This is a genomic window from Pasteurella oralis (assembly GCF_042681465.1).
Lineage (GTDB): Bacteria > Pseudomonadota > Gammaproteobacteria > Enterobacterales > Pasteurellaceae > Pasteurella > Pasteurella oralis.
In genome coordinates, this window is the sequence record NZ_JBHUFP010000001.1 from 57,672 (window position 1) to 115,342 (window position 57,671).

The following is a 57,671-nucleotide window of genomic DNA, read 5'->3' on the forward strand; positions in this document are numbered from 1 at the left end:
TGCGCTTTGAAATCAAAGCATTACAACGTAAATTTGGTTTTTCAATTATCTATGTGACTCATGACCAAGCAGAAGCAATGGCATTATCGGATCGCATTTTAGTGATGAAAAAAGGGATGATCGAACAAATTGATACACCGTTAAATGTGTATAACAATCCTGCCAATAAATTTGTCTTTAACTTCATTGGGCTATCTAATCAGTTAAATGTGGGGCTATCCGCACAAGGTGTGTCTTTTGCTGGTATTGAGGGACATTTTGTTATTCAACCTACACCTACTAGCGAGCTGATTCAGCAAGGTCAGGCTATTTTGGCAACACGTCCGTCAGAAATTGATTTTGTTAATCAAGGCGGTATTCCGGGCGTAGTAAAACGTCGCTCCTACTTAGGTGAAGTGGTTGATTACAGTATTCTGATTGGTCAACAAGAATTACGTGTACAAAAAGGACGGCGTGATGCGGGACCAAAAGAAGGGGAAGCTTGTCAGATCGCATTTAGTCGCTTGCATTGGTATCCTGTGGAGTAAGCTTTTGTTCAAAGTAGATAAAGTGCTGTTAATACAGCGCTTTATGTCTGCCAACTTAAAAAGTGCGGTACAAATTTGTAAAATTTTGACCGCACTTTGGTTTTAGCCTATAGCTAAATTAGTACTGATTTGGCTGATAACCATGATAGGCATTGGTTAAAATCACTTCCATATCGGTGACGACTGGCAAGCGTGGGTTAGCGGGTGAGCATTGGTCTTCAAATGCAGCTAAAGCAATTTGGCGACGTGCCTCCATCCACTCTTGTTCATCAATACCTTGTTCTTTGAAGGACATTTTAATACCAACACGTTCTGCCAGTTCATAACAGGCTTGGGCAAATGATTTTACGCCTTCTTCTGGTGTAGCACATGGTAAGCCAAGCATACGTGCAATTTCTTGGTATTTTACATCAGCTTTGTAATAGTTATATTTTGGCCAAGTCGCAGTTTTTTGTGGACGAGTGCCATTATAACGAATCACATGTGGCATTAAGACTGCATTAGTACGCCCATGCGGGGTATGGAAACGCCCACCAATTTTGTGTGCTAATGAATGATTCATACCCAAGAACGCATTAGCAAACGCCATACCAGCAATAGTTGAAGCATTATGCATTTTCTCACGGGATTCAGGATCTTTTTCTGTCACAGAGCGCTCTAAATGTTCAAATACTAATTTAATTGCTTGTAAGGCTAGACCGTCAGTGAAGTCGTTAGCAAGTACTGATACATAGGCTTCTGTGGCATGGGTTAACACATCTAAGCCCGTATCAGCAGCCACATGTGCGGGTACTGTCATAACTAAAGCTGGATCTACAATGGCAACTGTTGGTGTGAGTGAATAATCCGCGATTGGGTATTTTTTATCACCTTCAGTGATTACGGCAAATGGGGTGACTTCTGAACCTGTTCCTGATGTCGTTGGAATACCAACAAAACGTGCTTTACGCCCTAATTGTGGGAATTTGAACGCACGTTTGCGGATATCCATGAACTTTTGTACTAAATCACGGAAATCTACTTCGGGTTGTTCATAAAACAACCACATCACTTTGGCGGCATCCATTGCCGAGCCACCACCTAAAGCAATAATAGTATCCGGTTGGTAATTACGGATTAATTCCACACCACGTTGCACAGTTTCAATTGAAGGATCTGGCTCAACATCTGCAAATAATTGATAAGTGACATGATTACCACGCGCTGTGATTTGTTTTGCAATTTTTTCTACAAAACCTAAATCCACCATAGTTCTATCTGTGACGATAACGACACGTTCCATGCCTTTCATTGATTGTAAATATTGAATTGAATCACGTTCAAAATAGATTTTTGAAGGCACTTTAAACCACTGCATGTTATTTCTCCGTCTTCCTACTCGTTTAATATTTAATAAATTAACCGCACTTACGTTGTTCCCTACAGCGTTTTTACCATAAGAACCACAACCAAGGGTAAGAGAAGGAAGGAAAGCGTTATATACATCGCCAATACCGCCAAAGGTGGAAGGTGAGTTCCAGATGACACGAATCGCTTTTACTCGTTCACCATACGCTTTAGCAATATCCGCATCTTTCGTATGAATTGCTGCAGAGTGACCTAGACCATGGAAGTTAACCATTGCTTCTGATAATGCAAAACCATGTTCAGTTGAAGTTGATTTTAAGATAGCTAATACTGGCGATAATTTTTCGCGTGTGAGTGGTTCTTTTTCACCGACTTCTTTACACTCTGCCGCTAAAATATTGGTTTTTTCAGGTACTTTAAAGCCTGCTTGTTCCGCAATCCAAGTGGCAGGTTTACCTACTACATTCGGATTTAATTTTGCACCACTACAGTTTGTGCTGTTGGCTTTGACACCGAAAATGAATGCTTCAAGCATGGCTTTTTCTTTTTTATTGACAAAGTATACGCCGTAGGATTTCATCTCAGACACAAATTCATCATAAACATCTTGATCGATAATGGCGGCTTGCTCTGAGGCACAAATCATGCCGTTATCAAAAGCTTTCGACATCACGATATCATGAGTCGCTTGTTTGATATCTGCACTTTTTTCCACATAAGCAGGTACATTACCAGCGCCCACACCAAGCGCGGGTTTGCCACAAGAATAGGCTGCTTCCACCATCGCATTACCACCTGTAGCAAGAATTGTAGCAATACCTGGGTGCTTCATTAGCGCCGCAGTACCTTCCATTGATGGTTTTTCAATCCACTGAATGCAATTTTTAGGTGCGCCAGCTTCAACGGCGGCTTGATACACTATTTGCGCAGCATGAACTGAAGATTGTTGTGCAGAAGGATGGAAAGCGAAAATGATAGGATTGCGGGTTTTTAGTGAGATAAGTGCTTTGAAAATGGTGGTTGAAGTTGGATTGGTAGTCGGTGTAATGCCGCAAATGACACCGACAGGATCCGCAATTTCAGTAATACCTGTGACATCATCTTCACTAATTACCCCAACGGTTTTTAAGTTACGCATGTTATTCACCACATATTCGCAAGCAAAGAGATTTTTAGTTGCTTTGTCTTCAAACACGCCACGTCCTGTTTCTTCATAAGCATGCATCGCAAGCACACCATGTTGATCTAGTGCGGCAACAGAAGCTTTAGCGACGATATAGTCTACTTGTTGTTGGTTCAATTGGCGGAATTCTTCTAATGCCACTAACCCTTTTTCAACTAGCATGTTGACTTCTGCTTGTGCAGGGCTGATAGTCTTTTCAGCAGTATGACTCATCATGATTTCTCCTAAAGATTTATAAAATTAAATTATTTAAACTGAAAAAATTATAGTCATTTATATACCTAAAAAGTAGCATAATTGGCAAAATCCACCGAAAGTGTGATTTTGATCAACTTTTTTTGGTGTGCTTGTTTTATATACAATATTTTTTCGCTTCCCTCTTTATTTCTGGCGAAAGATCGTGGATACTATCGCACCTTTTATCGCCCGATATTTTTATTTATTTCTAAGGAAACTTGTTATGTCATCAGCAAAAAATTATGCAAACCCAGGTCCGTTAGGTCTATGTGGTTTTGCTTTAACAACATGGTTATTAAGTTTAATTAATGGTGGTTTTTTTGACGCGCAAAATTTAGGTCTTGTATTTGGTATGGCATTTGCTTTTGGTGGCACTGCACAAATTATTGCAGGTATGTTTGAGTACAAAAAAGGCAATACTTTTGGTTTCACAGCCTTTATTAGTTATGGTGCATTTTGGTGGTCATGGGCATTATTTGTTATCTTCTTTAAAGGTAATACCGCGCCACAATTTGTCGGTTGGTATTTAGCGATTTGGGGAACATTTACGTTAATGATGTTCTTGGCTTCTTTTAGCAAGCCACGTGCCTTACAAACGATTTTCTTCTTTTTAACACTGACTTTCTATGCATTAGCGATTGGTGATGCAACAGAAAACCACAGTATTGTGAATGTTGGTGGTTATTTAGGTTTAGTGACTGCCCTTTGCGCATTTTACTTAGCTGCAGCAGAGATGCTTATCGACTCTTACGGTCGTGAAATTTTACCAATCGGTGCGAAAAAATAGGCCATTATTGATACAAGGGAGCCACGAAAGCTCCCTTTTTATTTGTCTATTCTGTTTTAAATGCGGTCAGTTTCACTTAAATTTTCCTTGCTAGTTGAATTGACTTATTCCTTCTCGCTATAAAACCCATCAGTAAATTGTTTGCTTTATGTACAGCACAAGTCTATATTGCTTATTGAGAATATCAGGCAGTATCTCAGCTTTGGATGTCAATGCTTACATAATAAGAGAGGCGATTTATGAAAAAAATGATTTTAATCTCTAGTGTTATTTTAGGGCTTTGTTATTCTGCTGCCAGTATGGCATTTAGCGAGAAAAACATTGAAGTTTATAGCCAAGCGATGAACAAAAACATACCTGTCACAGTTGTTTTGCCAGAGGGATATGCCGATACCAAAAAATATAGTACGATTTATACGCTACATGGTTGGTCAGGCAACAATCGCAATTATCCAGATAAAACAGGACTGGGTGAATTAGCAGATAAATATGATGTGATTTATGTTTCACCAGATGGTAACTATGATAGCTGGTACTTAGATAGTGAATTGAAAAAAGACTCCAAATATTACACCTTTGTTGCAAAAGAGCTGGTGGAATATATTGATAAACATTATGCAACTGACCCAACGAAAGAACAGCGTGCAATTACTGGGTTAAGTATGGGTGGATTTGGTGCGTTATATATTGGTATTAAAAATCAGAATGTATTTGGTCAGATTGGGAGCATGAGTGGTGGTGTAAATATTGAACAGTTTAAAAATAATTGGGGAATCGCAGCTGTAGTGAATGATCATTGGCATAACTATAATATTAAGGACTTAGCACATAGTTTAATTTTTACTAAAAGCCAGATTATCATTGACTGTGGTATAGATGATTTCTTTATTGAACCAAACCGTGAGTTACATCGAAAACTACTCGATTTAAATATTCCACATACTTATACCGAAAAACCAGGTGGACACACATGGGCTTATTGGACAGATTCCATTGGACAACACACTTATTTCTTCACACAACATTTTACTCAGCATAAGGTAAAATAATTTCTCAAAGAGGCACATGGTTGTGCCTCTTTCTACTTCTCATACCAAATTTGATTCACATAGAGTACAACTAAACCTGATGGCGTTTCTACTTTAATTTCATCATCAATAGACTTACCAATGAGCGCACGTGCGACAGGGGAATCAATCGAAATCCAATTTTTTGCTGGATCAAATTCATCACAACCCACAATACGATATTGTTTTTCTTCACCTGCTTCATTTTCCAGAGTCACCCAAGCGCCGAAAAAAACTTTACCTTCTTGTTTGGGGTGATAATCAACAATTTGTAGCACTTCTAAACGTTTGGTGAGAAAGCGTACACGACGATCAATTTCACGTAAACGACGTTTGCCATAAATATATTCTGCGTTTTCACTTCGATCGCCTAACGCTGCTGCATCAGAAACCGCTTGTGTCACTTTGGGACGTTCATCTTTCCACAGAAATTTCAGTTCTTGATCTAACGCGTTCCAGCCAGCACGGGTGATATAATTTGATTTTGACATACATTTTCTCTTGTTTAATTGAGCCATTTATGCCCTTTAAACATGGGCTAAATCAATGTTAGTTTAGCATTATTTTTCTGCTGCAAAAATGATAAAAACTATTAATTAACCCTAAAAAACAGTATCCTATTGGCAATTTTTATCATGTTATTTTAAAGAAGTCGTTCTATGTTAAATCAACAAATCAGTCAAATTATTGCCACGGAATTAACCGTGCAACCACAACAAATTCTCGCTGCGATCCAATTATTAGATGAGGGTAATACCATCCCTTTTATTGCGCGTTATCGTAAGGAAGTCACTGGTGGCTTAGATGATACTCAACTTCGTCATTTCGAAACTCGCTTGATTTATTTACGTGAGCTTGAAGACCGTCGCCAAACGATTTTGAAATCCATCGAAGAACAAGGCAAGTTAACCGACGAATTACGTGATCAAATTCAGCAAGTACAAAGTAAAACTGAATTAGAAGATTTATATTTGCCTTATAAGCCGAAGCGCCGTACTAAAGGGCAAATTGCGATTGAAGCAGGACTTGAGCCATTAGCAGATCTACTTTGGTCAAATCCTGAAAATGAACCAGAATCTAGTGCACACACTTTTATTGATGCAGGAAAAGGTGTCGCTGACAGCAAAGCCGCATTAGATGGAGCAAGATATATTTTAATGGAACGTTTTGCTGAAGATGCCACACTATTAGCGAAAGTTCGCCGCTATTTACAGCAAAGTGCCGTGTTAGTTTCAAAAGTGTTAGAAAGTAAAGAAGCAGAAGGGGCAAAATTCCAAGATTATTTTGCTCACCAAGAATTACTCAAAAATGTGCCTTCTCATCGTGCATTAGCAATGTTCCGTGGGCGTAATGAAGGTTTCTTACAGTTAAGTTTAAATGCTGATCCTGAACAAGAAGAAGGCGTACGCCAAAGTTATTGTGAAGAGATTATTCGTGAGCATTTGGGTGTGCGTTTTGCAGGTCAACCTGCTGATAAATGGCGCGAGCAAGTGATTGCATGGACGTGGAAGATTAAAGTGGCATTGCATTTAGAAACGGAATTAATGAGCAGCCTACGCGAAAAAGCAGAAGAGGAAGCGATTGACGTTTTTGCCAGAAATTTGACCGCACTTTTAATGGCTGCACCAGCGGGTGCAAAAAATACGATGGGATTAGATCCCGGTTTGCGTACAGGTGTGAAAGTCGCAGTTGTGGATAATACAGGTAAATTACTGGCTACTGATACAGTTTATCCACATACAGGGCAAACAGAACGTGCCGCACTGGCAATTTATCAGCTCGGTAAAAAACACAATGTGGAGCTTATCGCCATCGGTAACGGTACTGCTTCTCGTGAAACAGAACGTTTTGTTAAAGACATTATGAAACAATTCACGGATTGGCAAGCCCAGACCGTTGTAGTGAGTGAGGCGGGTGCTTCAGTCTATTCTGCCTCGGAATTAGCGGCGGCAGAATTCCCAGAATTAGATGTATCTTTACGTGGCGCGGTGTCGATTGCACGCCGTTTACAAGACCCATTAGCCGAATTAGTCAAAATTGAACCAAAAGCTATTGGTGTGGGGCAATACCAACACGACGTCAACCAAAGTCAATTAGCGCGTAAATTAGATGCAGTAGTGGAGGATTGCGTAAATGCAGTAGGGGTAGATTTAAACACTGCCTCTGCCCCCTTATTGGCGCGTGTGGCGGGTATGACGAAAACTCTCGCACAAAATATCGTGGCATATCGTGATGAAAACGGGCGTTTCGACAGCCGTGATCAACTGAAAAAAGTCCCACGTTTAGGACCAAAAGCCTTTGAACAATGTGCAGGCTTTATGCGTATTGCAGCAGGGAAAAATCCGCTTGATGCGTCAGGTGTGCACCCTGAAGCCTATCCGGTGGTGGAAAAAATTCTACAAGCCACTGAGCAGTCTATCCAAGATCTGATGGGTAATGCCAGCGCCGTGCGTCAACTCGATGCGAAAAAATTTATTGATGACCAATTCGGTTTACCAACGATACAGGATATTTTCAAAGAACTGGAAAAACCAGGACGTGATCCGCGTGGTGAATTTAAAACCGCCACCTTTATGGACGGTGTAGAAGAAATCAGCGATCTGAAAATGGGAATGATTTTAGAAGGAACAGTCACTAACGTAACCAACTTCGGTGCTTTTGTGGATATCGGTGTCCATCAAGATGGTTTAGTGCATATCTCCTCACTTTCTGACAAGTTCGTGGAAGATCCACACCAAGTGGTGAAAACCGGTGACATCGTGAAAGTGAAAGTATTAGAAGTAGACGTCCCTCGTAAACGTATTGCTTTAACCATGCGTTTAGATGAAAGTACAGTCAAAAATTCAGAAAAAAGCGACCGCACTTTATCCACCAAGCCACGTACAAATCAACCAGTAAAAAGTCGTGATCGCAACACTGGTAACAGCGCTATGGGTAATGCTTTTGCGGATGCGTTGAAGAATTGGAAGAAGTGAGGAGAATAGTATGGATTCAAATAAAATCACCTTCTTCACCCGCTTTGAACAAGACATTCTGGCAGGACGTAAAACCATCACTATTCGTGATAAATCAGAGTCGTATTTTCAGCCAAATCAAATTTTGGCGGTGTATACTAATGAAACGGATCGTTTTTTTACCAATATTAAAGTGTTATCAGTAACCCCCATTCATTTTGATGATTTGTCAGAACAACATGCTCAACAAGAAAACATGACGTTACCTGAATTGCGTCAAGTGATTACAGATATTTATCCACAAGAGGAGTGGTTTTGGGTGATTGCGTTTGAGTTAGTGAAGTAATTAATCAATTAAGTAAAGTGCGGTCAAAATTCTTAACATTTCGACCGCACTTTTTATCACATCAGTTGATGACTATTTATTTTTCTTCAAAAACGCTACGCCAGTATCTGGGAAGTCAGTGAACACACCTGTTGCACCAGCTTTATTTAATAGTGCATCGTACATTTGGTTTACGTCGGTGAAGAATGCAGGTAAGGCATCTTTACGTACGGTATATGGGTGAAGCTCCATCTTATAATTAGCTAATTCTTTGACTAGTGGGGTGTAAACAATGTTGCCTGCTTTAGATTTTTGATCATCGATCAGCATGTACCAACCTGGTCCCACACCGTCCGCATATTTTGCTACTTCTGCCATAGCGCCTGGTTTGAACATCCAATCGTAATCATAGTTTACCCATTTACCTTGTGCATTTTTCTCTTCGGTTTCATGCCAATCCGTGTAGGCGACTAATTGAACAAGTTTGATATCCATGCCCATTTTTGGCATAAGTTCAGTTTTAATGCGTTTTAGTTCATTGAAATCGAATGTTTGCAGATAAACCATGTCATCTTTAGTGTCATAACCGTATTTTTTCAACACTTTTAATGTGGCAGCAGCAATATCTTTCCCTTCTTTGTGATGTAACCAAGGCGCTTTGATTTCAGGATAGATACCAATTTTTTTACCTGTGGATTTTTCTAAACCTTGGATAAATTCGATTTCATCTTCAAACGTGTGAATCTTGAAGTGGGATTTCCACAATGGGAAACGGTTTGGATATACTTGAACTTGTTTGCCGTTTTCTATTTTAAAGTTTTCAGTCATTTCAAGACTTTGAATTTCTTTTAAGGTGAAATCCACCACATAATAACGACCATCTTTTCTTGCGCGATTTGGGAATTTTTTAGCGACATCTGTTAAGCCGTCCAAGAAGTGATCGTGAATGACAATTAAACGATTATCTTTGGTCATTGCTAAGTCTTGTTCTAAATAATCTGCTTTTTGACCAAATGCTAATGCTTTAGATTCAAGTGTATGCTCTGGTAAATAACCACTTGCACCACGATGCGCAATGATAAGTTTGTCGCTGTTGTTCATCATACTTTGGCTTGAACAAGCTGCTAAGGTTGAGACCGCAACTGCGGTAGCGATTGCTTTTAATTTCATAGATGAATCCTCTTGTTGATCAAGTTATTATTTTTCACATCTTGGTTTCATATCGTAGAAATACAGCTCATTGATTTCACGATCGTAACCCGGATAGAAACCTTTTGGCATACCTAAGACAATTTGTTTGCCTCGATTAGAATGAATAATCATTTGTTTAGTCATTGGATTAACCACTAATCCTTCGATTTCACCATAATCTTTTACATCATCTAAGGTACGTTCTAAGACAACACGTCCTTCGTTATTTTTATTTGAAATCTCTACTCGATATAAATGATCATGCTCTTTTTCATCTGCGGTACCGTCATCAGCGGTCAGATACAATTTACCTTCATAGGCAAATACCCCTTGAATCCATTGTGGTACAGGCTGTAAATGCACTTTACGCTTATATTTACCTGTTTCGAGATCATATTCATATAAATATCGACCGCTTTCTTCGCCTACCCAAGAGGCCATCCAAATGCTTTGATTGACTGTATCTACAGTAATCCCTGATACTTCTACTTGCCCTGAATCAGGATTGAAGTCAAAAGCACGTTTTAACGCAAGTGTGTTGGCATCATGAATTGCAATTTGAATGTTTGTCCCTACACCATCAGCAAACCATTCTGATGAAACATACAATTCATTGTTATAAATATCGATATCACCAATATGGTTAGCTTCTTTTTGATAACCAACAAAAGGTGTTTTGTTTTCATGAACTAACTTACCATCCATATCATATTTGGCGAGCGTTGTACTACCTGAAACATAAAGATATTTGCCATCGGTTGTGATACCTTGTCGACCGCTGACTTCCATGACTTTATGTAATTTGTATTCATATTCAGGTAATGCCGTTTTATGTGGCAATTGGCAGGTATCTGTTGCTAGCGCAGTTTGCACTAAGCCAAGTGATAGAGTGAGGATAGATAAAGAAAAGGTGAATTTAGTGAGTTGCATAGAGATTCTCCTTTCAAGTTGTATCAATAGGTAATTTGATTGCATAAAAAAAGGAAGAATGTTTTCACATATCTTCCTTTTTTATTCCATTAATTATTTACCATAGTGATCGTCAAGTCTTGCTTTATGTTTGCTTTCTTCGATCATCGTAATGAACATTAATAAGATAGCTAAAATACCGCCAACAATCATGACATAGAAGCCACCGTCCCAGCCATAGAATTCAGCTGCCCAACCTACTACAGCAGAGGCTGATACTGTACCGCCTAAGTAACCGAATAAACCTGTAAAGCCTGCTGCAGTTCCTGCTGCTTTTTTCGGTGCAAGTTCGAGTGCATGTAAACCAATTAACATTACAGGACCGTAAATTAAGAAACCGATGGTGGTCATTAAGATAAAGTCAGTTAATTGATATGGGTTTTCATACCATGCATGACCTTCATAAAGTGCTAATTCAGATTCTGGTGTTGCAGGGTTCATCCATAGTGCAACTACAGCAATTGTGGTTAAAATCATGAAGATGAAGCCAGTTAAGCCACGTTTACCTTTAAATACATGGTCAGATACCCAACCACAGAGTAATGTCCCTGGAATAGCTGCTAATTCATAGATAGTATATGCCCAAGCAGTTCCTTTAATGTTGAAGTGTTTTACTTCGCCAAGATAAACTGGTGACCATTTTAATACACCATAGCGAATTAAATAGACAAATACGTTAGCGATTGCGATGTACCATAATAATCTATTTTTCAATACATAAGTCACGAAGATTTCTTTAGTTGTTAAATCGTGCTCATAAGTTTTTTCATTATAATCATCAGGATAGTCATTACGCCACTTTTCAATTGGTGGTAAACCGCAAGATTGTGGCGTATCTTTCATCACAAAATAGATAGGAATTGCAGCAATCATTGCGGCAATACCCGGATAGTAAAGCGCTTGTTGCCATACATCTTTTGCCGTAGCTTCAACACCATGAGTACTGAAATAAATCGCACTTGCAAGTAATACCATTGCGCCCGGTACCATTCCCCCTAAGTTGTGCGCAGTATTCCAAATCGAAACGATAGAACCACGTTCTGATTTAGACCACCAGTGTACCATTGTACGACCACATGGCGGCCACCCCATTCCTTGGAACCAACCGTTTAAGAAAATGAGAATGAACATGACCGCAATACCAGAAGTTGCCCATGGCATTAAGCCCATCATGGTCATACATAAACCAGAGAGTAAAAGACCGAATGGTAAGAAGACTTTTGGATTTGAACGGTCAGAAATAGATGCCATAAAGAATTTAGATAAGCCGTATGCTAAACCAGCCCCTGTACCGATAATACCAAGTTCAGCTTTGTTATACATACCTGCTTCAATTAATCCTTTTTGTGCTAAGTCGAAGTTTGCACGTACAAAGTAATAAGCCGCATAACCAAAAAAGATGCCCGCAAAAACTTGCCAACGCAAGAAACGGTATCTGGCATCTATTTTGTCCGCAGGAAGCTCCGGAATATGCGGAGCGGGTTTAAATGGACCAAACATACAATTCTCCAATAGGTTAAACGAAACAAAAAATGAAAACATTCTCTTAACAAGAATCTTACACAGATAATAAGGGAAAAGAAAAAACTGAAAAGCGAAATTGTGCTAATTTGTGAGTGATTTCACAAAAAATATTGCGTTCTTGCACTATTTAGAAAATAAATTGTGATGTTTATCACAATTGAGTTTTCTTTTTCGATCAAATGATTGTTTGTTTGTGCTTGTTTAGCCTAAAATGGCAGCAGAAGTATCGTTTATTTGAGCGTTTTTTTGTTTATGTGGGAGAGGAAAGATGAAAATATCACCTCAAATATATAAAAATACCGCAGATACAAGCCCTATTAGTACAGATGTGATTATCATTGGTGGGGGCGCCACTGGTGCAGGGATTGCCCGAGATTGTGCATTGCGCGGTATTGACTGTATTTTATTAGAGCGGAGAGATATTGCTACAGGCGCAACAGGGCGCAATCATGGTTTGTTGCATAGTGGAGCAAGGTATGCAGTGAATGATCAAGAATCTGCTAAAGAATGCATTGAAGAAAATAAAATTTTGCGCAATATCGCTCGTCATTGTGTAGATGAAACAGAAGGTTTGTTTATTACCCTACCAGAAGATGATCTTGCCTATCAGAAAAAATTTATCGAAAGTTGTATCGCATCAGGCATTGAAGCTGTCGCAATAGAACCTGAACTTGCTAAACGTTTAGAACCTTCTGTGAACCCAGAATTAGTGGGTGCCGTGGTGGTGCCAGATGGTTCTATAGATCCTTTCCGTTTAACTGCGTCTAATATGTTAGATGCGACTGAAAATGGTGCACGTGTTTTTACTTATTGCGAAGTGAAAGGCTTAATTCGGGAAGGTGGAAAAATTATTGGTGTGAATGTTTATGATCATAAATATAAAGTACAACGCCAATTTTTTGCACCTATTGTTGTTAACGCTGGCGGCATTTGGGGGCAAGGTATTGCCGAGTATGCAGATTTAAAAATTAGAATGTTCCCAGCGAAAGGTGCGTTGTTAGTGATGGGGCATCGAATTAATAAGATGGTAATTAATCGCTGCCGTAAGCCTGCTGATGCCGATATTTTAGTACCAGGGGATACTATTTGTGTCATTGGTACCACATCAAGCCGTATTCCTTATGATCAAATTGATAATATGATTGTCACACCCGAAGAAGTAGATATTTTATTCCGTGAAGGGGAGAAATTAGCACCTTCATTACGCCACACTCGTGTATTGCGTGCTTATGCTGGCGTTCGTCCTCTAGTTGCAACTGATGATGATCCTTCTGGGCGTAATGTGAGTCGTGGCATCGTGTTACTCGACCATGCAGAACGTGATGGTTTAGAGGGTTTTGTGACCATTACTGGTGGTAAACTGATGACTTATCGCTTAATGGCTGAATGGACAACCGATTTAATCTGTCAAAAATTAAATAAAACTGCGCCATGTATTACGGCAAAACAGCCATTGCCCGGTTCGAGTGAAAGCCGATTAGAAACTAGCAAGCGTGTCATTTCTTTACCAAGTACTATTCGTTATTCTGCCGTATATCGTCATGGTTCGCGTGCTACGCGTTTGTTACAAACAGAACGTTTAGATCGTTCATTAGTTTGTGAATGTGAAGCGGTTACTGCTGGCGAAGTGCGTTATGCTGTTGATGAATTAAGTGTGAACAATTTGGTTGATTTACGCCGTCGTACGCGTGTTGGGATGGGAACTTGCCAAGCTGAATTATGCGCTTGTCGTGCGGCAGGTTTAATGGCGCGTTTTAGCGTGGTAACGCCACGTCAATCCACTACACAACTTGCTTCTTTTATGGAGGAACGCTGGCGTGGTATTGAGCCGATTTGTTGGGGGGAAGCCATTCGAGAAGCTGATTTTACCTCATGGGTTTATTACAGCTTACTTGGCTTAAATGATGTGAAACCGCTTGAACAGCAAGCACAGCAAGGGACAGATGACAATGAATTTTGATGTAGCAATTATTGGTGGTGGGCTTGCCGGTTTGACATGTGGGATTGCTCTCCAACAACAAGGTAAACAATGTGTCATTATTAATAATGGACAGGCAGCAATTGATTTTTCATCTGGCTCAATGGATTTACTTGGGCAGTTACCAAGTGGTTGCCCAATTCAGCATTTTGAGCAAAATTACACCGCTCTTTATCAACAATTACCGCAACACCCTTATTGTGTGATTGGTCAAGAAAAAGTCATGGCGAAAGCACAGCAGTTTGAGCAATTGGCACAAGAGTTGAATCTCGGTTTAGTCGGTTCAAGTGCACAAAATCATTTACGAGTAACTCCATTAGGTAGCTTGCGTAGCACTTGGTTATCGCCAAATAGTGTGCCGACAGTGGGTCAACATGCTGTTTTTCCACATGATAAAATCGCAGTATTAGGTATCGAAGGTTATCATGACTTCCAGCCACAGTTATTGGCGGAAAATTTAGTCCAAAATCCACAATTTTCACATTGTGAAGTTACAACAGGTTTTTTAAATATTCCTGAATTGGATCATTTACGTAATCATTCGCGCGAGTTTCGTAGTGTGAATATTGCACAATTATTGGAGCATAAATTAGCGTTTAGTGATTTAGTACGAGAAATTCGAGAAGCCGCGCAAGGGGCAAAAGCGGTATTTTTGCCTGCTTGTTTTGGCTTAGAAACACAAGAATTTTTTAACGCACTGAAACAGGCAACTCAGCTTGAATTATTTGAGTTACCTACTTTGCCGCCATCATTACTAGGCATGCGCCAACATAAACAACTGACCCACTATTTTAAACAATTAGGTGGTTTTATGATGAATGGGGATAAAGTTGTAAGCGCTGATGTAGAAAATTATCGAGTGAAGCGAGTCTATACGCATTTACACCAAGAAGTACCAATCACAGCATCTGATTTTGTGCTCGCTAGTGGTAGTTTTTTCAGTAAAGGATTAGTGGCCGATTTTGATAAAATTTATGAGCCAATTTTTCAAGCCGATATATTGGCGTATAAGGATTTTAATGCTACAGATCGTATGACTTGGACGAGTAATCGTTTTGCTTCGCCACAGCCTTATCAAGCAGCAGGCGTCATCATTAACGCGCAATGCCAAGTACAAAAGTGCGGTCAGTTTTTTGAAAATTTATATGCCATCGGTAATATTTTAGGTGGTTTTAATGGTATTGAATTAGGTTGTGGTTCTGGGGTTGCAGTTGTGACTGCTTTGGTTGCAGCAGAACACATAGGGGGTGGGCTATGAATATTCAACAATTGATTGAAAATGCAAAACAACATGCTACTACACCCATTTCTCATCAACAGATTGATGAGAGTTTTGAAAGCTGTATTAAATGTACAGCTTGTACTGCGGTTTGCCCAGTATCACGTCAAAATCCTTTTTATCCAGGACCAAAACAAGCGGGACCAGATGGTGAGCGTTTACGTTTAAAAAGTGCAGAACTTTATGATGAGGCATTGAAATATTGTACTAACTGTAAACGCTGTGAAGTAGCTTGTCCTTCTGATGTGAAAATCGGTGATTTAATTGTACGAGCCAGAAATAATAATGTCGCTCGTCAAAATAAGCCACTCATGCATAAATTACGTGATGCAGTATTAAGTAATACGGATATTATGGGCAAAATGAATACGCCGTTTGCACCGATTGTAAATACGATTACAGGTTTAAAAGCTACACGTTTCTTACTTGAAAAAACGTTAAGCGTTAGTAAACATCGCACGTTACCAAAATATTCTTTTGGCTCTTTTCGTAGTTGGTATTTGAAAAAAGTAGTAGATGAGCAAGCATTGTATAAAGATAAAGTTGCTTATTATCATGGTTGTTATGTCAATTACAATAATCCACAACTTGGCAAAGAGCTGATTCAAGTCTTCAATGCCCTTGATATTGGCGTGGTATTGCTGGAAAAAGAAAAATGTTGTGGTTTGCCATTATCAGTGAATGGTTTTCCAGAAAGAGCAAAAAAACAAGCAGAGTTTAACCTAAAATATTTGGGTAAGACGATTGATGAGCGTGGTTTAGAGGTAGTGGGAACATCTTCAAGTTGTACGATGAATCTACGTGATGAATATCATCATATTTTAGGCATGGACAATCAAAAAGTGCGTCCACATGTGCATATTGTGACACGTTATCTGTATCAATTAATGCAAGCAGGTAAAAAATTCCCATTTAAAACATTGCCATTACGACTTGCCTATCATACGGCTTGCCACGTAGAAAAAGCAGGTTGGGCACCTTACACATTAGAGGTATTAAAACAAATTCCAGGTGTTGAAATTGTGATATTACCGTCACAATGTTGTGGTATTGCAGGTACTTACGGTTTTAAAGCGGAGAATTATGAAGTTTCACAAGCTATTGGCAATCCGTTGTTTAATTATATTAATGAAGGTGGTTTTGATTACGTTATCTCTGAATGTGAAACATGCAAATGGCAGATTGATATGTCAACTCAGTTAACTTGTTTACACCCAATTACGCTATTGGCGATGGCATTAGGCAAATGTGAAGAATAAGAGCTTAATTCTAGATTTTAGGTGTGATTTACAGGGGGCTTATCTGGTCCCCCAAATTAGACTGATTAATTGAAAGATTGTCGTTCGATATTGTATTGGGCTTGTATTTTTAGATAGTTTTTTATTGCCAGCTTCAGCATCTGCACAACTTGTTGTCAATTTGGATGACGACTGGTTTGATAGGTTATCATTTTATTTATTTAAATAAATCTAAAATAGGAAATAGGTAAAGCTTATTACCATCTTTTTAAATTCTGTTATATCCGTTATCCTTTATTGGGTTTATCTGCATGAAAGCTACGCTGCAAGAGATTTTTTGCTACATTTTCTACTATGTCATCATAGGAATTATATTTCCGCTTCATTTTCTGTTTTACTTGTAATCCCAATATTTTAATGTAGACGGAAGTGATTGATGATGTTGAAAATAGAATTCGACAACTTGTTGTTTGAAATGTTAATTATACTTGGTAATAAAAATCTGCACCTTAGTTAGTTTTGTCGTCCAACTTTTGAGGTGCAGATCATATATCTCTTATAATTGATAATGATAATTAGCCTTTAAAGGCAGGTAGCATATTGAACATAGCAAGGAAATGGAATAGCGCAGTAGCAATACCAAATAAGATCACAATAACAATGGTCACATTCCCGCCAGCTACTTTAAATCCAGTTTGACCATTTGGCATAGTACGCGATTTTCTAGCAAGCAACGCTGGGATAATACATGTCCAAATTGTTGCAACTGCACCAGCATAGCCAATCGCTTTTAAGAAACCAAGTGGGAAGGATACAGATAAAATCAATGGTGGTAAGAACGTCACCGCCCAAGATTTAAAACGTCCTTCTTTGCTGTTATCAAATTTAAAGAAGTCAGCTAGGAAGTCAAATACTCCTAAGCCAACCCCAATAAATGAAGATAAAATAGCTGCTATAGAAAACGCATTAATCGCTTGTTTTACTGATGCAGATTCAATCACATTACCCAGTGCACTCAGTAGTACATCTAAATTCCCACCGCTTTCAAGTACAGGTCCAAATTGGTTACGAGGTAAATTGCCAAAAATTGAAATAACCCATAATAAATAAAGTGCTAAAGCAATCGCAGTCCCACCTAAAATCGCATATTTTGCTTTACACTCATCACCATAATAAGCGCGCATTGTTGCAACAGAATGGTGATAGCCAAACGAAGTCAATGCGACAGGTAACAGCCCCATTGCATACATAGCGTAATTAGAATCAGTCCCTTTTGTATCAAACAATGTTGCTAAATCAATATTCACAGTGAGACCAAATATACTGAAAATAAATGACAATGACATAAACACAATCAAGATGACAGATACTCGGTCAACAATACGCGTAGAATGCCAAACAAAGAATGAAAAAACTAACACAAAAATCACTGACCAAATACGTGAATCAAGTTCAAAAAATGGGGCTGCCAACCCACTTAAAATCCCACCTGAAGCAGTTGTATAAGCATAAAGCAAAATCCCGCCCACAAAATAGACAGCTAAGTTATTGATCACATTCACTGAATTACCCAGCATAGCCTTAGTCACGGTATTAAATGAAGCACGCAGATCATAATGTTTATACGCTTCTAACAATAACCAACCTGAAACCGTCATGGTTAACATCGTAAAGCAGATGGTCAGAATGGACCAAATTGTCCATGCACCTGCACCAGAACTTGGTAAGCCTAGCATTCCTGCGCCGACACACACACTGGCAATAATACAGGCACCACCGAAAATTGAAGGCGTCTTTTTCATAATGCTTTTCCCTTTTCATAAAATAAAATGAAAAATGCAGTTTCTGCATAAACAGAAACTGCATTAAGTTTTTTAGACTTCTTTTAAGCGTGCCGTAAAGTGGCGTAACACTTTGGGTTCATAAGTAAAGGTTAAACCCTTAATATTTTCGGCATTCTCTTTGACGTGCTTAAATGCTTCGATAATGAAATCCATATGTGTCTGAGTATAAGTTGCACGCGGCACAGTTAAACGCAATAACTCTGCTGGGCAAGGGAGTTGTTTACCTGTTTTTGGATCACGTCCTAATAAGAATGAACCAATTTCTACTGCGCGTATCCCTGCAACTTTATACAACTCACAAGCAAGTGCTTGTGCTGGGAATTGATCTGCTGGAATATGTGGTAATAATTTACCCGCATCAACGAATGCGGCATGTCCACCTGGCTGTTGGCAAACTACACCAATTTCCTCTAACCCATTTACTAAATATTCAATTTGATTAATACGATAAGCTAACCAATCTTGATGCATACCATCACGTAAGCCAACCGCTAAGCGCTCCATAGCACCACCCTCTAAACCACCATAGGTTGGGAAGCCTTCTTGTACGACACAAAGCGTACGGCATTCGTTATACACGTCTTCCATCCGTTTATCTTTGAAACATAATAAGCCACCCATTGGTACCATTGCATCTTTTTTAGCGGACATTGCTAATGCATCGGCATACTTATAACTTTCATAAGTAATTTGTTCGATGGTCCATTCTTTATAACCCGCTTCGCGCTGTTGAATAAAATAAGCATTTTCTGCAAAACGGGCAGAATCCATAATGACGGGAATATCGTATTTTTGTGCAATTTCATACATGCCACGCATATTAGCTAATGACACAGGTTGACCACCCGCAGAGTTACAAGTAATGGTGCATACAATATAAGGCACATTATTTGGACCGACTTCCAGAATGCCCTGTTCTAATTTTTCAAGATCAAAATCGCCTTTAAAATCAGCATTAACACCTGTATTAAACGCATCTTTCGTATAAACATTACGCACAGTTGCCCCATTGATTTGGCTATGACCTTGTGTGGTATCAAAGAAATAGTTTGAAAATACCACCATTTTGCTACGATCTAAGCCTTTCTCTTGCTCACGTTTTTTGATTAATACAGGAATATAAATTTGCTCCGCACCACGACCTTGATGGGTTGGAATGGTATATTCATAACCAAAAATCTCTTTTACCGCATTCGCTAGCGCATAGTAACTACGGCTACCACTATAAGCTTCATCACCACGTAACATTGCTGCTTGCATTTCTTGTGTTATCGCGCCAGTACCACTATCCGTCAATAAATCAATAAACACATCTTCACTATCTAATAAAAATGGATTCATACCTGCTTTTAAAATTGCTTCGTCGCGATATTCACGCGTTGTTCTTTTCACAGGCTCAATAACACGAATACGAAACGGTTCTGGTAAATGTTTAAAGTTTTCCATAATAAAATCCTTAAAATTGAGATAAACAATATCCAAGAATAAATAAGCATTTATTCTTTATAATGAATTGAACGAATGAATATATGAAAATTGGGGATTAGCGAATTATGGGAAAAAAGAGTGACAATTTTGGATCAACAATAATCCAAACTTGATTAGGTGATAAAATTGACATCATAAAATTATCCTTTTGTTTAGTAAAAGATAACAACTTATGGGTGAGAATTTCTCTCGGCTATAAATTAAACATGTATGGTTAATTTGTCACCACTAAAATGCCAGAGTTGTGAGTCGAATCACAAAAATAATATACTAGAAAATAAAAAATTCTTTCTAACAGTAAAATAGTATATAAAGGTAAAAGCCTTTTATTTCAAAAGAATATAATTAAACCAATCAATTATCATTGAGTGTTATAAGGATACATTTGTGATGCTAATCATGCTTAAATTTTGACCTAGACCAATAAAACTTTGATTAAATCGACCGCACTTCTTTTTTGTGACCCATATCAAATTTTTTCTCCACAAAAAGAAGTAATATTCCACATTATTATTCAAAAAAAGGAGTCTTAAAATGACAAATGCAGAACTTCTGCAAGAAGGCTTAAATTTGATGTTTGCCGGCGTAGGATTTGTAATGCTATTTTTATTCATCCTGATCTACGCTATTGAACTCATGTCTAAGCTGGTCAATCGTTTCTTTCCAGAACCCGTTTCAACTCCCGTAACAAAAACAACAATAACTCAATCTGAAACTCACGATTTAGCACATTTACGTCCTGTTATCGTCGCTGCGATCGCACATCACCGTCGTCAACAAGGGCTCAAATAACTTAAAAGGAAATAAAAAATGACTACTCAAAACAAAAAAATTGCCATTACTGATGTCGTGTTACGCGATGCCCATCAATCTCTTTTCGCAACTCGTATGCGCCTTGATGATATGCTACCAATCGCACACGAGCTTGATCAAATTGGTTACTGGTCGCTTGAAGCATGGGGTGGGGCAACTTTCGATGCCTGTATTCGTTTTTTAGGTGAAGATCCTTGGGTCCGTTTACGTGAACTAAAACAAGCGATGCCAAATACACCATTGCAAATGTTATTGCGTGGTCAAAACTTATTAGGTTATCGCCATTATGCAGATGACGTAGTTGATCGCTTTGTTGAACGCTCAGTAAAAAATGGGATGTCAGTTTTCCGTGTATTCGATGCCATGAACGATCCACGTAATATGAAACAAGCATTACAAGCAGTGAAACGTAATGGAGGTCATGCACAAGGTACATTAAGTTATACCACAAGTCCTGTACACAATTTAGAAACTTGGTTAGAGATTACAGAACAACTATTAGAAATCGGGGTAGATTCTGTCGTTATTAAAGATATGTCGGGTATCCTAACGCCAGTAGAAGCGTATAAATTAGTCAGCGAGATCAAACAACGCTACGATGTTCAGCTTCACTTACATTGTCATGCCACCACAGGTATGGCTGAAATGGCGCTACTCAAAGCGGTAGAAGCAGGCATTGATGGTATTGATACTTCAATTTCATCCATGAGTGGCACTTATGGTCACCCTTCAACAGAAGCTTTAGTTGCTACACTACAAGGCACACAATATGATACAGGCTTAGATATTAACAAACTTGAACACATTGCTGCTTACTTCCGCGAAGTACGTAAAAAATATGCCAAATTTGAAGGACAGCTTAAAGGTTCAGATAGCCGTATTCTTGTAGCGCAAGTCCCAGGCGGGATGTTAACTAACTTAGAAAGCCAATTAAAACAACAAAATGCTTCAGATAAGCTTGACGAAGTATTAAAAGAAATTCCACGCGTACGTGAAGACTTAGGTTTCATTCCGTTGGTAACACCAACCTCACAAATTGTCGGTACTCAAGCCGTAATCAATGTCCTAATGGGGGAACGCTACAAAACAATCGCAAAAGAAACCGCGGGCATTTTGAAAGGTGAATACGGTCGTACCCCTGCACCAGTGAATGCTGAATTACAAGCTAAAGTGTTAGATGGTGCACAACCTATCACAGACCGTCCAGCAGATCACATTGCACCTGAAATGGACAAACTAGCTGATGAAATTAAGCAACAAGCAAAAGAAAAAGGCATTAAGCTTGCTGAAAATGAAATTGATGATGTCCTTATCGTTGCTCTCTTCCCACAAATTGGTTGGAAGTTCCTCGAAAATCGTGGTAATCCAGATGCCTTTGAGCCAGCACCAACCTTAGATACGGCAAAACCAACAGAAAAATTAAGCACACCAGCGCCAAAAGCGATGGCAAGCACAGGGTCTGCGGTATATACCGTAGAATTAGAAGGTAAATCTTTTGTGGTGAAAGTCACTGATGGTGGTGAGGTGAGCGATATTGCACCAGCAGCCTCAACTCAGCCTGTACCACAAGTTGCCCCTCAACCTACACCAGCGGCAGCAGGTGGCACACCAGTGACTGCGCCAATGGCAGGTAATATCTGGAAAGTCGTAGCAAAAGAAGGTCAACAAGTCGCTGAAGGGGATGTACTATTAATTTTAGAAGCCATGAAAATGGAAACAGAAATTCGTGCAAGCCAAGCCGGTACAGTACAAAGCATTAGCGTGAAAGCTGGTGATACAGTTGCCGTTGGCGATACGCTAATGACATTAAGCTAATGAGGTTGTTATGGAAAGTATTCTTTCATTATTGCGTGGTATGGGAATCATGCACCTTGAGCTAGGTCAGGCATTAATGATGCTGATTAGCTTAGTGCTACTCTGGCTCGCAATTGCACGAAAATTTGAGCCATTACTCCTCCTGCCAATTGGCTTCGGTGGGCTTCTATCCAATATTCCAGAAGCAGGTCTTGCGATGAGTGCTTTAGATAATCTATTGCATTCTGGTAATGCTGAACAACTCGCGATTGTAGCAGCTAAACTCAATACAATAGCTGAACCCGAGGCGATCAAGTCTGCACTTACAAATGCATTGCCTTCTGTACAAAATCAGTTAGAAGTGATGGCAGGCGACATGGGCTATACCGCAGGCGTATTAGCGTTGTTCTATAAGGTCGCTATTGGTTATGGTGTCGCTCCGCTAATTATTTTTATGGGGGTAGGAGCCATGACTGATTTTGGACCACTCCTTGCTAATCCACGTACATTATTACTGGGTGCGGCCGCCCAGTTTGGTATCTTTGCAACAATTATTGGTGCATTATTATTAAACTGGACAGGATTAATCAGTTTTACCTTACCACAAGCTGCCGCTATCGGGATTATTGGGGGAGCCGATGGTCCAACTGCAATTTATCTTTCCAGTAAATTGGCGCCTGAATTATTAGGTGCAATTGCGGTTGCGGCTTATTCTTATATGGCATTAGTGCCTCTCATTCAACCACCAATTATGAAGGCACTCACAAGCAAAGAAGAACGCAAAATTCGCATGGTACAGCTACGTAATGTGAGTAATCGTGAAAAGATTTTATTCCCGATCGTATTAGTTACTCTTGTTGCCTTGTTATTACCTGATGCAGCGCCATTACTCGGTATGTTCTGTTTTGGTAATTTACTGCGTACTAGTGGTGTGGTTGAGCGCCTAAATGATACGGCACAAAATGCCTTAATCAATATTGTGACGATCTTCCTCGGTTTATCTGTGGGTTCAAAATTAGTCGCCGATAAATTCTTACAGCCACAAACCTTAGGTATTTTACTATTAGGTGTTGTTGCCTTTGCTATTGGGACAGCAAGCGGTATTTTAATGGCAAAACTGATGAACAAAATCTGCAAATACCCAATTAACCCATTAATTGGTGCTGCTGGTGTGTCCGCTGTACCAATGGCAGCTCGGGTTGCCAATAAAATTGGTTTAGAAGAAGATCATCAGAACTTCTTACTCATGCATGCCATGGGACCAAACGTTGCGGGCGTTATTGGCTCAGCAATTGCCGCAGGTGTAATGTTGAAATATGTTTCGGCAATGATGTAAAGCATACCAAGTGCGGTCACTTTTTTTAAAATTTTGGTGATAAAAAATCCTCATTATCTAAACGGATAATGAGGATTTTAATATGGTGAATAGAAATTATCACTATTGTTATACTGCCTCATTCGGGCTGAACACATTTAATGCACCTTCTAGAATAACTTGTTCACTCGCCAAATCAATGAGTTGGCAATCAAAAACCCCGAAACCTGTTGCATCTTGAATCGACATTTTTACTCGGATTTGAAGATGGCTACCAATAGGAATTTCTTGTGTATGAATATGCAATTTACGTGTGCCAAGTAAATAACCTAAGCGTACAGGTTGATTAGCTTGTATAGCCATACAACCAGACCAAGCCGCAATACCTTGTGCCATAATTTCAATTCCAGCAAATGTCGCGAGTTGACCTTGCTTTAACAAAATATGATCTGGGCGAATCGTACTTTCTGCAACTAAAAAATCATCACCGAACGCTGTAATACGATCAAGCAGTACCATTTCACCACTGTGAGGCACTAAAGGTGCGACATCATCAATAGGGCAATTAAGCGCTATCATTGCTTTCTCCTAAAATAAGTACCGAATTATTACCACCAAAAGCAAATGAGCTACTTGCCCCAATTCGCTGCGCTGCTTGCCAATGACTTTGTCCATCTGTAATTGCAAGTGAAGGCAAATTATGGTCAGCTTGTTTATCCCATAACTGGGCTGGTAAGCGCCCTGTTGGGTTATATATTCGACTAATAATTCCCCATAGAATGCCAGCCTCGACCGCGCCAGCCGCGCCGAGTGTATGTCCAGTATAAGGTTTAGTGGTTGTACAGGCTGTCTGCTGACCAAATACATGTGCAACTGCAAGACTTTCCATCTGATCATTATGTGTTGTCCCTGTACCATGCAAATTAATCCAACCAATTTGCTCTGCTGTTAATTGTGCTGAGGCTAATGCATTTTGAAAAGCACTGATTGCCCCTTCACCTTCAGGATGTGGCGATGACATATGATAGGCATCACTACTCGAACCATAACCAAACAATTGAATATGATGTTCATCTAATGGTTCGCGACTCATAACAAATACCGCCGTGCCTTCCCCAATATTAATCCCATTGCGATTCACGGATAACGGATTAGTTTGTTGCGGCGAAAGTACCGAAAGGGAATCAAAACCTCTTATTGTTAAAGGCGAAAGAGTGTCCACACCACCGCAAATCACTGCGTCGCATAATCCACTTTTTAATAAGCGAGCAGCGCTAATTAATGCTCTCGCACCTGATGTACAAGCAGTAGAAATCCCATAGGTTAATCCTTGTAAACCATAAACAGCGCATAAAAAATCTGCTGGTGCAGAGAAAAGTTGTTGCTGTTGATTAAACGTAACAGCTGACCAATCATCATGGGCTGCACCTTGTTTAAAAACGGGCATATTTTCATCCACTCCCGTGGTTGATGTCCCCATCACGACAGCAATACGTGCACGTCCAAACCGAGTTATTGCTAACTGAATTTGTGGTTCAATTTGTGCTAGTGCATGCCATAATACTTGGTTATTTCGACTGTGATGAATAGGATCAAGGCTATCAGGAAAAGGGCGTAATATCTGATCAATTTCGCCGAATACACCTTGCTTACCCGCAATCTCATGTTCGGCGAAGACTTTATTTGATACTTTTAATGGGGAAGCTTCGCCATTTAACAAAATGGAAACATGTTTTTCAATGCCTGCTCCTAAAGCCGTTAATATGGCAGGTTTTGTTAAAAAGAGTTTTTGCATAATTTCATGTTATTGTTCTAGTTCTTCAATGAGCCATTCAGAGCCATCGACTAAATAAATTTTTACACCATTATTGCGTGGTGCAAGCGTCCATACTTTTTTACTATTGATAAAATAATCTTGCCCTCTTGCTGTTGCTTCAATTTGGCTAAATGCAAACAGTGGCTGGCTAGTAGTGAAATACGTCGCAATAGCTGAAAATAATTGTTGTGCTTGTTTATTTGGCATCACAAAACCATCATTTTGCCAACCTTGTTGAGTTAATAGTAAACGGGCAATAGGCGCACCTAAAGGGTCTGTTTGTACCCAGCGCCATTGTTGTGCTTGAAATTGAAGCACTAATAAGCTTTTTTCATTGTGAGGTTGCTGCTGTGTAACAACAAAAGTTCGATTAGCCAACGATTGTTGAGGTAATGGCGCAAGCAAAGGCAATGATGAGCAAGCACTCAATATCAGTAACAACCAAAACAACATTATTTTTTTTAACATATATTTACTATTACAATGTCATCATCTTAACGGCAATATAACAAATTTCCTTTTAAAAGCCTAATCAGCGAGTGTGGTCTATTTTTGACTTATTTTGCTTAATACTGCTTAGAAAAGCGGTATGATGTTGTTATGCTTTAACCTCATTAGACAATAAAAATTTCGACAAAAGTGACCGCACTTTTACTACGGAGTCTTAATCTTGTGTTGCCACACCACATAGTTGCGCAAGTGCATTTAATCGCGCTTCGGATTTCGTCACAAACGGATTTTTTTCATCCCATGCATAGCCAGCCAAAATAGAGGATAGCATTTGGCGAATTTCAGGCTGTGGATGACGTGCATAAATCACATCTTGAAAACGTGTATCGTACCAACCATTGACATAAGTACGGAATGCATTCACACCAACCATTAATGGATTAGCAAATTCTGCTTGCCAATCTACTAGCTGCCCTTGCAGTTGACGTGGAATTAATCGGCTTGCTAAACGTGCAGAATGTAACGCAATTGTCACGCCAGAGGAAAAAACAGGATCAAGAAACTCTGCAGCATTACCTAATAATGCGAAATGACGTCCATGCAAGCTTTTCACATTAGCAGAGTAGCCTTGAATATTGCGATATGGAAACTCATTATCCCAATTGGCATTAGCAAGAATACGTCGCAACATTGGTGCTTCAAGTGCAAATTTTTTCAGTACGCTTTCACTATCACCTGCAAGTGTTTCAGGTAAGCCAACAACCCCAATAGAGCAACGGTTATCTGCAAATGGAATTAACCATAACCATACATCCCTATGATGTGGATGGGTTGTGATTAAAATTTTATTACGATCAAAACTTGGATCGCTGATGTTATCATCAATGTGCGTAAAATGTGCGATACGAGCAGGTAAATGAGAAGGAGTTTCTAAATCAAGTAAACGCGGTAAAACTCGTCCATATCCACTGGCATCTAAAACAAATTTTGTCTTCAATTGATAAACTTCACCCGCTTCAGTTTTCACCTCTAAAATGGCCTGTTCGCCTTGATTATCAAAGGCAAGAACTTCATGCCCAAAGCGAACTTCTACCCCTTTTTTGGCGGTTTCATCAATTAAGATTTGATCAAAAATGCCACGTCTAACTTGGAAAGTCGTGCCTGGTCCCGCAGTAAATTTATCAGTGAAGTCAAAATAAGTATAACGATTACCCCAAGTAAAAGCGGCACCATTTTTAAACTGGAAACTTTTTTCTGCATTTACTGCTTCCACTAAATCTGCTTCCGCTAAAATATCCATACAATAAGGTAATAAACTTTCACCGATCACAAAACGTGGAAAATGCTGCTTTTCTAAGACACAAACCTTTAACCCCTGTTTTTTAAGTAATGATGCAGAAACTGAACCTGAAGGTCCTGCACCAATAATAACCACATCGAATTGATTCATGTTGTTCTCCAAATTTAACGTAATGTTTTAAAAATAATCAATAAGCTGATAACAACACCAAGGCTGACGCTCCAACCAAAACTTGCCACTGCTGGAGTACTACTCAATCCAAGCAAGGTAAACGAAATCAACGTTGTCATTGCAGCTAATGAAATGGTGATTTGCTTTGCAAGTAATCGTTCGGAGACAGTATATATATAAGCAATATAATCAATACTAATCGCGGAAACGAGTAATAAACCAAACATCGCAAATAAACTTATTGGTAAGCCAAGCCAGCCGAAAATAGCAACTGTCGAAGCGATGGCTAATAAAGGAATGAGTAACATTTGTACACTTCTTTTTAGTCCAAACAAGCGCCACAACAATAAACCTGCCAACAAAAAAGAGAAGAGTTTCAGCCAAGCTGCCTGATCACGAGTATCCTGAAATGCTTGGTTGAGATGTTCTGGTTTATCTTGCCAGTAAATATCTTGTTGATTGGCTAATGCTATCAGCGCAGATTTATCTTTTACCCCCGCCACTTTCACTATGCCCACCACTTTTCCTGTTTGCAACTCGCCTAGATACAACGTTCGCCAACCTTGAGCTAATTCATAGTTTAATGCCTGTGAAAGGGATAAGTGCGGTTGATTTTTTAGCTGTTTTAATGCTTCATTCACTTGCGCCATTGGCACACCAATTTGTTGCAAAATCGCATAGTCTGTAGGTTGAATCTGTTGGTTCAATTTTTCAACAAATACCATTTGTTCCTGCTCTGACATTAACCACTGACTCAAAGATTGAATAGCCACTAATTTGCCTTGCTGCTGTAAATCAACTAATTTTTCAGTTAATTGCTTACTCTTGTTTAACAATTGATCATCGTTCTCTGCAGTAAGCATGAAATATTGATTACTTAAATCAATGCCAGTAATGAGGCTAATTTGTTGAGCTTGCCGCAATAATTCTGGCGGCATAGCTACCCATTGGCGAATATCATCTTGCCATTGGCTTTTATATAAGCCCGAGATTAACCCAACAGTACCGAATAACAGGCATAGCCATTTTATTGGCTTTGGTAAATGAACAGAAAAACGTTTATCTGTTATTGTCCATTGACGTGGCTGATAATGTTGGAAAAAAAGGGGTAAATAAAGCAAAGTAGCGATAATCGCACACACTAAAGCAAACGCAGAAAAAAGCGCAGTTTGTTGTAATACTGGCAGAGCAGTAAAACCGAGTAGACCATAACCTAATAAAGTCACAAATAGGCTAATTAAGAAGGTGAAACGCAACGACAACATTTCGCGTTCAGCTTGCCACTGTTGTTTAAATAACGAAGAAGCTAGCCAATGTAGTGGAAAATCGATTAATACACCAATTAAGCTCGTACCTACCACTAAAGTTAAAATATGAACTTGCCCAAAAAAGCAAACCGTTGCGACCACACCGCACAACATACCAACACCAATTGGCAATAATAACCATAATACACGTAGCGTTCTAAATACTATCAGTAACAATAAAAGTGTAAAACTGATTCCGATTGCCCCCATTAGGGTACTTTCTTTCTCGGCTTGCTGTTTCGTGGCAGTAGCGAATAAGGCAGCACCAGTAGCTAGCCATTCGGCTTGATGTTGTGCAATCCATTGCGCGTTGTCTGCTAAAAGTGCGGTCAGATTTTGCTGAGGATTAATCAGATCGCCTTGTGCCAATTCCGCACGCAATAATACCCAAGTTTTTCCTTCATGCTGAACAAACAGCATCCCATTGTCACTGTGCCATTGAATTTGACTTTGCTGTTGTGCCTGCGCTAAGACAAAGCGTCCAAAGCCAAGCCAATCTTGTGTTAAAGGTAACAAATTAGCCTGAAATGGATTGACAATTTGTTCTGCGTATTGTTGAAAATAATGCTGCGGTTGTTCAAGTAATTGCTTTTGAATACTAACAGGTAGAGTCGCAAGTTTTAATTGGTTAATTTGCTGTTGAAGTGCGGTCAAATTTGGCTGAGTTTTTGCATAAACTTGCTGAAATAAACCACTTTGCTGCCATTGTTCACTAATATGTTCTGCCAGCATAAAGGCAGTTTGTGGATCAATGCTGCCAACTAAAGCCAAAATTTGCTGATTAAACAGTTGTTCTTGTTGCTGATCTGCTTTTAACTGGATATCAGACCAATGCTGTTCTTGTGGTAATAATGCGCGCAAGTCGGTCTGTAACCAATGACCTGAATATATCTGGAAACCAAACAATATCGTTACACCAAGTAAACACATCGTATATAACCGGCGATAAACAACTAATGTCAGTTTCATGGGGCAATCCTATTGCAATGCAGTTTGAGCAAATGAAGAAATCGGCTGATTAACACGTTGATTTTCAAATGAAATTAAAGTGCGATCCCCCTGTTTTTCTTGTAACTCAATACGTTTAACGTTGTTTTCACCATCAATAATAATTTGTGTGAAAATCTGTTTCATTAACAAACTACTTGGCGTCAATGTTAGTTGCCATTTTTTTTCTGAACCTTGCAAAGTCAAATCAAATTGCTTAGCCAGTGCTTGGGTATCTCCTGATAATAAACCTAAAAAAAGTTGAATTTGTTCAGATTGTCCTAACTTCTGACTTACCACCCAGCGATGCCCATCCCATTGGCTAATCCCTGTGGATGTAACACGTAACTGATTACTAAAAGGTTTTTCAGTTTGCCACAATAATCCTCGATTTTTGACTAACACAAACTGCCCAGAACTAGTAATAGGTTTAATCAACCCTTGTAAATAGCGTTGCTGTGTAAATTCACCTTGTGTGTTATTAGGTCGTTGTAATAATGTCACCAGCGCTTGTTGCGAAAAAGCAAATAGAAAAGCCGAGTGGCAAAACATAAAGAGAGTAATCAAGTATTTTTTCATCATATTCAACAGTTCGGTTCAGGAATAAATCCGTGATAAGCTTGTAAAGCATCACGCCAAGATTGCGGTGTTTGAAATTGCATTTCGCCAGAATTAATCGCTACAGCAACCTGTGTTGTGCTGCCAGTTGTTAATTTTTTGCCAGATGCAAGATCAACAATCACATAGTCAATCCGCAAACAACTTTCATATTCCACTACCGCAAGATCAACTCGGATTTTTTGACGAAAACGTGCAGGCTTCACATATTTCAAATTTAATTGCACAATTGGCCAACCATAACCCATTTCTCTCATCACATCATAGGTATAATTCATATCCTCTAAAAAAGCACAACGTGCCATTTCTAAATATTTGACGTAATGACCATGCCACATAATATTCATCGAATCCACATCAAAAAATGGAATTTCATATTCAGAAGAATACTGTGCATAAATATGTTTTTTAATTTTCATCTGATTAACCATATAAAATTAAGAGCGTATAAAAAATACGCTCTTTTAAAGTTACTTAGTGAGAATTCTGGATTTATAAATTCGTTTGGCAGTATCAATTGCTGCACGGCGAATGACTTTTGTTAGACTTCCACCAAACCATCCCATTTTTAACGCAATTTCATTATTAATCGATCCTAAATTGTTTTTATGTTTATCAATTAATGTTGTTTCGACCTCTAACGTCCCCTTACCTGCGCCAAAACCAATAAACATTCTCAGTGCTCTATTACCAGGATCGTAGGCTTTAATATCATAATGAATAGTAATATCATCGCCAAGTTTATATCCATAATTAGCTAACTGCTTATTTAACTCTGTTTCAAAAATTGCTGCAATTTCAGGATCAAGTGCTTCATTAGATGAATTATTCTTTAATTGATAACTATGATAAGTTTTATCAATATTTCTTGATAAATTATTTTGACTATTTAATGAAGTACAACCAGAAAGCAAACCAATAGAAAATGCTGCAAGCAGTAATAGTTTTTTCACAACAGTATTATCCTTAAGATGAGTTTTATTATAAAAGCAACATCAATAATATGTTGCTTTTCAGCACAATTTTTATTTAACAATATCGCCTTTTAAAGCAACACCGCCAATTAAATGTCCAGCATGACATTCAAATTGTGTTGTGCTTTTATATGGATTCTTTTTATAGTAACTAATTAAGTTACCTACTTTAGTCGCTCCCATTGACTGAGCTCGATCTTGGAAAGAGCGCACTGCCGATAAAAACGCCCATTCACAAGCTTCTTTATCATCTTTATTCGCTGCATTAGTTTTTCTATTTGATACTAAATCCGATTTTAATACTTTACCTGGTGCTTGCTTACCGAAATAAAGCTTAACATTAGGGTTTAATACATTTGCTGCCGCGGGAGACTGTAACGCTTCATCAATTGAAAAATAATGTGTTGTATTTCTTGGTGCGCAAGCTGAAAGTATGATAGCACTAAGTGCAAAAATAAAAGTTTTAGAAAATGTCATAGAAAAGTCCTTATAAAGTTAATTAATTTTGATACCAAAAATCGTAAAAATTAAACCATAAAAGTGGTGATTTTGCACATTCTTTAGCGAGTAGGTCAGCATATTGTTGTACCGCCTTCTGAATATTCTGCTCACGAGCTTTACCTCGACCACTAATTACGCCAGAAAAACGACGTAGTTTTAAGTGGTAAACACTATGCTGTTTTGTGCAAAACACACTATTGATTGGTGCTTTAAGTAATGCTGCTAACAACCATGCACCTTGTGGAAAATCAGCAGGCATTCCCAGAAAATCTGCTTGTACTGTTTTATCTCCTCTCACAGGGATACGATCTGCTGCAATAGCAATCCATTCTCCGCGCTCAACTCGCTCTGCAAGCTCTAACATTTTTTGTGCATTTAAATCTTCTACTTGGATTAAAGGTAGCTCATCTGCACCAGCTTCAACTAAAGCTTTATTGAAAGCCTCTGCATGCCGACTATGAACCAGCACATTCAAGCGAAAATTTGCATGATGCCCACTTCCTACTAAAGCACGGCAAATTTCAATATTACCAAAATGAGAACACAATAGAATCTGTCCGCGCCCATTACTATTCATATCTGCATAAAGATTATCAGCATCATCAATAATGAGATCGTTATAACAAATCTGTTTTTGCCATACCGCAAAACGATCCGTAATAGCTTCGCCAAAAGCAAGAAATTGGCGAAAAACAGCCCATTTAGGTAAACGAATATCAGGGAAAAATGCCTGTAATTTTTGCTGGTATTGTGCAATATGCAATCGATTACGGCGTGAAGTAAGAAAGAAATATAAAACCACCCAGAAAGTGGTAAAACGGATTAAAGGTAAAGGTAAATATTTTACGATCCAACGAGTGAGCATAAGGAAAAATGCTGTACCACGTTCTTGTTGTTTCGCCCAATGTGCACTATTCACTTCATTTTCCCCATCAAAAACCGTTTTAACATAGCAAAAAACAAGCGTGCATGCATTTTGCTTATTAACCAATTATCTTTCCAAGCACGGAAATGTGAAGTGCCATTAAGTTCATATTTGACCGATGTATCAATCCAAACTATTGGTATTTTTCGCCAATGCAAGCGCACTAAAATATCAATATCAAAGTCCATATAATCGCCAATTGATTCTTGCTCTAATAAAGTGATGGTTGTTGCTAATGGATAAATACGAAAACCACACATGCCATCATGAATATCGGTGGATAAAGTATTTACCATAATCCAAAAATTGGTAATTTTACGACCATACAAACGTGCTTTGGGCGCATCCTCACCATAAATAGGGCGACCACAAACTAACGCTTGAGGTTGTAATTTACTTTGAGTTAGCATTTTTTCAACATCAGACAAGTTATGTTGACCATCTGCATCTACCTGCAATGCATGAGAAAAACCTTGTTTAAATGCTTCAAGTAAGCCTGTTTTTACTGCCGCACCTTTACCGCCATTCTCTGCACGATAAATAACAAAAATTCCATCTTGTTTTTCCAGTGAAGACAAAAGAGATCGATGCATTTTGCTGGAACCATCATCTACAATCAAAATAGGAAGCTGAAACTGACGTACTCTTTCAACCACATGAACTAATGTTTGAGAATGATTATAGTGGGGAATAAGTACAATGGGATTAAATACGGAATTCATTAAGTTATCTCATCTTGCTGGCTTAAGCAGACTCTTTCAAAATCTGCTCGGCTAATTTTCGATTGGCTATTACGAGGTAATTGTGTACAAAAACGCCAAAAACGCGGCAATGCTAGTTTCTCTTGATACTGTCCTACAAATTGCTTCAATTCATCAATAAGCGTTTTACGTTGATTTTGTTGCAATAGCTCAATCCCTGTTGTATTCAATGCAATCCAAGCAACTGGACGTTGTTGAGTAGGATGCAAGGCTATATAACAATCCCTTACCCATGGATGCTTGAGCAAATCTTGTTCAATAGCCACTAAAGAAATGCGCTTATCCCCTAGCTTTACAATACGATCAATACGTCCTAACAGTTGAAACCCATTGCTATAAATCTCAACTGCATCAGCGGTTTGCTCTTTTTGGTTAATCCAAGCTGACTTCACCCACAATGCACCCTGTGCATCAAGACCAATTTGGCTATGAGGTAAACTTTGCCATAAACCATTATCTTGACGAGCAGCTATCGCTCCTGTTTCTGTACTACCATAAATTTCAACAACAGGAATAGTCAATTGAGTTCGAATTAAATTGCCTACATTTTCAGGTAATACACCACCTGAAGAAACTATACCGATAAGATTGCACTGACGTAAAGCAGCATTTTCTAAATTTAAGCGACTTAACAAAGCAGGGCTACTAATCCAAATGGCTTGCTGGGATTGATAACTTTGCTCAATTAAATATTCTGGGTAGTGTAATTGCTCACCCCCTAATGACCAGCCCATTTCTAACGCTAAAAAAACACGAAAAGTTAAGCCATAAAGGTGCTGAACACTCACACTACCTAATACCGTAATATTTATACCACGTTCAAAAGGCAAAACTTGCGCTAAAGTTTCAGCCTCTTTCCACATTTGCTGTGCAGTTTTTTTAATAATTTTTGCTTGCCCGCTGCTACCTGAAGTCTTTAAGCAAATTTCTGTTGAGTTAGTTTTATCAATATCAGAAGTAATATGCTCAACATGCTGTGAAGTTGCGTAACAAGAAAGGTATTCTTGAGTAAAAAGAAGATCAGCATTTTCTATGACCCAACGCTGATTTTCAGGAAGTAAATTGGGTGGAAGTAAAACTTTTACTTTGGCATCTAAACAAGCTAATAAAGTGCAAGTGAATAATTGTGCATTTTCAATCCATAATCCAACAATCTGTATATTATCTTGTATTAACTGCTGGTAAATTTGCTGACGACGATAATCAAAATCAGTACTCGTAAGTTGAGCATTTCTTAACGATGATGCCATCATTGCTCCTGCTTCTTCATTACAATTTGTCTGATACACCATTCGCCTACCATCAATATTGCCATCAAAATATAAGCAATAACCCCTGTATACAGTGCCCAATAATGATATTGTTCAGACAAAATAAATCCCGTAGTCATCAAAATATTTAATAAAAAAAATACACACCATGATTTTGTGACAACACGTGTGTACCAAATCGCTTTTTCAGGTAAATTTGGGGTTTGTAAACGAGCAAAACGCTCAATAATAGATTGTTTACTAAATAAACTTCCAGCAAAAAGCGTTAACATCATGACATTAATAGCTACAGGATACCAATACATTGTGTCAATTGTACGAGTAAGCCCGACTAACAACAAAATGAATGCCATCATTAATGCAAGATAACGTTGCCAATTTGCTGGCTGTAAATACCCTTTCATCCCCCATAATCCTGCCATAATATAAGGCAAGCAATACAATATAGATTGATATTCTTGCCCTAAAAACAACCAAATAATAGGATATGCGATAGTGACCAACGTCAATAATAAATTTACCGCAAATTGCAATCTACTCATGCATTACTCGTCAGCAAATACAATCAAACCACTGGCACACATTTCACCCTCTGTTTTAAGTTGGAAGGCTATTCGATTCTTTGTTGCCTCCCATTTTAAAGTTAACAACATTTCGTCATTTGGACGCAAAAATTTCTGAAACTTTAAATTATCAATTCGTAATATGTTGCACTTAAAATCAAAAAGGCGTGTGATTTGCTCATTGACCCATTGCAATTCAATCACACCTGGGACTAATGGAAAATGAGCAAAATGCCCTTCAAAATAATGCAAATCAAGAGGTACTTTTCCACTTAAAAGATATACATTGTCTTGTGAAGTATAATTCGTCCAAGAAGGCGTTAATATAGGGGAAAAACTGTCTATAAATACATCAGAATCTTGCTGTTGAGGCAGTTTTTCAACAAAGCGCCATACCCATGGTATGGCGACAGATTCAAAATCAGAACAAAGCTGATTTACCACACTTTTTCTACCTTGTTCTCTAAATACAGAGATACCTGATGTGGATAATTCAACTAACGCCCATAATTGATCCTGTTGAATACGGATAATACAATCATTCACCCAGCTATGCTGTTGCAATAATTGTTTAATTTGTTGGATACTGTTCATTACACAGAATGATCATTAACACTGATTTTCTTTACCGCCTCTATGACATCTTTAACTGTACGCACATTACGAAAATCTTCAGCCTGTAACTTATAACCTGTCTGGCGTTTGATATAATCGATCAAATCAATTGCATCAATACTATCGATTTCTAAATCTTGATAAAGGTGTGTTTCAGGCGTAATTTTAGCTGCGTCAATTTCAAATAAAGATACAAGAGCGTCAGTCAATACTTTTTGAATTTCTTGTTCAGTCATAACTTAATCCTTAACTTTGTTGTGAACGGATGAATGCCGCTAACGTAGCTACACTTTCAAAATGCTCACGTAAATTTTGCTGCTCACTATTTAACTGTAAACCAAAGTTTTTTTGTACTGCTAAACCTAACTCTAAAGCATCTACGGAATCTAAACCTAAACCATCATCACCAAATAAAGGTGCGTTTGTATCAATATCCTCTGCACTCATTTCTTCAAGTGCAAGACTATCAATAATTAATTGTTTTAATTGTAATTCGAGCTCCATTTTTGATCCTTTGTCTTTGAATTGAAATAATCTTCTAAATATTGATTTAAATGACGAGAAGCGATAGGTAATGGCTTCTCTGCTAACCACTGCTGTGGATTAATATCCTCACCCACAATTAATTCGTAGCAAATTTTGTGCTTTGGAATTTTATACCAAGGCTGTCCTTTTTTTAAATTAGGTGGGTTCATTTTAATTACAAGGGGAGTAATCACTTTTGCACTTCGTAAGCCTATAGAAACCGCACCACGATGTAATTTTACTACGCCATCCCAGCCTGTACGGGTTCCTTCGGGAAAGAGCAGCAGCGCTTCATTTTTTAGAACTTCGTGACTTTGTTCTAAAAGTGCTTCCGATTCTGTATTAGGTAGAAAACCACAAGCCTTAATTGGACTGGTCATCGCAGGATTATTCAACAACTCTTTTTTAACAATACAATTAAAACGCGGTTCTTGACTAAAAATTAAAACTACATCTAATAATGAAGGATGATTCGCTAACACTAACTGCCCCGTGCGCCCAAGCCGCTCAAAACCTTGGTATTTTATCTCTAAAATGCCAGCCCAAGAGAGATAACGGATAAAAAAACGCCAACTGCTACTCACAATTTGACGCCCTTTTAGCTGGGTTGTAAGATCATTATACGGATAGTTTTTCGTATAAGGATACAATATAACTTTGAATAAGACTCCAACAATACCAAACAAAATAAAGCCAAATAAAGTACCTAGCAAGCGCTTTATCCAATCTATTTTTTCTGCCATTGCCATGCTCCCCCACAACTACTTGGTGTTTGCCATTGCGTCTGGGTAAGATGATAATTTTTAACCCAAGTAAGAGCGTTATCCACTAATCCACTAGCTGTAACAACTTGTCTGTCTAAACTTAAGCAATAATCCTGCCCTTTTTCCACCACCATTGCTAATGCATAGGAAAATGGTGGACGAACAAAAGGCTGAACATTATACATTTTATCTGGCGGACATTCAGCAACCACCACAAGGACTTTTTCTTGCCCATCATTAAGTAACAAAAAAGCTTCCAGTAACGCAATTTCAAGATTATCTTTTTGTGCACTTATTGCTGTAGTTTCATTTTTTATCTGCCGCATTTCAGACCACTGTCCAACTAAAGCATTGTGCACAGATAAACTAAATGACGTTGGTGAAACATCACCTTCTTGCAATAGGCTTTGCCATAACGCAAAACTACGATTAAGCTCGCTATTAAGCGAAGCATAGACAACAGGTAAATTATTGTCCTGCTCAGTTAATTGCCACGCAGCTTCAAAAAATAGCCGCGCAGCATCACTTAACCGACGACGCTTTAAAGGCGGTAAAAAAGCTAATTTAGGATTAAAATTTTCCCATTGTTCTGCATTTCTCAACCAATGTGTTTCACCTTGTCGCCAATCTTCAACAGACAATGTTTTATTACATACAATATTCCAATGAGAAATATTGAACGAAAACTTACAAATTGATGTACCACCCATAATCAGTAAAAATTAATAATATTTAAATAATTCATTCACAATGTTATCTACTTGACCTTTTAGTCCAGTTTGAGCGACATTTGCTTTTTCCTCTTCCCCAATCAACCAATAAGATACTTCACCTAAATTCGTACGTTCATCATAGTTCATTTCACTTACTCGTAATTTGGCAGAATGAATTAAACCATCTTTCTGATTAAGAGAATATGCAAGTGCATAACGACAGCGAGGAGGAAGTTCAGTTCTAATTTCTGAGGTAATCCCTTTGACTTTTAAATTTTGTGCAATTAATTGTGTAAACTCAGGCAACTTAGGATTCTCAGCATCTTTGATACAAATATGTTTCAAGTCATTTATTTTACTAAGAGGAGTGCTTTTGAAAGTTGTTGTTGAGCAGGCTGTTGATAACATAGTTAAAAGCAATAAACTAGGTAAAAAGTAATTCTTCATATTTTTCTTTCCCTAAAGTAGCATAAAATTCTGGATATTTTACCTGATTTTGACCAGATTATGTAGCGATTGTCATATTTGTGACAGCTCATAATGTAAGCTGTACAGTTTTACTATATCAATTGCTTGTTTTGGTTCTAAATTGAGTAATAATCAACAACTGTCTTCTAACTGATTTACTTGATAATGTTCAATCAATTAATGCTATTTTATGTGTAGCTAAGCGAAAATCTAACTTAGCCAACCCCAACGGCTGAAACATTTTGTTGAATTTACTTAGTGAACTAAAATTGGACGCTAAAGAAAGGGGAGTATCAGATTGTACTTTTGTTTTGAGCGGTAATGCACCTTGAATAATAGGTAAGTGCGGTATGTTTTTACAAAATTTTGGCATGTCACTTTTATAGCAAGTAATTAATTAAAAACGCGGTTTCTATGGCACCACTTACGCCCAATATATGATCTATATCTTTGCTAAAATCCATTGGCTATGCAGTAAGCTGTCCTGTTTGTGAATAAGATACAATTAAAATACTTTTCATAAATAGGTATGTACACAGACAAATCTTATGCTTGCCTATTATCTATATCAACTCAGGAGTGGAGCGAGTATCAAACCCGCTTTTACATTTATTCCACCCAGCGTTTAAAAATTAACGAAGTATTGACACCACCGAAGGCAAAATTATTATTCATGACATAATTTGTATGAATTTCACGTCCATCACCTTGGATGTAATCAAGTTGACCGCAACGTTCATCAACATGATTCAAATTAATCGTTGGCGCAAACCAATTATCTTTCATCATCTCAATAGAAAACCACGATTCTAATGCACCACAAGCGCCCAGTGTATGTCCAAGATAGCTTTTTTGTGAGCTTAACGGCACTTTGCCAAACACAGCTTCTGTCGCTAGTGTTTCTGCGATATCACCTTGTTCCGTCGCTGTACCATGCCCATTCACATAGCCAATTTGGCTTGGCGTAATGGCGGCATCTTTAATCGCTAATTCCATACAGCGCTGCATGGTTTCTTTTTGTGGACGTGTCACATGGCTACCATCACTATTTGCGCCATAACCTACTACTTCAGCAATGATATTGGCACCACGTGCAAGCGCATGTTCTAATTCTTCTAATACAAACATTCCTGCTCCTTCGCCAATAACTAAACCATCGCGTTGTTGATCATAAGGACGCGGTGTTTGTTTAGGGGTATCATTTTTACGACTAGCGGCATAGAGTGAATCAAATACATAAACTTCTGACGGGCAAAATTCTTCACCACCACCTGCTAACATCATCGGGATAAGCCCATATTTAATTGATTCATAAGCATAACCTATGGCTTGGCTGCCTGACGAGCAAGCACTTGATGTTGGGATAATGCGTCCTGTTAAACCGAAAAAAATACCAATATTTGCGGCAGTGGTATGCGGCATCATGCGCACATAAGTATTCGCATTGAATCCTTCTGATTTACCTGTCATTAATAGCTCTGCTGCATCTTTAATATCATTAGTTGAGCCAGTTGAAGAACCACAAGCTACTCCCATTCTGCCATCTTTGAGATAATCCAAGATAACGCCATTTTCATCAAGTAAGTTTGCATTAGCAAGTGCTTGCTCACTGGCATCAACGACAAGCTGTGAAACACGTCCAAGGCTACGAAGTTGTTTACGATTCCAATGTTTTGGTGGACGATAATCAGCAATAATTGCCCCTAAACGAGCTTCTAATTCAGGATAACGATCAGCCCAACTGTCCATCGTTTGCACTGCATTTTGTTTACGTTGAAAAGCCATTTTAATTTCTGACCAATGGCGACCAAATGCAGTAATACCGCCAATCCCTGTTACTACAACTCGTTTCATTCTATCTCTCTTTATACTGAGCGAATACAAGACTCGCTTTTACATTATTTGCTAACACAATCCGCCGTTTACTGCGATCACTTGACGCGTGATATAACCCGCTTTTTCATCCATTAAGAACTGTACCGCATGAGCAACTTCATCAGGATTACCCATTCGTTGCGCAGGAATCATTTTCAGAATGTCATCAATAGGTACATTTTCGTCTAAAATATCAGTATCAATTAATCCTGGTGCAACACAGTTTACTGTGATTTTACGTTTGGCAAGTTCAATAGCTAATGCTTTTGCGGCACCGATAATACCAGCTTTTGATGCGCTGTAATTCACTTGTCCACGATTGCCGATTAACCCAGAAACTGAAGTAATGCAAACAATTCGCCCTGCTTTACGACGGCGAATCATTGGCATCATAATCGGGTGTAACACATTGTAAAAACCATCTAAATTAGTCCGAAGTACACAATCCCAATCTTCATCAGTTAATGCCGGAAAAGCATTATCACGAGTTAGTCCTGCATTCAGTACCACGCCGTAATATGCCCCAAATTCATCTATATCTGCGACCAATTTTTTGGTAACCTCTGCTCGATTAGCCACATCAAATTGTAATACTCTAGCTTGTCGCCCTAATGCACGAATTTCTTGGGCAACTGCTTCTGCTTCTTCAATACGAGAACGGCAATGTACAACAATATCATATCCCTGTTCAGCTAAATTTAGTGCAATTGCTTTTCCAATCCCTCGACTTGATCCTGTAATTAAAACCGTATTTGCCATTGTTATCCTTTATTTCGCATTTCTAGCACACATAATGCATAATTATACATCAATATTGCGTTATCCTTGAATTGACAAGTTTATTATACCGCTCAATTATAATAAAAATCCTCGTCAATCTTTGTATGTACGAGGATTTCAAAATTTATCATCGCCAAATAGAAAGCGAGCAACTTAAAATTGTTAAAATATTAACCGCACTTTTACCCATATCTTACTCACTTAAGGCAATAGCTGCTCTAATGCCCACAACGCGTCCAATGCCTCACGACGGCGAATTAAGTGGACTTGATCACCATCAACCATCACTTCTGCTGTCCGCGAACGTGAATTATAGTTGGATGACATACTTGCGCCATAAGCCCCTGCTGAACGTTGTACCAGATAATCCCCCTCTGCAATCGCTAATTGACGTTGTTTGCCTAGAAAATCGGAAGTTTCGCAAATTGGACCAACTACGTCATAAACTTGTGCTTGGCGAGTTAAAGTACGGTCAACTTCAATAATATTCATATAAGCTTGATATAGGGCAGGGCGGATCATATCGTTCATTCCCGCATCAACAATGGCAAAATGACGACTTTCATTGCTTTTTATGTATTCCACTTTCGTGACTAAAATGCCTGCATTGGCGGTGATAGCACGTCCTGGTTCCAGAATAATTTCAAGATCGTTATAAGCTTTTAATTTTTCCAATAATGCTGAAGCATATTCTGTTGGGTGAGGCGGTGTTTCATCAGTATAGGTCACACCTAAGCCGCCACCTAAGTCTAAATGTTTAAGTAAAATACCATCTTGCTTTAATTGTTCCATTAACACAATGAGACGATCTGTCGCATCAAGAAAAGGTTGTAGTTCGGTTAACTGAGAACCAATATGGCAATCCATTCCTGTAATTTGAATATGTGGTAACTGGCTCGCTATACGATAAACTTCGCGAGCCTGATCGACACTCACGCCAAATTTATTTTCTTTTAAACCAGTTGAAATATAAGGGTGTGTATGTGCATCTACATCAGGATTTACGCGTAATGAGATAGGCGCAATTTTACCCATTTCACCTGCAACTTGATTGATACGTTGTAATTCAGCAATAGATTCAACATTAAAACAACGAATCCCCACTTCTAAAGCACGTGCAATTTCAGCATGTGTTTTAGCGACCCCAGAAAACACGATTTTGCTTGCCTCACCGCCTGCAACCAGTACACGCTCTAGTTCACCTTGCGATACAATATCAAATCCTGATCCTAAACGTGCTATGACATTTAAAAGCGCAATATTTGGGTTAGACTTGACCGCAAAGCAAATCAAATGCGGATGATCACCTAATGCCTTATCAAAAGCATGCCAATGGCGTTCTAAAGTGGCACGCGAATAAATATAAAGCGGTGTGCCAAATTGCTCAGCAATTTGTCGGACAGGCACTTGTTCTGCCATTAATTGTTGCTGTTGATATTGAAAATAATCCATTGCATACCTACTATTTTACTGTGTCTTGTGCTTGCTCTTTTTCTGGAAAATAAAGCGGCCCTTTTACACCGCAACTCACGGTTAAGACACAAAGTGCAGCTAAGACGAAAGCGGAGACCCATTTTTTCATTTTATTATCCTTTGTTGTTGACATTGACAACACTTTTTACCATTAAATCTGTCTTTGTGCTATCACAATAATGCGAAAATCTTTATAATCCTTAGTTTTAGCACGATGAATAAGAGGGATTTATGAACGTAACGGAATTTCATCAAAATATTGAGCAGGTTTGGGCGACGATTGAAGAACAATTAGAAGCGCAAGACTGCGATGTGGATTGTGATACACAAGGTTCTGTTTTCAGCATTACCTTTGAAGATCGCAGTCAAATTGTCATCAATAAACAAGAACCATTATTAGAATTATGGTTAGCTAGCCGTGTTGGCGGGTTCCATTTTAGCTTTCAAAATAATGAATGGATTAGCAGTGATGGCAAAAAATTTTGGGATTGTTTAGAACAAGCTTGTATTGCGCATGGAGAATCTGTGCATTTTTGCTAAGGATAAAGCATGAAAATCAATCAACAATGGCTAATTTTAACGGGATTCCTCAGTGTAATTTTCAGTGCAACAGCTTCAGCGCAAGGCGTGGAAAGTTCTCGCCCTTATCAAAGTAAAACGCAAGTCTTACTGACAAAATCAGAAGATTTTGTTGGCTTACTTGGCTATGAAAAAAACTATTTGATGGCGACTTATTCAGATGGCAACTTCCAGAAAAAAGACAACACACGTAAAGACGAACTAAAATTTCAAATTAGTTTAGCATTGCCACTGTGGCGCGGTATTTTGGGTAAAGATTCCGTATTAGCTGCCTCTTATACACAAAAATCCTGGTTTCAATTAAGCAATGTAAATGAATCCTCGCCGTTCCGCGAAACCAATTATGAACCACAGTTGTTTATTGCTTGGAAAACACATTACGCTTTACCTTTTGGCTGGATAATGCAGGATGTTGAAACAGGTATCAATCACCAATCGAATGGTCGCAATGATCGCGAAAAGCTTTCTCGTAGTTGGAATCGTATTTACGCTCGAGCCTCTGCAATAAAAGATCACTGGACAATCGAAATCAAACCTTGGTGGCGTATCCCTGAAAAAACCAAAGATGATGATAATCCTGATATCAGCAAATATCGAAGTTACTTTGATTTAGCAGTAGGCTACTATTATCAAAATCATCAATTCAAACTGTCAGGGCACTATAATCCCGCTTCTAATAAAGGTGGACTAGAAGCAAGCTACAGCTATCCGATCACTAAAAATATTCGTTTCTATACCCAATATTACACTGGCTATGGTGAATCTTTAGTCGATTATCAGAAAAATATTCAACGCATTGGTATAGGTATTTCGCTAAATAATGTGTTCTGATGAAGTACAACAACAAAGCATAAAAAGTGCGGTCGATTTTAAGCAAATTTCACTAAAACAGACCGCACTTGATGTATTGCACTCTGTTTTTGGTTACCAAAGCTTTCGCCTCGGACAAGAAGAAGTGATCGATGCTACATTACAAGGCAAAGATAGCCTTGTCATTATGGCAACAGGTAATGGAAAATCATTATGCTATCAGATTCCAGCCTTATGTTTTGAGGGGTTAACATTAGTGATTTCACCGCTGATTTCATTAATGAAAGACCAAGTGGATCAACTACTTGCCAATGGCATTGAAGCAGACTACCTCAATTCAAGTCAGACCTTTTCGGAACAGCAAACTGTGCACAATAAAATCATGGCGGGTAACTTAAAGCTGTTATATGTTTCGCCAGAAAAAGTAATGACCACAAGTTTCTTCCACTTAATCTCACATAGCCAAGTCAGTTTTATTGCTATTGACGAAGCCCATTGCATTTCACAGTGGGGACATGATTTTCGTCCTGAATATAGCCAACTAGGCGGTTTAAAAAGTTGTTTCCCAAATGCACCAATTATGGCATTAACTGCGACCGCCGATCATGCCACGCGTAAAGATATTCTATTACATCTCAATTTACATGATCCCCATGTATATATTGGTAGTTTTGATCGTCCTAATATTCGCTATACTTTAATCGAAAAGTTCAAACCGATAGATCAATTGTGCCGTTTTGTATTAGGACAAAAAGGCAAGAGCGGCATTATTTATTGTAATAGCCGCAATAAAGTAGAGCGTATTGCAGAAAGCCTACGTAATAAAGGCGTATTTGCTCAAGCTTACCATGCGGGACTTGAAGTAAGTCAACGTGAGCAAGTACAACGTGCTTTTCAACGCGATAATGTCCAAGTCGTTGTGGCGACTATTGCGTTTGGCATGGGAATTAATAAATCTAATGTACGTTTTGTGGCACACTTTGATTTACCGCGCAGTATTGAAGCTTACTATCAAGAAACTGGGCGAGCAGGGCGTGATGATTTACCTGCAGAAGCAGTGTTATTTTATGAGCCAGCGGATTATGCTTGGCTGCATAAAATTTTATTAGAAAAACCAGAAAGTTCGCAACGTCAAATTGAAGAACTCAAACTACAAGCGATTGGCGAGTTTGCAGAAAGTCAAACTTGTCGCCGTTTAGTCTTACTCAATTATTTTGGCGAACATCGTCAAATCCCTTGTCAAAATTGTGATATTTGTCTTGACCCGCCCAAACAATACGATGGTCTAGTGGATGCACAAAAAGTGATGTCAACAATTTATCGCGTAGGGCAACGTTTTGGAACGCATTATATTATTGGTATATTACGTGGTTTAACTCATCAAAAAATTAAAGACCACCAACATGACCAACTTAGTGTCTATGGCATTGGTAAAGATAAAAGTAAAGAGCACTGGCAAGCTGTGATTCGCCAATTAATTCATTTAGGCTTAGTCAAACAAATCTTTGATCATTTCAATACCACATTACAATTGACCGAAAATGCCAAACCTTTTTTACGTGGTGAGCGACCACTACAACTTGCTATGCCACGACTTTCTTCACTGCAGGCTGTCATTTCGCCGCAAAAAAATGCGCTGAATCATTATGATAAAGATCTATTTGCCCGTTTACGTTTTTTACGCAAACAAATTGCAGATAAAGAAAACATTCCATCTTATATTGTGTTCAACGATGCAACTTTGCAGGAAATGGCACAATATCAACCAACTACAAATGCTGAAATGCTTCAAATTAACGGAGTAGGGGCAATTAAGCTAGAACGCTTTGCCCAACCTTTTATGGCACTCATTCGTGAGCATAAAAGTACCTTAGCTAACAATAGTCACCCACTCAATTTAGAATAAAGTGCGGTCTGTTTTAACTGAGTTTTGCTGATATCTTACTGAGCAAAATCCCAACACAAAAAAGCACAGTTCGATACAAACTGTGCTTTTAACGATGCACTTAATCTCACTTAGAAATGAATATTCAAACCTAACGTAAAATTACGTCCCATTTGTGGTACAAATGGTAAAAAGGAAGTATGTGAATAAATCTTACGATTCAGTAAATTATTGCCTTCAACAAACAGTTGATAATCCACTTTGCCTATCGTACGAGAATAATTTAACCCCATATTTAATAAACTGTGTGCCGCTGTGGCATTTTCTAATGGTGCAACTTTATGTTGTTGATAAACATAAGTATATTCTAATGAGCTTGCTAAATTGTCTGTCACCTGCATTTTGGCTCTAAAACCTAAACGAGCAGGTGGAACTCTTGGGGCATTTTGATCAGGCTGTGCAACAGGTCTTTGTGTTTCACTGGCATGTTCAACTTCATAAGTTGGCGGTAAATCAAATAATTTACCACGCACGTAATCGCCAAATAATCCCATTTTCAAATCGGGAGTGAATGCGTAATCAATTCGCCCTTCCGCACCATAATAAATTGCTTTTGACTGGTTATAGCGATTTAAAGACAAATTGCCTGACTTACTCAGCGTTTGATTAAAGATACGGTTTTTAAAGTCATTATAATAAATATTGACTGTGTAGCTTAATTTTTCACCTAAATAACCAAGTCCTAACTCAAAGTTATCAGACACTTCCTTACGCAAATAACGATTACCATGTTCAAACGATACGGTGGCTAAATGCTTTCCATGATAATACAGTTCCATTGGTGTAGGATGACGCTCATTATGAGAATAAGTAAAAGACAAGGTATAATCAGGTGTAAAATTCCAACTTACTGCACCAGAGTAAGAGGTCGCACGATCATTGTAAGTTGATAGATCTGGCGCAGGATAACTGCCTGGTTTACAATTTCTTGGATCATAAAAGAAATTATTTTTATTACAGCCCTCAATAGACTCCTTAAGTTTGGCAATCGCTTTTGTATCGTGATCAATTTTAATCTGTTGTTTTTCAGTACGTAAACCTGCTTCAAATAAGAAATCTTGCCAGCGTAACTGTTCAACGGCAAAGAAACTCAATTGTTCTTGTGTATTCTCAATTAATGCCCAATGTTTACGCGCGCCTTCTCTAATTTTCAGTGGATCACGTTTTTTCTTTTTATGACAAGGATCCGTTGCATTCAAAGAGCAAGGCGGAATACGAGGAATATTGGCACTACTGGTTTGAGTTTGATATTGTGCCCCCCATACACCTGTTAGATCACCAACAGGTGTATGGAAAAATTCAACACGTACATTGTAGCCATTATTCTTAAACAAATTGATTGGAATATCCGCATCTCGTTCATTGTGCTTATAACGAGTTTCTGAATAACTAAATTTAACTTTGTCTAACCCTTTGATTGGCTGCTTCAATTCTGCACGAATATCATAACGTTTTGACTGTGAATCAACGAAAGGACCGCCAACGGTATGATCATGGTCATGCCCATAAGGATTATCATGGCTATGCTTACCATCATTTTCATGTCCATATCCACAGTGAAAGTGAGTATTTACTAAATCAGTATCGTCCATTAAATGTGGATAAAGTCCCAAATAATAGTTATGTCTAAGGTTTCCCCCAAAAATATGTGCACTACAACTATCAAGTTTATGATTATGACCGGGCAAGCCATATTTCTCACGACGCTCATTATAAGCAAAGCCGAGATAACCTCGCTCACCAATGAAAGAAATACCATAGTTGCTTGCTTTAGTTTTATTCTGTGTATCTGGCACATAATTCAGAGTCTGACCGAGTTTAAAGCCTGGTACACGATAATTCTCCGAATCACGTACAAGTCCTTCAAAACGTAATGCAATATGTTTTCCTAAACCAGCACTAATGCCTGTAGTTGCTAATTTTTCATGGCTATTCGTGTTGTAACGCGTATTTAAATCTACTTCATAGCCTTTTTCTGGCACTTGAGTTGGAATACGGCGGTCAATGACATTTACTACTCCAGCAGGAGATGCGGTAGCATACAATAAAGTAGAAGCGCCACGTACAATTTCAACTTGTTCTGCCAACAAAGTATCAACACCAATGGCATGATCTGGTGATAGCTGCGACATATCGATCACATCAGAGCCATTTTGTAAGATTTTTAAACGTACACCTTCCTGCCCACGAATCACTGGAGCACTGGCACCACCGCCAAATTGATTACTATGTACACTTAATTCACCCGCTAATGCATTACCTAATGTGCTAGAACGTGCTTTTAATGCTTTTTTATTTACCACAATATCATTCAATTTTGGTGAACCTGACAAAGGGTCACTGGAAAATACGGCAATATTTGAGGTTACACTAATTTCGTCAAGCAAAATAACCTCTTCATTTTGGCTATTGGCAAACAAAGGACTTGTGGCAAACAGCGCTGATAATAAAACAGTAATTGGTTTTAATTTATAATTAACTTGTTGGTGGTACATAGGAATCCCTTCGAAATTAAACCTAAACAGAACGTTACTTTTTACAAGAAAATGATCATCTTATTTTTTTGTAAAAAATAAGTTTTGCATATTACCGTTTGAATACAAAAAAGAAAAGTAAAAAATGATAAAAATTTTCATTTTCTATCTAACAAGAAAAATTGTTAAAAAACTCACCGCACTTTTTAAGGCGTTGCAACGACAGTATACTAGCTGGGGATATATTGGGTTGGGGTAAATGGAGTGAAAAAGAAAAACAGTATTTGGCAGAAATCGTTCTGCCCCTTTGAGTTAAATTGATTTTACTGCGGTAAATTTATCGCGCAGGAAATTACCCTACGCTTATAAGACAAACAGCAGCACGCCTTTACAATCATTTAAAATTACAATTGATAGTGAAATTAACTTGTTGCTGAACGCGCAAATTCTGCTGCTTTTGCAATTAATGCTTCACTAGGACGTTGTAAAGTATAAAGCGCAAATTGTTCAACGGCTTGTAGCACAATAACTTCAGCACCTGAAATCACTTGTTTACTTTGTCGCTCAGCATATTGAATTAAAGGTGTTTGTGCTGGTAATGCTACCACATCAAACACGGTTTTAGCTTGATTAATCAGTGATTCAGGAAAGGCAAGCGATTGTGCTGCTACGCCATCAGTCATACCAATTGGAGTCGCATTGACTAAAACATCCGCACTGTCGTTGTCTAGGTTTGCAACATACGAATAACCATATAAATTTGCTAAGTATTCACCTGTCATACGATTACGGGCATACACTTTTAAATGCTTAAAACCAGCATTTTTAAATGCCGCTACCACCGCTTTCGCCATACCACCACTCCCGTGCACAATCACACTTGCACTAGGTTTTAACTGATATTGTTCAATTAATTTTACAATAGCGATGTAATCGGTGTTGTATGCTTTAAGATAACCATTGTCATTAACAATCGTATTCACTGACTCAATTGCTTGTGCCGACACGGATATTTCATCTAAAAATGGAATACAGCTTTCTTTAAAGGGCATCGACACTGCACAACCGCGAATCCCTAACGCACGCACACCTTTAACTGCATGTTCAATATCGTTGGTCGTAAAAGCTTTATAAATATAGTTCAAGCCTAACTTTTGATATAAATAATTATGAAATCTTGTACCAAAATTGCCCGGCCGACCGGCTAAAGAAATACAGAGTTGTGTATCTTTATTGATCATCTTATTTACCTCATCATGCAATAAAAAAGTGCGGAAACTGACCGCACTTTCATCTGCTCATCATTCGTTTTCGTTCGGATTATCACCATTAAAATATTGGTTCATTTCAAAAGCAGGCTTCGCTTGCTTATCACGTCCAATCACACGTGCTGGCACACCAGCAGCAGTCGCATATTCAGGTACAGGTTGTAAGACGACTGAATTAGCACCGATTTTAGCATAACGCCCGACTTCAATATTGCCTAAAATTTTAGCACCCGCACCTATCATCACACCTTCACGCACTTTCGGGTGACGATCACCAGTTTCTTTACCTGTACCACCTAGCGTCACACCTTGCAGAATAGATACATCATTTTCAACCACAGAGGTTTCACCAATCACAATGCCTGTGGCGTGATCAAACATAATACCGCAGCCAATTTTTGCGGCAGGATGAATATCTACATCAAAAGCGACAGAAATCTGATTTTGTAAATATACCGCAAGAGCTTTGCGCTTTTGTTGCCACAAGTAATGTGTAATACGGTGACTTTGCAAAGCATGGAAACCTTTTAAATATAATAATGGCGTTGACCATAATTCTACTGCGGGATCACGCTGACGTACCGCCCGAATATCACAGGCGGCACTATCAATAATATCTGGTTGAGCTTGATAGGTTTCTTCAATGATCTCGCGCAATGCAATTGCAGGCATAATCGGATTGGCTAATTTATTTGCTAAAATATAGCTTAATGCATTGCCTAAATTATGATGTTTTAAAATAGTTGCATGAAAAAAACTCGCCAAAATAGGCTCATTTTCGACTAAATCTTTTGCTTCTTGGCGAATATAATTCCAAACTTCTAATGGCATTTTTTCCCTCGCTTTTTATCTTCCTTGCTTATTCGCCTTTACGCTCACGTCCAAGTAAGCTAGCGGCAACTTCTTGCGCATTTTTACCACAGAACAAGACTTGATAAACTTGTTCTGTAATTGGCATCTCAATACCTTGTCGCTGTGCTAGTAAATAAGCTTCTTTCGCATTATAAAAACCTTCGACCACTTGACCAATGTTATCCATTGCGGTTTGTGCAGCAAAACCCTGCCCGAGCATAATGCCAAAACGACGATTACGCGATTGATCATCAGTACAGGTCAATACTAAATCGCCTAAACCAGACATTCCCATAAAAGTGTTTGGATTCGCACCTAAAGAAGCGCCTAAACGACTGATCTCAGCAATGCCTCGAGTAATTAATGCGGTTCTCGCATTAGCACCAAATCCCATGCCATCTGACATACCAGCACTAATCGCAATCACATTTTTAATCGCGCCGCCTAATTGCACCCCAATCATGTCCTGATTGATATACACACGGAAATGCTTACTACAATGAATACGCGCCTGAAATTCCAAAGCAAATTGTTCATTATTCGCGGCGAGTGCAATTGCAGTTGGTAAGCCTGCGGCTAATTCTTTGGCAAATGTTGGACCAGATAATACTGCTAATGGATATTGCGTACCGAGTTTTTCTTCAATCACCTCTTGCAATAAACGCCCAGTATTACGCTCCAATCCTTTCGTTGCCCAAGCAATACGATGATCAGGACGTAAATACGGCTTAATTTTGTCAATGACTTCACCAAAAACATGGCTTGGTACAACAATTAATAGATCACGAGAACGACTTATTGCTGTAGCTAAATCTGATTCAATATGCAATGCTTCAGGAAAATCAATATTCGGTAAAAAGGCATTATTCTGCCGTTCTTCACCCAAACGTTGCATATGTACAGGATCGTGCCCCCACAGATAAGTAGGAAATCCATTTCGAGAAAATGCGATAGCCAATGCTGTACCATACGAACCTGCACCAAGCACAGTAATTGGAGAAGTGGCAACAGTTGTATTCATACTTATACTCCCGAAAAATTGTGAAATTGAGTGAGGAAAATAGACATCATCTTAACTACAGTAAGTGATAAAATTTCGCTCTCGAAGCGAGAGCGAAAAGAGATAGATTAATGAACTTCTTTGTTTTCTTGTTCAGTGTTTTGTTCAGCTTGTTGTTCTTGGCGTTGTAAATAATCCATAAACAACGCATCGAAATTCACTGGTGAAAGATTCAATGCAGGGAATGTTCCACGATTAACTAAGCTTGAAACCAATTCACGTGCATATGGGAATAACATGCTTGGACATTGCGAAGTCAAACAATGTGCCATTTGCATATCTTCTAAACCACTAATAGTGAATACGCCCGCTTGTTTTACTTCACAAATAAATGCAACATCACCTGTGCTTTCCATTGTGGTTTCGACTGAAATATTTAAACAAACTTCGTATAAATCGTCACCGACCTGTTTTGCTTCTGTACTTAAATCAAAGCCTAATTTTGGATCCCAATCTTGTTGGAAAATATGTGGCAAATTTGGTGCCTCAAACGACACATCTTTCACATAAATACGTTGAATTTGTAATACAGGTTGAACTTCTTGTTCTTCTTTTTCTACTGCTTTATTTTCTTCAGCCATTTTTAAGTCCTTATGATTTATTTTTTAATTAAAGGTAAATTTGCAGCGCGCCAGCCTGTAATGCCTTCTTTTAATGTATAAACTTGGTTAAAACCTTGTTTAACGAGCAATTCAGCCGATGCGCCTGCACTCATACCTGTTGCACAAACGAGAATGACAGGCGTGTCTTTATGTTGGTTAATTTTACCGACATTATTCTTTTTAATTTCTGCGGGTAAAATATTTAAGCTATTAATAATGTGACCATGAGCAAATTCATCGATTGAACGTAAATCCACCACAACTGCATTTTCATTATTCATTAAACTAACTGCTTCTGCGTTAGTTACAACTTTCACTTTAGATGTAAAGTCTTTAAAAAAAGTATAAATAACCGTAAAAAACACCATTACCCAAGCGAGCACCATTAATGTATGATTTTGAGCAAAGGCTTTTGCCATTGGAATAAATTCTTGCATTTTTATCTCAGTGTTAAGTTTCAAAATGAGGTCTTAAGTATAACCGCAGTTTATTCATCTTTCAAAGGAAGTATTCAAATTTTAATTGATCTACATTATAGATAGCCTACCTATTTATTGCTATATTAGGCGCGATTCTACGCGAGTATGAATACAACCTATAGTTTCTTATCTTAATCTTTGTTCAACCTTACAACATAAGGATACGTTATGTTCTTCATTCAATTTGGCATAGTATTACTATGTATTTTAGTCGGTGCACGTATTGGCGGTATTGGACTTGGAGTCATGGGGGGCTTAGGTCTTGCTATTCTCTCTTTTGGCTTCGGTTTAAAACCAGCAGGATTACCTATCGATGTCATGTTTATGATCATGGCTGTCGTTTCTGCTGCAGCTGCAATGCAAGCCGCAGGCGGTTTAGATTATATGATCAAAATCGCGGCACGTATTTTACGTAAAAATCCGAAATATATTACCTTTATGGCACCCGCTGTGACTTGGACATTCACCGTATTAGCGGGGACTGGTCACGTAGCTTATTCAGTCTTGCCCGTTATCGCAGAAGTCAGTCGCCACAATGGTGTACGCCCAGAGCGCCCATTATCAATGGCAGTGATCGCTTCCCAGTTTGCTATTGTCGCCAGTCCAATTGCTGCAGCAGTAGTTGCTGTAGTGAACTACTTAGAGGCACAAGGTATCACACTCGGTAATGTATTAAGTGTCACTATTCCTGCGACTGTGTTAGGGCTTTTCGTTGCTTGTCTTTTTGTGAATAAGATGGGTAAAGAATTACATGAAGACCCAATTTATTTAGCCAAACTGCAAGATCCTGAATATGTTAAAGAAAGCCAAGTACAATCCACTATTGATGAAATTGAAGTGTCTCAATCAGCTAAAATTTCTGTCAGTATTTTCCTCACTGCGGCATTACTTGTGGTATTAATGGGGACTTTTCCAAGCTTACGCCCTATGTTCGATAACAAACCAATGGGTATGGCACACACAATTGAAATTGTGATGTTATCTGCTGGTGCACTCATTATGCTTATCTGTAGACCAGACGGTACAGCTGTCACTAAAGGCTCCGTTTTCCATGCGGGTATGCGTGCAGTGATTGCCATCTTTGGTATTGCTTGGTTAGGTGATACCTTAATGCAAGCACATCTTGCCCAAGTAAAAGACGCTGTAAAATACTTAGTAGAAAGCGCTCCTTGGACATTTGCTTTTGCGCTCTTTGGACTGTCAGTGTTAGTGAACAGTCAAGGCGCAACAGTGGCGACTTTATTCCCATTAGGGATCGCTTTAGGTATTCCAGCACCCATCTTAATTGGTACTTTTGTTGCAGTGAATGGTTATTTCTTCATTCCAAACTATGGTCCAATCATTGCGTCTATCGACTTTGATACAACAGGTACAACTCGCATTGGTAAATTCATCTTCAACCACAGCTTTATGTTGCCCGGCTTATTAAGCATGGCATTTAGCTTAGGATTTGGTTTACTGTTTGCTAACTTATTCCTGTAACCTATCATTTGAAATAAAAGCGCGTTGAAACTGATCAACGCGCTTTTTGTTATTTCGTTGTACTAAAAAAGCAAAACTTTGCTAAAACTGACCGCATTTACTTCTTCAAAGCCCCCATAATGCCACGCATAATTTGTCTGGTGACTTGGCTGCGAATGCTGCGTCCTACTGATTTGGCAACACCACTGACAATTTCTTCAGTTACTGTTAATTTTTCGCCGCGCTTTTTCGTCCCAAAAATCATACGACTTAAACTCCCCATTAAACCACTTTCTTCTTCCGCTTGCGCTTTTTCTGCCTGTTTTTTGGCCACAGCAGCTAAATCAGCTTGCTGATTTAATACTTCAAAAGCAGATTCATTATCAACCAAATCACGATAAAACGGATAAATTTCATCATCTTTTACCCAAGCCGTTTGTTCTTCCAACGAAATAGGTTTTAATTGGCTACGCGGAGGAAAAATATAAGCGACTTCGACAGGCGATGGCATACCTTTTTCATCCAAGAAAGACACTAATGCTTGTCCTACACCCAGTGTTGTGATCGTTTCTGTGACATTAATCTTTGGATTAGTACGGAACGTTTCTGCCGCAGCTTTGACTGCTTTCTGATCACGAGGAGTAAATGCGCGTAACGCATGCTGCACACGATTACCTAATTGTCCCAATACAGTATCTGGTAAATCTAGTGAGTTTTGCGTCACAAAATACACACCTACCCCTTTAGAACGAATTAAACGTACAACTTGTTCCACTTTATCGACTAATACTGCTGGTGCCCCATCAAATAGCAAATGCGCCTCATCAAAGAACATCACAAATTTGGGTTTATCTGGATCCCCCACTTCAGGTAAATTTTCAAATAACTCTGCCATTAACCATAATAAAAAAGCGCTATACATTTTTGGTGAGTTAATTAATTTTTCTGAATTTAAGACATTGATGACACCGCGTCCATCACGAGTTTGTAACCAATCTTCTAAATTTAAGGCTGGCTCACCAAACAAATTTGCTGCCCCTTCATTTTCTAATGCCAATAATGCACGCTGAATCGCACCAACACTGGCAGCAGATACATTACCGTATTCTAATTGAAAGACTTTCGCATTATCGGCAACATATTTCAACATAGCGCGTAAATCTTTTAAATCGATCAGCAATAATCCTTTATCATCTGCCACACGGAAAACTAAATTTAACAAACCTTCTTGTGTCGCATTTAAATTCAATAAACGAGATAATAATAGCGGTCCCATTTCAGAAATCGTGGTACGCAATGGAATTCCTGTTTCACCAAACACATCCCAAAATGATACAGGATAGCTATTTAAATAGTGCTCATTACCTAAACCAAACTGTTCAATACGCTCTGCGATTTTTCCTTGAAATTGTCCCGCTTTAACTAAACCAGATAAATCGCCTTTCACATCGACTAAAAACACCGGTACCCCATCGTCACTAAAGGCTTCTGCCATCGTGCGTAATGTTACGGTTTTTCCTGTGCCCGTTGCACCTGCGATCAAACCATGACGGTTTGCCATTTTGGCAGTGATACCAAGCTGTTGTCCTTGCTCCGTTTGTGATAAAAGATATTGCATAAAAGTTGCCCTTAAAACGAAAAATAGTGATTGCATAATAAGAAAAAAATGCCACAGGGTCAAAAAGTGCGGTTTAAAAATCACGAATTTCTCACAAATTAATTCCATAATGAGACTGTGTTTTTCTTTTGCAATAAAAATGCTATATTGAGCAACTTTTAAACATCTCAAAAGAAATAGTTATGTCACAATTTGCTGAACTTTCTCCACAACAAGCATGGCAATTAATGCGACAACGCGATGCTGTTTTATTAGATATCCGTAATCCGCTACATTTTGCTGCGGCACACCCACAACATGCCTTTCACCTAACCAACCAAAGCTATGGACAATTTGAGCTGGAATATGAAGATGATCACCCAGTAATCGTGATTTGTTATCATGGTGTCAGTAGTCGTGGTGCGGCGATGTATTTAATCGAACAAGGTTATACCGAAGTATATAGTGTGACTGGTGGATTTGAAGCTTGGCAGCAGGAAGGCTTACCAATAGAAAATGTGTCTTAACTCAAAGTCTTTGTAGGATAGGCTAAAACCTATCCTACGAAGTTGACTAATAAAAAGCGGAGTGTTAATTAAATCCACTAGCGACATAAAATAAAAGTCCGTAAAAAATGACCGCACTTATCATCAACATATTACGTGCTAAAGCATGGTTATGCTGGTTAATACGGTAAACAATACGTGCCGCAATTGCTAAACCAAATGGATAACCCCATAAAAAAACTGACATAAATATCATTTCACTTTCTGTTAAATTTGGACTTTTTAACAAATTAGGTGAAATAGTTAATGCTAATGGCCATAATAATATCGGCAAACAGAATATTGCGATTGCCCAACTAAATCCACTAAAGCCTGTTGGTGTACTTTCTCTACTCATTACTCCCTCTCATAACATATTAATAAATATCAATTTTTATAAAAAAAGTGGTATAATAAACGACTCAAAAATCATGGATTATTTATAATAAGGATTATTGCAAATGAAACATTCAAAAACCGCTTTTTTATTATCCATTTTCCTATCAAACCACATTTTTGCTGCACCAACAACAGATAGTTCAACAGATTATGATCCGAGCTACAATTTACATGAACTTAATAGTGTATGTAACAACCCTAACTCTAATTCTTCTAACTACTGTAATCCTTATGGCGCTGCTGAAGCTCAATCACTTTATGGTGTATTAAATAGTATGAATAGTTATAAAGATAGTGAAAAAATTGATATTTTAGTTGATTATACTAAAGAATTGATACAGAACTTCCGGCTTTTACAAAAACAAGCAGATAACACTCAAAATGAATCATCAACAGAACTAGAAAATATCAATGAAACTTTAAAGCACCTTTCTTCAGAAGTTACACACCAAAGTCGAAAAATAGAAGAAAACACGGAAAACTTATCTAACTTTTCACTTGATACTACAGAACAACTTGCTGATCTTTCTACTAAAATCCAACAAAATAATTTTAATTTCTTACCAGTAAATTACGCTAGCCAAACATTCCGCTTAGATAATACCGATATCATGAAACAGCTTGATCATAAAATTCAAGCATTACAACAAGACTTACGCCACTTGGATAAGAAAATGAATGCAGGATTAGCAACTCAAGCGGCGCTTAGTGGTTTATTCCAACCTGACGAAAAGCATAAACTGAACTTTACTGCCTCAATAGGTGGTTACCATACTCAAACGGCGCTTGCAGTTGGTGTTGGATATCGCTTTAACAAACATGTAGCGACACGTGCGGGCATTGCAGTTAGCCCAAGTAGCCGCCTTACTTATAATACTGCAAT

The 57,671-nt window shown here is 38.5% G+C and carries 57 protein-coding genes and 1 pseudogene (2 of these 58 cut by a window edge); 17 read left to right on the forward strand and 41 right to left on the reverse strand.

Annotation, left to right across the window (positions count from 1 at the left end):
• A protein-coding gene (locus tag ACFSAV_RS00245; protein ID WP_379094843.1) for an ABC transporter ATP-binding protein crosses the window boundary here: on the forward strand, nt 1-527 show its final stretch. The gene continues 532 nt to the left of window position 1, outside the view; 527 of the gene's 1,059 nt are visible here — the last part of the coding sequence; the start codon falls outside the window, past its left edge; it ends in the stop codon at nt 525-527.
• Between the two features lie 118 nt (nt 528-645).
• Here ACFSAV_RS00245 and adhE read toward each other — a convergent pair whose 3' ends face one another.
• Nucleotides 646-3,270, reverse strand: coding sequence for a bifunctional acetaldehyde-CoA/alcohol dehydrogenase (gene adhE / locus ACFSAV_RS00250; RefSeq protein WP_379095054.1), 2,625 nt, complete (start codon nt 3,268-3,270; stop codon nt 646-648).
• A gap of 247 nt (nt 3,271-3,517) precedes the next feature.
• Here adhE and ACFSAV_RS00255 point away from each other — a divergent pair, with 247 nt between their 5' ends.
• Nucleotides 3,518-4,081, forward strand: a complete 564-nt coding sequence (locus tag ACFSAV_RS00255; RefSeq protein ID WP_101775680.1) for an acetate uptake transporter — start codon at nt 3,518-3,520, stop codon at nt 4,079-4,081.
• Nucleotides 4,082-4,320: 239 nt separating this feature from the next.
• A complete protein-coding gene (locus tag ACFSAV_RS00260) occupies nt 4,321-5,130 on the forward strand; it encodes an alpha/beta hydrolase (RefSeq protein WP_379094848.1) in 810 nt (269 codons plus the stop codon).
• Nucleotides 5,131-5,162: 32 nt separating this feature from the next.
• Here the strand turns inward: ACFSAV_RS00260 and greB are convergent, their stop codons facing one another.
• Entirely contained in the window at nt 5,163-5,639 is a 477-nt protein-coding gene (gene greB / locus ACFSAV_RS00265) for a transcription elongation factor GreB (protein WP_379094851.1), read from the reverse strand.
• Nucleotides 5,640-5,807: 168 nt separating this feature from the next.
• Here greB and ACFSAV_RS00270 point away from each other — a divergent pair, with 168 nt between their 5' ends.
• Complete coding sequence (locus ACFSAV_RS00270) at nt 5,808-8,123, forward strand: Tex family protein (protein ID WP_379094854.1); 2,316 nt, start codon at nt 5,808-5,810, stop codon at nt 8,121-8,123.
• 10 nt (nt 8,124-8,133) lie between these two features.
• Nucleotides 8,134-8,448, forward strand: coding sequence for a N(4)-acetylcytidine aminohydrolase (gene yqfB, locus ACFSAV_RS00275; protein WP_379094858.1), 315 nt, complete (start codon nt 8,134-8,136; stop codon nt 8,446-8,448).
• 72 nt (nt 8,449-8,520) lie between these two features.
• Here the strand turns inward: yqfB and glpQ are convergent, their stop codons facing one another.
• The 3 genes from glpQ to glpT all read right to left on the reverse strand — a co-directional run bounded on the left by glpQ (nt 8,521) and on the right by glpT (nt 12,087).
• Complete coding sequence (gene glpQ / locus ACFSAV_RS00280) at nt 8,521-9,597, reverse strand: glycerophosphodiester phosphodiesterase (protein ID WP_379094861.1); 1,077 nt, start codon at nt 9,595-9,597, stop codon at nt 8,521-8,523.
• Nucleotides 9,598-9,624: 27 nt separating this feature from the next.
• On the reverse strand, nt 9,625-10,548 hold the full coding sequence (locus ACFSAV_RS00285; protein WP_379094864.1) for a YncE family protein: 924 nt from the start codon (nt 10,546-10,548) through the stop codon (nt 9,625-9,627).
• A 93-nt stretch (nt 10,549-10,641) separates the two neighbouring features.
• The gene (gene glpT / locus ACFSAV_RS00290) at nt 10,642-12,087 is read right to left on the reverse strand and encodes a glycerol-3-phosphate transporter (protein ID WP_379094867.1); all 1,446 of its coding nucleotides are present in this window, start codon (nt 12,085-12,087) and stop codon (nt 10,642-10,644) included.
• A 292-nt stretch (nt 12,088-12,379) separates the two neighbouring features.
• Between glpT and glpA the strand changes: the two genes are divergently transcribed.
• From glpA to glpC, 3 genes are read left to right on the forward strand one after another with little or no spacing between them, the layout of a single operon-like run.
• Complete coding sequence (glpA, locus tag ACFSAV_RS00295; RefSeq protein WP_379094870.1) at nt 12,380-14,071, forward strand: anaerobic glycerol-3-phosphate dehydrogenase subunit A; 1,692 nt, start codon at nt 12,380-12,382, stop codon at nt 14,069-14,071.
• Entirely contained in the window at nt 14,061-15,347 is a 1,287-nt protein-coding gene (gene glpB / locus ACFSAV_RS00300) for a glycerol-3-phosphate dehydrogenase subunit GlpB (RefSeq protein ID WP_379095057.1), read from the forward strand. Before glpA ends, glpB begins: the two co-directional genes overlap by 11 nt.
• The gene (glpC, locus tag ACFSAV_RS00305) at nt 15,344-16,627 is read left to right on the forward strand and encodes an anaerobic glycerol-3-phosphate dehydrogenase subunit GlpC (RefSeq protein ID WP_379094873.1); all 1,284 of its coding nucleotides are present in this window, start codon (nt 15,344-15,346) and stop codon (nt 16,625-16,627) included. The genes glpB and glpC overlap by 4 nt, the downstream gene beginning before the upstream one ends.
• A gap of 202 nt (nt 16,628-16,829) precedes the next feature.
• Here the strand turns inward: glpC and ACFSAV_RS00310 are convergent.
• The 4 genes and pseudogenes from ACFSAV_RS00310 to tnaC all read right to left on the reverse strand — a co-directional run.
• Nucleotides 16,830-17,025 (reverse strand): annotated as a pseudogene (locus ACFSAV_RS00310) (IS3 family transposase); the annotation flags it as partial.
• A 156-nt stretch (nt 17,026-17,181) separates the two neighbouring features.
• A complete protein-coding gene (locus ACFSAV_RS00315) occupies nt 17,182-18,408 on the reverse strand; it encodes an aromatic amino acid transporter (protein WP_379094876.1) in 1,227 nt (408 codons plus the stop codon).
• Nucleotides 18,409-18,480: 72 nt separating this feature from the next.
• Nucleotides 18,481-19,896, reverse strand: a complete 1,416-nt coding sequence (gene tnaA, locus ACFSAV_RS00320) for a tryptophanase (RefSeq protein WP_379094879.1) — start codon at nt 19,894-19,896, stop codon at nt 18,481-18,483.
• Between the two features lie 97 nt (nt 19,897-19,993).
• Nucleotides 19,994-20,074, reverse strand: a complete 81-nt coding sequence (gene tnaC, locus ACFSAV_RS00325) for a tryptophanase leader peptide (RefSeq protein ID WP_101775663.1) — start codon at nt 20,072-20,074, stop codon at nt 19,994-19,996.
• 398 nt (nt 20,075-20,472) lie between these two features.
• Here tnaC and ACFSAV_RS00330 point away from each other — a divergent pair, with 398 nt between their 5' ends.
• The 3 genes from ACFSAV_RS00330 to ACFSAV_RS00340 are packed head-to-tail and all read left to right on the forward strand — an operon-like array spanning nt 20,473 to nt 23,881.
• Nucleotides 20,473-20,730, forward strand: a complete 258-nt coding sequence (locus ACFSAV_RS00330; RefSeq protein ID WP_101775662.1) for an oxaloacetate decarboxylase subunit gamma — start codon at nt 20,473-20,475, stop codon at nt 20,728-20,730.
• Between the two features lie 18 nt (nt 20,731-20,748).
• Nucleotides 20,749-22,566, forward strand: coding sequence for a sodium-extruding oxaloacetate decarboxylase subunit alpha (oadA, locus tag ACFSAV_RS00335; RefSeq protein ID WP_379094882.1), 1,818 nt, complete (start codon nt 20,749-20,751; stop codon nt 22,564-22,566).
• A gap of 10 nt (nt 22,567-22,576) precedes the next feature.
• The gene (locus tag ACFSAV_RS00340) at nt 22,577-23,881 is read left to right on the forward strand and encodes a sodium ion-translocating decarboxylase subunit beta (RefSeq protein WP_379094885.1); all 1,305 of its coding nucleotides are present in this window, start codon (nt 22,577-22,579) and stop codon (nt 23,879-23,881) included.
• A 108-nt stretch (nt 23,882-23,989) separates the two neighbouring features.
• Here the strand turns inward: ACFSAV_RS00340 and ACFSAV_RS00345 are convergent, their stop codons facing one another.
• The 24 genes from ACFSAV_RS00345 to lptM all read right to left on the reverse strand — a co-directional run bounded on the left by ACFSAV_RS00345 (nt 23,990) and on the right by lptM (nt 42,826).
• On the reverse strand, nt 23,990-24,439 hold the full coding sequence (locus ACFSAV_RS00345; RefSeq protein WP_379094888.1) for a hotdog family protein: 450 nt from the start codon (nt 24,437-24,439) through the stop codon (nt 23,990-23,992).
• Nucleotides 24,426-25,655, reverse strand: coding sequence for a beta-ketoacyl-ACP synthase (locus tag ACFSAV_RS00350; protein WP_379094891.1), 1,230 nt, complete (start codon nt 25,653-25,655; stop codon nt 24,426-24,428). The genes ACFSAV_RS00345 and ACFSAV_RS00350 overlap by 14 nt, the downstream gene beginning before the upstream one ends.
• Nucleotides 25,656-25,664: 9 nt before the next feature.
• Complete coding sequence (locus ACFSAV_RS00355) at nt 25,665-26,144, reverse strand: hypothetical protein (RefSeq protein ID WP_379094894.1); 480 nt, start codon at nt 26,142-26,144, stop codon at nt 25,665-25,667.
• A 196-nt stretch (nt 26,145-26,340) separates the two neighbouring features.
• Entirely contained in the window at nt 26,341-27,576 is a 1,236-nt protein-coding gene (locus ACFSAV_RS00360; RefSeq protein WP_379094897.1) for an NAD(P)/FAD-dependent oxidoreductase, read from the reverse strand.
• Nucleotides 27,577-27,590: 14 nt separating this feature from the next.
• Nucleotides 27,591-29,873 (reverse strand): MMPL family transporter, encoded by a 2,283-nt coding sequence (locus ACFSAV_RS00365; RefSeq protein ID WP_379094901.1) that lies wholly within the window; start codon nt 29,871-29,873, stop codon nt 27,591-27,593.
• Nucleotides 29,874-29,882: 9 nt separating this feature from the next.
• Nucleotides 29,883-30,470 (reverse strand): LolA family protein, encoded by a 588-nt coding sequence (locus ACFSAV_RS00370; protein ID WP_379095060.1) that lies wholly within the window; start codon nt 30,468-30,470, stop codon nt 29,883-29,885.
• A 5-nt stretch (nt 30,471-30,475) separates the two neighbouring features.
• Nucleotides 30,476-30,922, reverse strand: a complete 447-nt coding sequence (locus ACFSAV_RS00375; RefSeq protein WP_379095067.1) for an acyl-CoA thioesterase — start codon at nt 30,920-30,922, stop codon at nt 30,476-30,478.
• 57 nt (nt 30,923-30,979) lie between these two features.
• Entirely contained in the window at nt 30,980-31,462 is a 483-nt protein-coding gene (locus ACFSAV_RS00380; RefSeq protein WP_101775655.1) for a DUF4410 domain-containing protein, read from the reverse strand.
• A gap of 72 nt (nt 31,463-31,534) precedes the next feature.
• A complete protein-coding gene (locus tag ACFSAV_RS00385) occupies nt 31,535-31,960 on the reverse strand; it encodes an excinuclease ABC subunit A (protein ID WP_379094905.1) in 426 nt (141 codons plus the stop codon).
• Between the two features lie 22 nt (nt 31,961-31,982).
• A complete protein-coding gene (locus ACFSAV_RS00390; protein ID WP_379094908.1) occupies nt 31,983-32,903 on the reverse strand; it encodes an LpxL/LpxP family acyltransferase in 921 nt (306 codons plus the stop codon).
• Nucleotides 32,900-33,631 (reverse strand): glycosyltransferase family 2 protein, encoded by a 732-nt coding sequence (locus tag ACFSAV_RS00395; protein ID WP_379094911.1) that lies wholly within the window; start codon nt 33,629-33,631, stop codon nt 32,900-32,902. Before ACFSAV_RS00395 ends, ACFSAV_RS00390 begins: the two co-directional genes overlap by 4 nt.
• Nucleotides 33,631-34,962, reverse strand: a complete 1,332-nt coding sequence (locus ACFSAV_RS00400; protein WP_245853321.1) for an AMP-binding enzyme — start codon at nt 34,960-34,962, stop codon at nt 33,631-33,633. The genes ACFSAV_RS00395 and ACFSAV_RS00400 overlap by 1 nt, the downstream gene beginning before the upstream one ends.
• Nucleotides 34,920-35,483, reverse strand: a complete 564-nt coding sequence (locus ACFSAV_RS00405; RefSeq protein WP_379094916.1) for a COG4648 family protein — start codon at nt 35,481-35,483, stop codon at nt 34,920-34,922. Before ACFSAV_RS00405 ends, ACFSAV_RS00400 begins: the two co-directional genes overlap by 43 nt.
• Nucleotides 35,484-35,486: 3 nt before the next feature.
• Nucleotides 35,487-36,098 carry an ApeI family dehydratase gene (locus ACFSAV_RS00410; protein WP_379094919.1) on the reverse strand — a complete coding sequence of 204 codons (612 nt, stop codon included), beginning with the start codon at nt 36,096-36,098 and terminating at the stop codon, nt 35,487-35,489.
• Nucleotides 36,098-36,355: an acyl carrier protein gene (locus ACFSAV_RS00415; protein WP_101775650.1), complete on the reverse strand. Its 258-nt coding sequence runs from the start codon at nt 36,353-36,355 to the stop codon at nt 36,098-36,100. The genes ACFSAV_RS00410 and ACFSAV_RS00415 overlap by 1 nt, the downstream gene beginning before the upstream one ends.
• Nucleotides 36,356-36,365: 10 nt before the next feature.
• Entirely contained in the window at nt 36,366-36,623 is a 258-nt protein-coding gene (locus tag ACFSAV_RS00420) for a phosphopantetheine-binding protein (protein ID WP_379094922.1), read from the reverse strand.
• A complete protein-coding gene (locus ACFSAV_RS00425; RefSeq protein ID WP_379094925.1) occupies nt 36,602-37,387 on the reverse strand; it encodes a lysophospholipid acyltransferase family protein in 786 nt (261 codons plus the stop codon). Before ACFSAV_RS00425 ends, ACFSAV_RS00420 begins: the two co-directional genes overlap by 22 nt.
• A complete protein-coding gene (locus tag ACFSAV_RS00430; protein ID WP_101775647.1) occupies nt 37,372-38,118 on the reverse strand; it encodes a beta-ketoacyl synthase chain length factor in 747 nt (248 codons plus the stop codon). The genes ACFSAV_RS00425 and ACFSAV_RS00430 overlap by 16 nt, the downstream gene beginning before the upstream one ends.
• Nucleotides 38,119-38,130: 12 nt before the next feature.
• Nucleotides 38,131-38,568 (reverse strand): hypothetical protein, encoded by a 438-nt coding sequence (locus tag ACFSAV_RS00435; RefSeq protein WP_101775646.1) that lies wholly within the window; start codon nt 38,566-38,568, stop codon nt 38,131-38,133.
• 190 nt (nt 38,569-38,758) lie between these two features.
• Nucleotides 38,759-38,962 (reverse strand): hypothetical protein, encoded by a 204-nt coding sequence (locus ACFSAV_RS00440; RefSeq protein ID WP_379094930.1) that lies wholly within the window; start codon nt 38,960-38,962, stop codon nt 38,759-38,761.
• 236 nt (nt 38,963-39,198) lie between these two features.
• Nucleotides 39,199-40,443: a beta-ketoacyl-ACP synthase gene (locus ACFSAV_RS00445; RefSeq protein WP_101775644.1), complete on the reverse strand. Its 1,245-nt coding sequence runs from the start codon at nt 40,441-40,443 to the stop codon at nt 39,199-39,201.
• A 51-nt stretch (nt 40,444-40,494) separates the two neighbouring features.
• Nucleotides 40,495-41,223: a 3-oxoacyl-ACP reductase FabG gene (gene fabG, locus ACFSAV_RS00450; RefSeq protein ID WP_379094934.1), complete on the reverse strand. Its 729-nt coding sequence runs from the start codon at nt 41,221-41,223 to the stop codon at nt 40,495-40,497.
• A 222-nt stretch (nt 41,224-41,445) separates the two neighbouring features.
• A complete protein-coding gene (lysA, locus tag ACFSAV_RS00455; RefSeq protein WP_379094937.1) occupies nt 41,446-42,696 on the reverse strand; it encodes a diaminopimelate decarboxylase in 1,251 nt (416 codons plus the stop codon).
• 10 nt (nt 42,697-42,706) lie between these two features.
• Nucleotides 42,707-42,826, reverse strand: a complete 120-nt coding sequence (gene lptM, locus ACFSAV_RS00460) for an LPS translocon maturation chaperone LptM (RefSeq protein WP_379094939.1) — start codon at nt 42,824-42,826, stop codon at nt 42,707-42,709.
• A 122-nt stretch (nt 42,827-42,948) separates the two neighbouring features.
• Between lptM and cyaY the strand changes: the two genes are divergently transcribed.
• The 3 genes from cyaY to recQ are packed head-to-tail and all read left to right on the forward strand — an operon-like array spanning nt 42,949 to nt 46,012.
• Complete coding sequence (gene cyaY, locus ACFSAV_RS00465) at nt 42,949-43,257, forward strand: iron donor protein CyaY (protein ID WP_379094942.1); 309 nt, start codon at nt 42,949-42,951, stop codon at nt 43,255-43,257.
• 9 nt (nt 43,258-43,266) lie between these two features.
• Entirely contained in the window at nt 43,267-44,127 is an 861-nt protein-coding gene (gene pldA, locus ACFSAV_RS00470) for a phospholipase A (RefSeq protein ID WP_379094945.1), read from the forward strand.
• On the forward strand, nt 44,117-46,012 hold the full coding sequence (gene recQ, locus ACFSAV_RS00475; RefSeq protein ID WP_379094948.1) for a DNA helicase RecQ: 1,896 nt from the start codon (nt 44,117-44,119) through the stop codon (nt 46,010-46,012). Before pldA ends, recQ begins: the two co-directional genes overlap by 11 nt.
• 110 nt (nt 46,013-46,122) lie before the next feature.
• On the opposite strand, the gene ACFSAV_RS00480 is transcribed toward recQ, so the two are convergent.
• The 6 genes from ACFSAV_RS00480 to ACFSAV_RS00505 form a co-directional block, all read right to left on the reverse strand.
• Complete coding sequence (locus tag ACFSAV_RS00480; RefSeq protein ID WP_379094951.1) at nt 46,123-48,546, reverse strand: TonB-dependent receptor; 2,424 nt, start codon at nt 48,544-48,546, stop codon at nt 46,123-46,125.
• Between the two features lie 401 nt (nt 48,547-48,947).
• Complete coding sequence (locus tag ACFSAV_RS00485; protein ID WP_379094954.1) at nt 48,948-49,766, reverse strand: shikimate 5-dehydrogenase; 819 nt, start codon at nt 49,764-49,766, stop codon at nt 48,948-48,950.
• Between the two features lie 60 nt (nt 49,767-49,826).
• Entirely contained in the window at nt 49,827-50,624 is a 798-nt protein-coding gene (cysE, locus tag ACFSAV_RS00490) for a serine O-acetyltransferase (protein ID WP_379094957.1), read from the reverse strand.
• 28 nt (nt 50,625-50,652) lie between these two features.
• Nucleotides 50,653-51,666 (reverse strand): NAD(P)H-dependent glycerol-3-phosphate dehydrogenase, encoded by a 1,014-nt coding sequence (gpsA, locus tag ACFSAV_RS00495; RefSeq protein WP_379094960.1) that lies wholly within the window; start codon nt 51,664-51,666, stop codon nt 50,653-50,655.
• Nucleotides 51,667-51,773: 107 nt separating this feature from the next.
• Nucleotides 51,774-52,286 carry a protein-export chaperone SecB gene (secB, locus tag ACFSAV_RS00500; protein ID WP_379094963.1) on the reverse strand — a complete coding sequence of 171 codons (513 nt, stop codon included), beginning with the start codon at nt 52,284-52,286 and terminating at the stop codon, nt 51,774-51,776.
• Nucleotides 52,287-52,303: 17 nt separating this feature from the next.
• On the reverse strand, nt 52,304-52,744 hold the full coding sequence (locus ACFSAV_RS00505; protein ID WP_101775633.1) for a rhodanese-like domain-containing protein: 441 nt from the start codon (nt 52,742-52,744) through the stop codon (nt 52,304-52,306).
• 210 nt (nt 52,745-52,954) lie between these two features.
• Between ACFSAV_RS00505 and ACFSAV_RS00510 the strand changes: the two genes are divergently transcribed.
• Entirely contained in the window at nt 52,955-54,268 is a 1,314-nt protein-coding gene (locus ACFSAV_RS00510) for an anaerobic C4-dicarboxylate transporter (protein WP_379094967.1), read from the forward strand.
• 97 nt (nt 54,269-54,365) lie between these two features.
• Here ACFSAV_RS00510 and ACFSAV_RS00515 read toward each other — a convergent pair whose 3' ends face one another.
• The gene (locus ACFSAV_RS00515) at nt 54,366-55,865 is read right to left on the reverse strand and encodes a helicase HerA-like C-terminal domain-containing protein (protein ID WP_379094970.1); all 1,500 of its coding nucleotides are present in this window, start codon (nt 55,863-55,865) and stop codon (nt 54,366-54,368) included.
• A 182-nt stretch (nt 55,866-56,047) separates the two neighbouring features.
• On the opposite strand from ACFSAV_RS00515, the gene glpE reads away from it, so the two are divergent.
• Complete coding sequence (glpE, locus tag ACFSAV_RS00520; RefSeq protein ID WP_379094973.1) at nt 56,048-56,371, forward strand: thiosulfate sulfurtransferase GlpE; 324 nt, start codon at nt 56,048-56,050, stop codon at nt 56,369-56,371.
• A 64-nt stretch (nt 56,372-56,435) separates the two neighbouring features.
• Here glpE and ACFSAV_RS00525 read toward each other — a convergent pair whose 3' ends face one another.
• Nucleotides 56,436-56,747 (reverse strand): DUF5389 domain-containing protein, encoded by a 312-nt coding sequence (locus tag ACFSAV_RS00525; protein WP_379094976.1) that lies wholly within the window; start codon nt 56,745-56,747, stop codon nt 56,436-56,438.
• Between the two features lie 103 nt (nt 56,748-56,850).
• Here ACFSAV_RS00525 and ACFSAV_RS00530 point away from each other — a divergent pair, with 103 nt between their 5' ends.
• On the forward strand, nt 56,851-57,671 hold the 5' portion of the coding sequence (locus ACFSAV_RS00530; RefSeq protein WP_379094979.1) for a YadA-like family protein. The gene runs 16 nt beyond the window's last position; 821 of the gene's 837 nt are visible here — the first part of the coding sequence; it begins with the start codon at nt 56,851-56,853; its stop codon lies off the right edge, out of view.

Coding starts and splice junctions, on each gene's coding strand:
- glpA (WP_379094870.1), top strand. CDS start 12,380: ATGAAAATATCACCTCAAATATATAAAAATACCGCAGATACAAGCCCT.
- ACFSAV_RS00260 (WP_379094848.1), top strand. CDS start 4,321: ATGAAAAAAATGATTTTAATCTCTAGTGTTATTTTAGGGCTTTGTTAT.
- ACFSAV_RS00415 (WP_101775650.1), bottom strand. CDS start 36,355: ATGACTGAACAAGAAATTCAAAAAGTATTGACTGACGCTCTTGTATCT.
- ACFSAV_RS00420 (WP_379094922.1), bottom strand. CDS start 36,623: ATGGAGCTCGAATTACAATTAAAACAATTAATTATTGATAGTCTTGCA.
- secB (WP_379094963.1), bottom strand. CDS start 52,286: ATGGCTGAAGAAAATAAAGCAGTAGAAAAAGAAGAACAAGAAGTTCAA.
- ACFSAV_RS00370 (WP_379095060.1), bottom strand. CDS start 30,470: ATGAAAAAATACTTGATTACTCTCTTTATGTTTTGCCACTCGGCTTTT.
- ACFSAV_RS00255 (WP_101775680.1), top strand. CDS start 3,518: ATGTCATCAGCAAAAAATTATGCAAACCCAGGTCCGTTAGGTCTATGT.
- ACFSAV_RS00510 (WP_379094967.1), top strand. CDS start 52,955: ATGTTCTTCATTCAATTTGGCATAGTATTACTATGTATTTTAGTCGGT.
- recQ (WP_379094948.1), top strand. CDS start 44,117: ATGTGTTCTGATGAAGTACAACAACAAAGCATAAAAAGTGCGGTCGAT.
- oadA (WP_379094882.1), top strand. CDS start 20,749: ATGACTACTCAAAACAAAAAAATTGCCATTACTGATGTCGTGTTACGC.
- ACFSAV_RS00440 (WP_379094930.1), bottom strand. CDS start 38,962: ATGCCAAAATTTTGTAAAAACATACCGCACTTACCTATTATTCAAGGT.
- gpsA (WP_379094960.1), bottom strand. CDS start 51,666: ATGAATACAACTGTTGCCACTTCTCCAATTACTGTGCTTGGTGCAGGT.
- ACFSAV_RS00425 (WP_379094925.1), bottom strand. CDS start 37,387: ATGGCAGAAAAAATAGATTGGATAAAGCGCTTGCTAGGTACTTTATTT.
- ACFSAV_RS00315 (WP_379094876.1), bottom strand. CDS start 18,408: ATGAAAAAGACGCCTTCAATTTTCGGTGGTGCCTGTATTATTGCCAGT.
- ACFSAV_RS00355 (WP_379094894.1), bottom strand. CDS start 26,144: ATGTTAAAAAAAATAATGTTGTTTTGGTTGTTACTGATATTGAGTGCT.
- tnaA (WP_379094879.1), bottom strand. CDS start 19,896: ATGGAAAACTTTAAACATTTACCAGAACCGTTTCGTATTCGTGTTATT.
- yqfB (WP_379094858.1), top strand. CDS start 8,134: ATGGATTCAAATAAAATCACCTTCTTCACCCGCTTTGAACAAGACATT.
- ACFSAV_RS00385 (WP_379094905.1), bottom strand. CDS start 31,960: ATGACATTTTCTAAAACTTTTATTTTTGCACTTAGTGCTATCATACTT.
- ACFSAV_RS00270 (WP_379094854.1), top strand. CDS start 5,808: ATGTTAAATCAACAAATCAGTCAAATTATTGCCACGGAATTAACCGTG.
- lptM (WP_379094939.1), bottom strand. CDS start 42,826: ATGAAAAAATGGGTCTCCGCTTTCGTCTTAGCTGCACTTTGTGTCTTA.
- ACFSAV_RS00445 (WP_101775644.1), bottom strand. CDS start 40,443: ATGAAACGAGTTGTAGTAACAGGGATTGGCGGTATTACTGCATTTGGT.
- ACFSAV_RS00430 (WP_101775647.1), bottom strand. CDS start 38,118: ATGGGTGGTACATCAATTTGTAAGTTTTCGTTCAATATTTCTCATTGG.
- ACFSAV_RS00400 (WP_245853321.1), bottom strand. CDS start 34,962: ATGGTGTATCAGACAAATTGTAATGAAGAAGCAGGAGCAATGATGGCA.
- ACFSAV_RS00405 (WP_379094916.1), bottom strand. CDS start 35,483: ATGAGTAGATTGCAATTTGCGGTAAATTTATTATTGACGTTGGTCACT.
- cyaY (WP_379094942.1), top strand. CDS start 42,949: ATGAACGTAACGGAATTTCATCAAAATATTGAGCAGGTTTGGGCGACG.
- ACFSAV_RS00525 (WP_379094976.1), bottom strand. CDS start 56,747: ATGAGTAGAGAAAGTACACCAACAGGCTTTAGTGGATTTAGTTGGGCA.
- pldA (WP_379094945.1), top strand. CDS start 43,267: ATGAAAATCAATCAACAATGGCTAATTTTAACGGGATTCCTCAGTGTA.
- glpE (WP_379094973.1), top strand. CDS start 56,048: ATGTCACAATTTGCTGAACTTTCTCCACAACAAGCATGGCAATTAATG.
- ACFSAV_RS00395 (WP_379094911.1), bottom strand. CDS start 33,631: ATGAATTCCGTATTTAATCCCATTGTACTTATTCCCCACTATAATCAT.
- ACFSAV_RS00505 (WP_101775633.1), bottom strand. CDS start 52,744: ATGCAAGAATTTATTCCAATGGCAAAAGCCTTTGCTCAAAATCATACA.
- greB (WP_379094851.1), bottom strand. CDS start 5,639: ATGTCAAAATCAAATTATATCACCCGTGCTGGCTGGAACGCGTTAGAT.
- ACFSAV_RS00410 (WP_379094919.1), bottom strand. CDS start 36,098: ATGAACAGTATCCAACAAATTAAACAATTATTGCAACAGCATAGCTGG.
- glpT (WP_379094867.1), bottom strand. CDS start 12,087: ATGTTTGGTCCATTTAAACCCGCTCCGCATATTCCGGAGCTTCCTGCG.
- glpC (WP_379094873.1), top strand. CDS start 15,344: ATGAATATTCAACAATTGATTGAAAATGCAAAACAACATGCTACTACA.
- ACFSAV_RS00350 (WP_379094891.1), bottom strand. CDS start 25,655: ATGCAAAAACTCTTTTTAACAAAACCTGCCATATTAACGGCTTTAGGA.
- ACFSAV_RS00345 (WP_379094888.1), bottom strand. CDS start 24,439: ATGATAGCGCTTAATTGCCCTATTGATGATGTCGCACCTTTAGTGCCT.
- ACFSAV_RS00365 (WP_379094901.1), bottom strand. CDS start 29,873: ATGAAACTGACATTAGTTGTTTATCGCCGGTTATATACGATGTGTTTA.
- glpQ (WP_379094861.1), bottom strand. CDS start 9,597: ATGAAATTAAAAGCAATCGCTACCGCAGTTGCGGTCTCAACCTTAGCA.
- cysE (WP_379094957.1), bottom strand. CDS start 50,624: ATGCCATTAGAAGTTTGGAATTATATTCGCCAAGAAGCAAAAGATTTA.
- ACFSAV_RS00485 (WP_379094954.1), bottom strand. CDS start 49,766: ATGATCAATAAAGATACACAACTCTGTATTTCTTTAGCCGGTCGGCCG.
- ACFSAV_RS00285 (WP_379094864.1), bottom strand. CDS start 10,548: ATGCAACTCACTAAATTCACCTTTTCTTTATCTATCCTCACTCTATCA.
- ACFSAV_RS00480 (WP_379094951.1), bottom strand. CDS start 48,546: ATGTACCACCAACAAGTTAATTATAAATTAAAACCAATTACTGTTTTA.
- glpB (WP_379095057.1), top strand. CDS start 14,061: ATGAATTTTGATGTAGCAATTATTGGTGGTGGGCTTGCCGGTTTGACA.
- lysA (WP_379094937.1), bottom strand. CDS start 42,696: ATGGATTATTTTCAATATCAACAGCAACAATTAATGGCAGAACAAGTG.
- tnaC (WP_101775663.1), bottom strand. CDS start 20,074: ATGATGTCAATTTTATCACCTAATCAAGTTTGGATTATTGTTGATCCA.
- ACFSAV_RS00340 (WP_379094885.1), top strand. CDS start 22,577: ATGGAAAGTATTCTTTCATTATTGCGTGGTATGGGAATCATGCACCTT.
- ACFSAV_RS00435 (WP_101775646.1), bottom strand. CDS start 38,568: ATGAAGAATTACTTTTTACCTAGTTTATTGCTTTTAACTATGTTATCA.
- fabG (WP_379094934.1), bottom strand. CDS start 41,223: ATGGCAAATACGGTTTTAATTACAGGATCAAGTCGAGGGATTGGAAAA.
- ACFSAV_RS00515 (WP_379094970.1), bottom strand. CDS start 55,865: ATGCAATATCTTTTATCACAAACGGAGCAAGGACAACAGCTTGGTATC.
- adhE (WP_379095054.1), bottom strand. CDS start 3,270: ATGAGTCATACTGCTGAAAAGACTATCAGCCCTGCACAAGCAGAAGTC.
- ACFSAV_RS00330 (WP_101775662.1), top strand. CDS start 20,473: ATGACAAATGCAGAACTTCTGCAAGAAGGCTTAAATTTGATGTTTGCC.
- ACFSAV_RS00360 (WP_379094897.1), bottom strand. CDS start 27,576: ATGAATCAATTCGATGTGGTTATTATTGGTGCAGGACCTTCAGGTTCA.